The 55,328-nt window shown below is 72.2% G+C and carries 54 protein-coding genes and 1 riboswitch (2 of these 55 running past the window's edge); of the genes, 24 read left to right on the top strand and 30 right to left on the bottom strand.

Annotation, left to right across the window (positions count from 1 at the left end; translation table 11 throughout):
• From ACFY7C_RS35335 to ACFY7C_RS35285, 11 genes are all read right to left on the bottom strand, one after another.
• Positions 1 to 577, bottom strand: partial view of a carbohydrate kinase family protein gene (locus ACFY7C_RS35335; protein ID WP_389659228.1) — the 5' portion only. It extends 407 nt beyond the left edge of the window; 577 of the gene's 984 nt are visible here — the first part of the coding sequence; the start codon lies at positions 575 to 577; its stop codon lies off the left edge, out of view.
• 28 nt (positions 578 to 605) lie between these two features.
• On the bottom strand, positions 606 to 1,814 hold the full coding sequence (gene metK / locus ACFY7C_RS35330) for a methionine adenosyltransferase (RefSeq protein WP_389659225.1): 1,209 nt from the start codon (positions 1,812 to 1,814) through the stop codon (positions 606 to 608).
• Positions 1,811 to 2,062, bottom strand: a complete 252-nt coding sequence (locus ACFY7C_RS35325; protein ID WP_389659222.1) for a phosphopantetheine-binding protein — start codon at positions 2,060 to 2,062, stop codon at positions 1,811 to 1,813. Before ACFY7C_RS35325 ends, metK begins: the two co-directional genes overlap by 4 nt.
• Positions 2,063 to 2,078: 16 nt before the next feature.
• Positions 2,079 to 2,522, bottom strand: a complete 444-nt coding sequence (gene acpS / locus ACFY7C_RS35320; RefSeq protein WP_389659219.1) for a holo-ACP synthase — start codon at positions 2,520 to 2,522, stop codon at positions 2,079 to 2,081.
• 1 nt (position 2,523) lies between these two features.
• Positions 2,524 to 3,411, bottom strand: coding sequence for a hypothetical protein (locus tag ACFY7C_RS35315; RefSeq protein ID WP_389659216.1), 888 nt, complete (start codon positions 3,409 to 3,411; stop codon positions 2,524 to 2,526).
• Between the two features lie 32 nt (positions 3,412 to 3,443).
• The gene (locus tag ACFY7C_RS35310; RefSeq protein WP_389659213.1) at positions 3,444 to 4,337 is read right to left on the bottom strand and encodes a diiron oxygenase; all 894 of its coding nucleotides are present in this window, start codon (positions 4,335 to 4,337) and stop codon (positions 3,444 to 3,446) included.
• 25 nt (positions 4,338 to 4,362) lie between these two features.
• The gene (locus tag ACFY7C_RS35305) at positions 4,363 to 5,406 is read right to left on the bottom strand and encodes a class I SAM-dependent methyltransferase (RefSeq protein WP_389659210.1); all 1,044 of its coding nucleotides are present in this window, start codon (positions 5,404 to 5,406) and stop codon (positions 4,363 to 4,365) included.
• Positions 5,403 to 6,254 carry a class I SAM-dependent methyltransferase gene (locus ACFY7C_RS35300; RefSeq protein WP_389659207.1) on the bottom strand — a complete coding sequence of 284 codons (852 nt, stop codon included), beginning with the start codon at positions 6,252 to 6,254 and terminating at the stop codon, positions 5,403 to 5,405. Before ACFY7C_RS35300 ends, ACFY7C_RS35305 begins: the two co-directional genes overlap by 4 nt.
• Positions 6,255 to 6,301: 47 nt before the next feature.
• The gene (locus tag ACFY7C_RS35295) at positions 6,302 to 6,868 is read right to left on the bottom strand and encodes a MaoC family dehydratase (RefSeq protein ID WP_389659204.1); all 567 of its coding nucleotides are present in this window, start codon (positions 6,866 to 6,868) and stop codon (positions 6,302 to 6,304) included.
• A 133-nt stretch (positions 6,869 to 7,001) separates the two neighbouring features.
• Positions 7,002 to 8,186: a trans-sulfuration enzyme family protein gene (locus ACFY7C_RS35290; protein ID WP_389659202.1), complete on the bottom strand. Its 1,185-nt coding sequence runs from the start codon at positions 8,184 to 8,186 to the stop codon at positions 7,002 to 7,004.
• Between the two features lie 210 nt (positions 8,187 to 8,396).
• Positions 8,397 to 9,842 carry an MFS transporter gene (locus ACFY7C_RS35285; RefSeq protein ID WP_389659199.1) on the bottom strand — a complete coding sequence of 482 codons (1,446 nt, stop codon included), beginning with the start codon at positions 9,840 to 9,842 and terminating at the stop codon, positions 8,397 to 8,399.
• 156 nt (positions 9,843 to 9,998) lie between these two features.
• On the opposite strand from ACFY7C_RS35285, the gene ACFY7C_RS35280 reads away from it, so the two are divergent.
• Positions 9,999 to 10,661, top strand: coding sequence for a hypothetical protein (locus tag ACFY7C_RS35280; RefSeq protein WP_389659196.1), 663 nt, complete (start codon positions 9,999 to 10,001; stop codon positions 10,659 to 10,661).
• A gap of 35 nt (positions 10,662 to 10,696) precedes the next feature.
• Here the strand turns inward: ACFY7C_RS35280 and ACFY7C_RS35275 are convergent, their stop codons facing one another.
• Positions 10,697 to 11,026 (bottom strand): hypothetical protein, encoded by a 330-nt coding sequence (locus tag ACFY7C_RS35275; RefSeq protein ID WP_389659193.1) that lies wholly within the window; start codon positions 11,024 to 11,026, stop codon positions 10,697 to 10,699.
• Between the two features lie 312 nt (positions 11,027 to 11,338).
• Here ACFY7C_RS35275 and ACFY7C_RS35270 point away from each other — a divergent pair, with 312 nt between their 5' ends.
• Together ACFY7C_RS35270 and ACFY7C_RS35265 are read left to right on the top strand one after the other, a co-directional pair.
• The gene (locus tag ACFY7C_RS35270; RefSeq protein ID WP_389659261.1) at positions 11,339 to 12,550 is read left to right on the top strand and encodes a Cmx/CmrA family chloramphenicol efflux MFS transporter; all 1,212 of its coding nucleotides are present in this window, start codon (positions 11,339 to 11,341) and stop codon (positions 12,548 to 12,550) included.
• A 32-nt stretch (positions 12,551 to 12,582) separates the two neighbouring features.
• On the top strand, positions 12,583 to 13,590 hold the full coding sequence (locus ACFY7C_RS35265; protein ID WP_389659190.1) for a hypothetical protein: 1,008 nt from the start codon (positions 12,583 to 12,585) through the stop codon (positions 13,588 to 13,590).
• Here ACFY7C_RS35265 and ACFY7C_RS35260 read toward each other — a convergent pair.
• The gene (locus tag ACFY7C_RS35260) at positions 13,578 to 13,889 is read right to left on the bottom strand and encodes a DUF4031 domain-containing protein (RefSeq protein ID WP_389659187.1); all 312 of its coding nucleotides are present in this window, start codon (positions 13,887 to 13,889) and stop codon (positions 13,578 to 13,580) included. The two genes, ACFY7C_RS35265 and ACFY7C_RS35260, sit on opposite strands and share 13 nt — an antisense overlap.
• Before the next feature lie 82 nt (positions 13,890 to 13,971).
• A complete protein-coding gene (locus tag ACFY7C_RS35255; protein ID WP_389659184.1) occupies positions 13,972 to 14,328 on the bottom strand; it encodes a hypothetical protein in 357 nt (118 codons plus the stop codon).
• A 103-nt stretch (positions 14,329 to 14,431) separates the two neighbouring features.
• Here ACFY7C_RS35255 and ACFY7C_RS35250 point away from each other — a divergent pair, with 103 nt between their 5' ends.
• From ACFY7C_RS35250 to ACFY7C_RS35240, 3 genes are read left to right on the top strand one after another with little or no spacing between them, the layout of a single operon-like run.
• On the top strand, positions 14,432 to 15,355 hold the full coding sequence (locus ACFY7C_RS35250; protein WP_389659182.1) for a MurR/RpiR family transcriptional regulator: 924 nt from the start codon (positions 14,432 to 14,434) through the stop codon (positions 15,353 to 15,355).
• An 18-nt stretch (positions 15,356 to 15,373) separates the two neighbouring features.
• A complete protein-coding gene (gene murQ / locus ACFY7C_RS35245) occupies positions 15,374 to 16,336 on the top strand; it encodes an N-acetylmuramic acid 6-phosphate etherase (protein ID WP_389659179.1) in 963 nt (320 codons plus the stop codon).
• A 54-nt stretch (positions 16,337 to 16,390) separates the two neighbouring features.
• Complete coding sequence (locus ACFY7C_RS35240) at positions 16,391 to 17,941, top strand: PTS transporter subunit EIIC (RefSeq protein ID WP_389659176.1); 1,551 nt, start codon at positions 16,391 to 16,393, stop codon at positions 17,939 to 17,941.
• A 1-nt stretch (position 17,942) separates the two neighbouring features.
• Here the strand turns inward: ACFY7C_RS35240 and ACFY7C_RS35235 are convergent, their stop codons facing one another.
• On the bottom strand, positions 17,943 to 19,421 hold the full coding sequence (locus ACFY7C_RS35235; protein ID WP_389659173.1) for an alpha/beta hydrolase: 1,479 nt from the start codon (positions 19,419 to 19,421) through the stop codon (positions 17,943 to 17,945).
• A 100-nt stretch (positions 19,422 to 19,521) separates the two neighbouring features.
• Between ACFY7C_RS35235 and ACFY7C_RS35230 the strand changes: the two genes are divergently transcribed.
• From ACFY7C_RS35230 to ACFY7C_RS35215, 4 genes are all read left to right on the top strand, one after another.
• Positions 19,522 to 20,469 carry an aldo/keto reductase gene (locus tag ACFY7C_RS35230; protein ID WP_389659170.1) on the top strand — a complete coding sequence of 316 codons (948 nt, stop codon included), beginning with the start codon at positions 19,522 to 19,524 and terminating at the stop codon, positions 20,467 to 20,469.
• Positions 20,470 to 20,516: 47 nt separating this feature from the next.
• Positions 20,517 to 21,311, top strand: coding sequence for a transporter substrate-binding domain-containing protein (locus tag ACFY7C_RS35225; protein ID WP_389659167.1), 795 nt, complete (start codon positions 20,517 to 20,519; stop codon positions 21,309 to 21,311).
• Between the two features lie 207 nt (positions 21,312 to 21,518).
• Positions 21,519 to 22,238 (top strand): class I SAM-dependent methyltransferase, encoded by a 720-nt coding sequence (locus ACFY7C_RS35220; protein ID WP_389659164.1) that lies wholly within the window; start codon positions 21,519 to 21,521, stop codon positions 22,236 to 22,238.
• Between the two features lie 94 nt (positions 22,239 to 22,332).
• Positions 22,333 to 24,486, top strand: a complete 2,154-nt coding sequence (locus ACFY7C_RS35215; protein ID WP_389659161.1) for a LamG-like jellyroll fold domain-containing protein — start codon at positions 22,333 to 22,335, stop codon at positions 24,484 to 24,486.
• Here the strand turns inward: ACFY7C_RS35215 and ACFY7C_RS35210 are convergent.
• A complete protein-coding gene (locus tag ACFY7C_RS35210) occupies positions 24,480 to 24,869 on the bottom strand; it encodes a VOC family protein (protein WP_389659158.1) in 390 nt (129 codons plus the stop codon). The genes ACFY7C_RS35215 and ACFY7C_RS35210 overlap by 7 nt on opposite strands.
• A 103-nt stretch (positions 24,870 to 24,972) precedes the next feature.
• On the opposite strand from ACFY7C_RS35210, the gene ACFY7C_RS35205 reads away from it, so the two are divergent.
• Positions 24,973 to 25,299, top strand: coding sequence for a deoxyxylulose-5-phosphate synthase (locus ACFY7C_RS35205; RefSeq protein WP_389659155.1), 327 nt, complete (start codon positions 24,973 to 24,975; stop codon positions 25,297 to 25,299).
• 18 nt (positions 25,300 to 25,317) lie between these two features.
• Here the strand turns inward: ACFY7C_RS35205 and ACFY7C_RS35200 are convergent, their stop codons facing one another.
• The 5 genes from ACFY7C_RS35200 to thrC all read right to left on the bottom strand — a co-directional run bounded on the left by ACFY7C_RS35200 (position 25,318) and on the right by thrC (position 30,175).
• Entirely contained in the window at positions 25,318 to 25,788 is a 471-nt protein-coding gene (locus ACFY7C_RS35200) for an SRPBCC family protein (RefSeq protein WP_389659153.1), read from the bottom strand.
• A 181-nt stretch (positions 25,789 to 25,969) separates the two neighbouring features.
• Complete coding sequence (groL, locus tag ACFY7C_RS35195; RefSeq protein ID WP_389659150.1) at positions 25,970 to 27,592, bottom strand: chaperonin GroEL; 1,623 nt, start codon at positions 27,590 to 27,592, stop codon at positions 25,970 to 25,972.
• A gap of 358 nt (positions 27,593 to 27,950) precedes the next feature.
• Complete coding sequence (locus tag ACFY7C_RS35190; protein WP_005315736.1) at positions 27,951 to 28,154, bottom strand: cold-shock protein; 204 nt, start codon at positions 28,152 to 28,154, stop codon at positions 27,951 to 27,953.
• Positions 28,155 to 28,563: 409 nt separating this feature from the next.
• Positions 28,564 to 28,842 (bottom strand): MoaD/ThiS family protein, encoded by a 279-nt coding sequence (locus ACFY7C_RS35185; RefSeq protein ID WP_128985002.1) that lies wholly within the window; start codon positions 28,840 to 28,842, stop codon positions 28,564 to 28,566.
• A gap of 34 nt (positions 28,843 to 28,876) precedes the next feature.
• Positions 28,877 to 30,175, bottom strand: a complete 1,299-nt coding sequence (thrC, locus tag ACFY7C_RS35180) for a threonine synthase (protein ID WP_389659147.1) — start codon at positions 30,173 to 30,175, stop codon at positions 28,877 to 28,879.
• 17 nt (positions 30,176 to 30,192) lie between these two features.
• A riboswitch (SAM riboswitch) is annotated at positions 30,193 to 30,335 on the bottom strand.
• A gap of 121 nt (positions 30,336 to 30,456) precedes the next feature.
• Here thrC and ACFY7C_RS35175 point away from each other — a divergent pair.
• The 3 genes from ACFY7C_RS35175 to ACFY7C_RS35165 are packed head-to-tail and all read left to right on the top strand — an operon-like array spanning position 30,457 to position 33,162.
• On the top strand, positions 30,457 to 31,401 hold the full coding sequence (locus ACFY7C_RS35175) for a glucosyl-3-phosphoglycerate synthase (RefSeq protein ID WP_389659258.1): 945 nt from the start codon (positions 30,457 to 30,459) through the stop codon (positions 31,399 to 31,401).
• A 58-nt stretch (positions 31,402 to 31,459) separates the two neighbouring features.
• Positions 31,460 to 31,750 (top strand): hypothetical protein, encoded by a 291-nt coding sequence (locus tag ACFY7C_RS35170; RefSeq protein ID WP_389659144.1) that lies wholly within the window; start codon positions 31,460 to 31,462, stop codon positions 31,748 to 31,750.
• Between the two features lie 29 nt (positions 31,751 to 31,779).
• Positions 31,780 to 33,162, top strand: coding sequence for a trehalose-6-phosphate synthase (locus tag ACFY7C_RS35165; RefSeq protein WP_389659141.1), 1,383 nt, complete (start codon positions 31,780 to 31,782; stop codon positions 33,160 to 33,162).
• Here the strand turns inward: ACFY7C_RS35165 and ACFY7C_RS35160 are convergent.
• Positions 33,159 to 33,533: a winged helix-turn-helix transcriptional regulator gene (locus ACFY7C_RS35160; protein ID WP_389659139.1), complete on the bottom strand. Its 375-nt coding sequence runs from the start codon at positions 33,531 to 33,533 to the stop codon at positions 33,159 to 33,161. The two genes, ACFY7C_RS35165 and ACFY7C_RS35160, sit on opposite strands and share 4 nt — an antisense overlap.
• A 96-nt stretch (positions 33,534 to 33,629) precedes the next feature.
• On the opposite strand from ACFY7C_RS35160, the gene ACFY7C_RS35155 reads away from it, so the two are divergent.
• The 3 genes from ACFY7C_RS35155 to ACFY7C_RS35145 all read left to right on the top strand — a co-directional run bounded on the left by ACFY7C_RS35155 (position 33,630) and on the right by ACFY7C_RS35145 (position 40,598).
• A complete protein-coding gene (locus tag ACFY7C_RS35155) occupies positions 33,630 to 34,526 on the top strand; it encodes an NAD(P)-dependent oxidoreductase (protein ID WP_389659136.1) in 897 nt (298 codons plus the stop codon).
• A gap of 183 nt (positions 34,527 to 34,709) precedes the next feature.
• Entirely contained in the window at positions 34,710 to 37,013 is a 2,304-nt protein-coding gene (locus ACFY7C_RS35150) for an immune inhibitor A domain-containing protein (protein WP_389659133.1), read from the top strand.
• 420 nt (positions 37,014 to 37,433) lie between these two features.
• Positions 37,434 to 40,598 carry a VCBS repeat-containing protein gene (locus tag ACFY7C_RS35145; RefSeq protein ID WP_389659130.1) on the top strand — a complete coding sequence of 1,055 codons (3,165 nt, stop codon included), beginning with the start codon at positions 37,434 to 37,436 and terminating at the stop codon, positions 40,596 to 40,598.
• Here the strand turns inward: ACFY7C_RS35145 and otsB are convergent.
• The 3 genes from otsB to ACFY7C_RS35130 are packed head-to-tail and all read right to left on the bottom strand — an operon-like array spanning position 40,586 to position 43,068.
• The gene (gene otsB, locus ACFY7C_RS35140; protein WP_389659127.1) at positions 40,586 to 41,437 is read right to left on the bottom strand and encodes a trehalose-phosphatase; all 852 of its coding nucleotides are present in this window, start codon (positions 41,435 to 41,437) and stop codon (positions 40,586 to 40,588) included. The genes ACFY7C_RS35145 and otsB overlap by 13 nt on opposite strands.
• Positions 41,438 to 41,470: 33 nt before the next feature.
• A complete protein-coding gene (locus tag ACFY7C_RS35135; RefSeq protein WP_389659124.1) occupies positions 41,471 to 41,737 on the bottom strand; it encodes a DUF3263 domain-containing protein in 267 nt (88 codons plus the stop codon).
• A 56-nt stretch (positions 41,738 to 41,793) separates the two neighbouring features.
• A complete protein-coding gene (locus ACFY7C_RS35130) occupies positions 41,794 to 43,068 on the bottom strand; it encodes an ABC transporter substrate-binding protein (RefSeq protein ID WP_389659121.1) in 1,275 nt (424 codons plus the stop codon).
• A 240-nt stretch (positions 43,069 to 43,308) separates the two neighbouring features.
• Here ACFY7C_RS35130 and ACFY7C_RS35125 point away from each other — a divergent pair, with 240 nt between their 5' ends.
• From ACFY7C_RS35125 to ACFY7C_RS35115, 3 genes are all read left to right on the top strand, one after another.
• A complete protein-coding gene (locus ACFY7C_RS35125) occupies positions 43,309 to 44,277 on the top strand; it encodes an ROK family protein (RefSeq protein ID WP_389659118.1) in 969 nt (322 codons plus the stop codon).
• Entirely contained in the window at positions 44,277 to 45,422 is a 1,146-nt protein-coding gene (gene nagA / locus ACFY7C_RS35120; protein ID WP_389659115.1) for an N-acetylglucosamine-6-phosphate deacetylase, read from the top strand. The genes ACFY7C_RS35125 and nagA overlap by 1 nt, the downstream gene beginning before the upstream one ends.
• Before the next feature lie 143 nt (positions 45,423 to 45,565).
• Entirely contained in the window at positions 45,566 to 46,504 is a 939-nt protein-coding gene (locus ACFY7C_RS35115) for a 1-phosphofructokinase family hexose kinase (protein WP_389659255.1), read from the top strand.
• A 138-nt stretch (positions 46,505 to 46,642) separates the two neighbouring features.
• Here ACFY7C_RS35115 and ACFY7C_RS35110 read toward each other — a convergent pair whose 3' ends face one another.
• On the bottom strand, positions 46,643 to 47,626 hold the full coding sequence (locus tag ACFY7C_RS35110; RefSeq protein ID WP_389659112.1) for a CBM35 domain-containing protein: 984 nt from the start codon (positions 47,624 to 47,626) through the stop codon (positions 46,643 to 46,645).
• A 120-nt stretch (positions 47,627 to 47,746) separates the two neighbouring features.
• Complete coding sequence (cdgB, locus tag ACFY7C_RS35105; RefSeq protein WP_389659109.1) at positions 47,747 to 49,441, bottom strand: diguanylate cyclase CdgB; 1,695 nt, start codon at positions 49,439 to 49,441, stop codon at positions 47,747 to 47,749.
• Between the two features lie 290 nt (positions 49,442 to 49,731).
• On the opposite strand from cdgB, the gene ACFY7C_RS35100 reads away from it, so the two are divergent.
• Positions 49,732 to 50,298, top strand: a complete 567-nt coding sequence (locus tag ACFY7C_RS35100) for a flavin reductase family protein (protein ID WP_389659106.1) — start codon at positions 49,732 to 49,734, stop codon at positions 50,296 to 50,298.
• Positions 50,299 to 50,526: 228 nt separating this feature from the next.
• Here the strand turns inward: ACFY7C_RS35100 and arfB are convergent, their stop codons facing one another.
• Entirely contained in the window at positions 50,527 to 50,964 is a 438-nt protein-coding gene (arfB, locus tag ACFY7C_RS35095) for an alternative ribosome rescue aminoacyl-tRNA hydrolase ArfB (protein ID WP_389659103.1), read from the bottom strand.
• Between the two features lie 105 nt (positions 50,965 to 51,069).
• Between arfB and ACFY7C_RS35090 the strand changes: the two genes are divergently transcribed.
• A complete protein-coding gene (locus tag ACFY7C_RS35090) occupies positions 51,070 to 51,645 on the top strand; it encodes a TerD family protein (protein ID WP_352075127.1) in 576 nt (191 codons plus the stop codon).
• Between the two features lie 54 nt (positions 51,646 to 51,699).
• Here ACFY7C_RS35090 and ACFY7C_RS35085 read toward each other — a convergent pair whose 3' ends face one another.
• Positions 51,700 to 53,073 carry a M1 family metallopeptidase gene (locus ACFY7C_RS35085; RefSeq protein ID WP_389659100.1) on the bottom strand — a complete coding sequence of 458 codons (1,374 nt, stop codon included), beginning with the start codon at positions 53,071 to 53,073 and terminating at the stop codon, positions 51,700 to 51,702.
• A gap of 196 nt (positions 53,074 to 53,269) precedes the next feature.
• Positions 53,270 to 53,818, bottom strand: coding sequence for a heme-binding protein (locus ACFY7C_RS35080; protein ID WP_389659097.1), 549 nt, complete (start codon positions 53,816 to 53,818; stop codon positions 53,270 to 53,272).
• Positions 53,819 to 54,037: 219 nt separating this feature from the next.
• Between ACFY7C_RS35080 and ACFY7C_RS35075 the strand changes: the two genes are divergently transcribed.
• Both ACFY7C_RS35075 and ACFY7C_RS35070 read left to right on the top strand, forming a co-directional pair.
• Positions 54,038 to 55,195 carry a sensor histidine kinase gene (locus tag ACFY7C_RS35075; protein WP_389659094.1) on the top strand — a complete coding sequence of 386 codons (1,158 nt, stop codon included), beginning with the start codon at positions 54,038 to 54,040 and terminating at the stop codon, positions 55,193 to 55,195.
• Positions 55,192 to 55,328, top strand: the beginning of a protein-coding gene (locus ACFY7C_RS35070; protein ID WP_389659091.1) for a response regulator. It continues 490 nt past the right edge of the window; the window shows 137 of its 627 coding nt (coding positions 1–137); it begins with the start codon at positions 55,192 to 55,194; the stop codon falls past the right edge of the window. Before ACFY7C_RS35075 ends, ACFY7C_RS35070 begins: the two co-directional genes overlap by 4 nt.

Genomic DNA, 55,328 nt, shown 5'->3' with positions numbered 1-55,328 from the left:
ACAGGAAGCGGGCCCCGTCCACCAGTGCCCGCACCTGGCCGCCGTCGAGCCGCGCCAGCTGCTGCGACGGGTCGGCGGCGAAGGGGACGCCGAGCTCGCGGCAGGTGCGGGTGTGCCGCAGCATGGCCTCGGGGTCGTCCGGGGACACCAGGACGAGTTCGAGGCGGCCGGTCCGGGCGACGACCTCCCGCAGGTCGATCTCGCGGGCCTCGGCCATCGCTCCGGCGTAGAAGGTGGCGATCTGGTTCTGCGCCCGGTCGGTGGTGCAGACGAACCGGGCGGTGTGGAGCGACTCGCTGACGCGCACCGAGTCGGTGTCCACACCGTGGTCCTTCAGCCAGATCCGGTACGGCTCGAAGTCGGCGCCGACCGCGCCCACGAGGACGGGACGCAGTCCGAGCACGCCGAGCCCGAAGGCGATGTTCGCTGCCACTCCGCCGCGCCTGACCTCCAGGTTGTCGGCGAGGAACGACAGGGAGACCCGGTCGAGGCGGTCGGCGATCAGCTGTTCGCTGAACCATCCCGGGAAGGTCATCAGATGGTCGGTCGCGATGGATCCGGTGACAGCGATACGCATGTCGACTCCCTCAGCTCCCTTGGCTTCCTCAGCGCCCCGCGGCCGTCTTCAGGGCTTCGACGCGGTCGGTGCGCTCCCAGGTGAAGTCCGGGAGCTCGCGTCCGAAGTGGCCGTAGGCGGCGGTGGCCGCGTAGACGGGCCGCTTGAGGTCGAGGTCCCGGATGATCGCGGCCGGCCGGAGGTCGAAGACCTCGCTCACGGCCTCCTGGATCCGCTCGTCCGGCAGCGTGCCCGTGCCGAAGGTCTCGACGAAGAGGCCGACCGGCTCGGCCTTGCCGATGGCGTACGCGACCTGCACCTCGCAGCGCCGGGCGAGACCGGCGGCGACGACGTTCTTCGCGACCCAGCGCATGGCGTAGGCGGCCGAGCGGTCGACCTTGGACGGGTCCTTGCCGGAGAACGCGCCGCCGCCGTGCCGGGCCATGCCGCCGTACGTGTCGATGATGATCTTGCGGCCGGTGAGGCCGGCGTCACCCATCGGGCCGCCGACCTCGAAGCGGCCGGTCGGGTTCACCAGGAGCCGGTAGCCGTCGGACTCCAGGCTCACGCCCTCCTCGACGAGCTCCTTGAGGACGTGCTCGACGACGTACTCGCGGATGTCGGGGGCCAGCAGGCCCTCGACGGAGATGTCGGCGGCGTGCTGGGAGGACACGACCACCGTGTCGAGCCGGACCGGCTTGTCACCGTCGTACTCGATGGTGACCTGCGTCTTCCCGTCCGGCCGCAGATAGGGGACGGTGCCGTTCTTGCGGACCTCGGTCAGCCGGCGCGACAGACGGTGGGCCAGCGCGATCGGCAGCGGCATCAGCTCGGCGGTGTCGTCGCAGGCGTAGCCGAACATCAGGCCCTGGTCGCCGGCGCCCTGCGCGGCGAGCTCGTCGCCCGCGCCCTCGACGCGGGACTCGTAGGCGGTGTCGACGCCCTGCGCGATGTCCGGCGACTGGGCACCGATGGACACCGACACGCCACAGGAGGCGCCGTCGAAGCCCTTCGCGGAGGAGTCGTAGCCGATGTCGAGGATCGCGTCGCGCACCAGCTGGGCGATCGGCGCGTACGCGGTGGTGGTGACCTCGCCGGCGATGTGGACCTGACCGGTGGTGATCAGCGTCTCCACGGCCACCCGGGAGTGCGGGTCCTGGGCGAGCAGCGCGTCCAGGACGGTGTCGCTGATCCGGTCGGCGATCTTGTCGGGATGGCCCTCGGTCACCGACTCCGAGGTGAACAGGCGGCGGCTCATGCCTGGACCTCCACCGGGGCCACGAAGAAGTGCTGCTCGATGGCGCCGAGGGTCCGGATGGAGTCGACCTCCAGGGTCTCCATCTGGATGGCGGTGCCGCTCTCCTGCTCCAGGAGGAAGACGAACTCGACGAAGGACAGCGAGTCGATGAGCCGGTTCTCGATCAGGTCGAGGTCGGGCGCGATGTCGTCGCGCTCCGGGTGACGCTCGAGGATCCAGTTCTTCACCGTCTGCAGGCCGTCGGCCATGATTGCTCTCCTTTAGCTACTGCTGGGATACGTAAGGGGTGGGGGCGATGATCGGCGCGGCGACCGCGACCGCGTAGTCCACGTCGTGGCTGATGGACACGGTGATCTCGGAGATGCCGGACTCCTGGGCCATCTCGGCCGCGGGTCCACGCAGCTCCACCAGCGGCCAGCCGCCCTCGGAGCGCCGTACGACGATGTCCGGCCAGGGCAGGAACCTGCCGCGGACCCGCAACGTCTTGAAGGCCGCCTCCTTGGCCGCGATCCGTCCGCACAGGCTCAGGACGTCGAGCCCGTCGGCGGTGCGGCAGTCGGCGAGTTCGCCGGGGGTGAGCATCCGCTCGAAGAACTTCTCCCCGTACTGGGCGAGAAGCCTGCGGACACGGTTGACGGACACGATGTCCATGCCGAGGTTCGCCCAGCCCAGGCCGCCCGCCGGCGGGGCGACGGGACGGGCCGGCACGTCAGATCACCGGCCCGGCCGCGCCGCTCGCACCGGCCCGCAGGCGGGCGTTCGCGTCGAGGACCGCCTGTGTGGCGGCGTCCCAGCCGCCGTGCCGGCGGGTGAGCGCCGACAGCCACCGCTCCAGGCCGAAGGCGACACAGCTGGTGAAGGCGGGGCCGCCGGTGGACTCCAGGGTGATGGCGCAGCGGTCGCCGAAGAAGTTCCGGTGCGTGTTGACCGAGGCGATCGCCAGGTCCTCGTACAGGAACTCGTGCTTCACCGGGGTGAGCCGCTGGAGCAGGGCCTTCGAGCCGCCCTTGTCGAAGAACGGGTCGCAGGCGGCCTCCTTGCGCAGCGGCAGGTCGAGCGCCTCGGCGAAGGCGTGGACGCGGGTGGTGAAGGCCGCGAGGTGGTTCTCGGCGTGCTCGCGGCCGCCGATGGCGACGATCTCCCGCATGCGGAAGCCGAGCTGGCGCCGCATGCCCTCGTAGTGGGTCTCCTTGCGAAAGCACCAGGAGCAGATCGTGACGAGGGTGTCGTCGGCGACCCGGGTGCCCTGGTGGGTGAGGTAGACGGCGTAGCAGGACGCCGAGGGCAGTCCGAGCGCGGCGGGTTCGAGCGCGGCGGTCGGAAAGCGGCCGGTGTCGGTGTCGAAGGGCGTGGTCGCGCGGCGCTCCAGGTCGAGCGGGGCGGCGACGACGGCCTGGTGGGGGAAGTTGTCGTAGTAGTCGAGCCTGGCCAGGTCGGCGGCCGGGAGCAGCGGGGGCATGGTCATCGGGCGGGCGCCCGCGGCCACCCCCCAGCCCTCGAAGGTGTCGTCGAGGAGCCGCAGCAGGCGGGTCGCCTCGGGGCCGAGCGTGGGCAGGCCCCTGGTGTCCCCGACGGACTCGGGGGTCGTGAGGGTCATGGTCGGTGCACCTCTCGGGTGGGGGCTGTCGCTCAGACGACGGGCAGCGTGTCGTCGGAGAAGATCCCGGTCTTCAGGAAGAAGGACAGCGGCTTGCGGATCGCCTTGCGCTCGTGCGGGCGGCGGCGCTCGTCGGCGACGAGGCTGTTGCGCAGCGCGAGCGGGTCGGGGATGCCGGCGTCGCGGTACACGTGGGGGTTGTAGAGGGAGTTGATGCTGTAGACGACGTACCGCTTGAGGTACGCCTCGACCTCACGGACCCGCTCGGCGCCGACGGCCTGGCACATCCGCTGGTAGAGGAGGGAGACCAGCTCGCGGCCGAAGGCGATGTGGCGGGACTCGTCCTGGTGGTGGATGCGGTTGACCTCGCGGATGGTGTGGCACAGGGTCGCGTCCTTGGCCATCCGGGAGTTGTAGTGGTCGACCAGCTCCTCGAAGAACAGGATGCGGGTGAAGACCAGGAAGTTCTCGACCTCGGGCTCCCAGGCGGCGTCGGCGCGCATGGCGGTGGAGCCGTAAATCTTGTTGCCGTAGCGGCGGCAGAACTCGGAGAAGAACCACATGTGTTCGTTCTCCTCGCCGATGAAGTGGTGGAAGAAGTCCGAGGGGACCTCGAAGCCCGGCATGTGGATGCGGCCGACGACCTCGATGAGGAGCTCGCGGATGCCGTGCACGTTGAGGCTGTAGAAGTTGATGGACTCCCACTTCGACAGGCGCTGGAGCGCCTCCTCGCCGAGGCTGTCGAAGTGCTCGGTGCCGTAGACGGTGAGCAGCTCCGGAGTCATCCAGAAACGGTTCTCCTCCAGCGTCTCGGGCCACTGGAAGGTCTGGTACGGGTTGTAGTAGTCCTCGACGGAACGCTCGCTGAGCCGCTCCAGGACTTCCATGAACCGGTCGGTGACCGGCAGGGGGGCGGTGACGCCCATGACGTGGCTCCTCAGGAAGGTGGGGTCAGGGGCGGACTTCGTAGACCGCGTTGACCGGGGTCTCGGTAGCGCGGCGCCAGCGGGTGAAGCCGGCCTCCTCGGCGATGGCGCGGAAGGCCTTCTCGCCGGAGTGGTTGCCGAGCGCGTGCGGGCCGCGCTGGGCGACGGCGACGGGCAGGCACATCACGGCGGACAGGGCCATGAACATGCGGGCGGCGGGGGTCTGGGTGTCGATGTCGGCGGGCGAGACGTTCGACTCGACCAGCATCCAGGTGCCGTCCGCGTCCAGCGACTTGTGCACGTGCTGGGCGGCGGCGACCGGGTCGCCCATGTCGTGCAGGGCGTTGAAGAAGCACACCAGGTCGTAGCCGCTGCCCGGGTAGTCGTCGGCGGAGGCGACCTCGAAGACGACCCGGTCGGACAGACCGGCCTCCTCGGCGAGCTGCCGGGCGATCGAGATGGCCTCTTCCGAGTAGTCGAAGCCGTGGACGGTGGCGTTCGGGAACGCCTTCGCGATGAGCAGCGTGGTGTGGCCGACGCCGCAGCCGACGTCGGCGACGGTGCCGCCGGCGGCCAGCTTGTCGGTGACCTCGTGCAGCGCGGGCAGCCAGTCGGGGACGAGCTTGTGCTCGTACGTCGGCTGGAAGAAGGAGCCCATGCCGGTGTCGAGCGCCGGGTCGTGCTCGGCCCAGCCGACGCCGTCGCCGCTGCGGTACGCCTCGACGAGCGAGTCCTCGGTGGCGTAAAGCGCCTTCAGGGCGGTGAAGAAACCGGCGGCGAAGGTGACCGCGGTCGGGTCGGCGAGGACCTCGACGTGGTCGGCGGGCAGCGTGTACGTGAGCGAGCTGGGGTGCCGCTCCACGTAGCCGGCGGAGAGCTGGGCGTGCAGCCACTCCTCGATGTACCGCTCGCTGGTGCCGGTCTTCTCGGCGAGCTGGGCGGCGGTGAGCGGCCCGTTCGCCGCGAGGGCCTTGTAGAGGCCGAGGCGCTCGCCGAGGGCGACGGTCAGGCCGCGGACGGCCGCGCCGGCGTCGCTGATGACCTGCTGGTGGAAGTCGTGGGCGCTCATGCGGCCTTCTCCTCCTGGTAGCCGTTCGTGGTCGGGAGCTCGCACGTGAACAGGAAGGACCGCGGCACGCGCGGGACGGAGCGCGGCGGGACCGGGTAGGGCCAGCGGTCGAAGTCGGCGCCGGGCTCGCCCGGCTGCCTGACCTCGCGCACGTCCCAGCCGCAGGCGTCGAGCAGCGCCTCGGGCTCCTCGGTGCCGAAGAGCCACGGGTTGCCGTCCTCCTTCAGGGCACTGAGGAAGCCGCGGGCCAGCGGGTTCTCCAGGGCGGCCTTGGAGATGACGTCGCCGAGCAGCACGGAGCCGGGCGCCGCGTGCGCGGACAGCGTCGAGATGAGGGTGCGCACGGCCTCCTCCGGCAGGAAGAACAGCAGGCCCTCGACCACCCACAGGACGGGCTCGTCGCTCTTCCAGCCCGCCTCCTTCAGGGGGCCGGTCCAGTCCTGGGTGAGGTCGACCGGAACGGTGATCCGGGTGCGGCCGGCCGGCTGCGGCTCGTTCGCCAGCATCTCGGCCTTGGCCTGAAGGAGGGCCGGGCGGTCGAGCTCGTAGACGGTGACGCCGTCGGGCCAGGGCAGCCGGAAGAACCGGGTGTCCATGCCGGCGGCGAGGAAGACCACCTGGCGGATGCCCCGCTCCTCCACCGCCTTGACGATGGCGCGGTCCAGGTAGGTGGTGCGGATGGCGAGGAACGGCACGGTGCCGCCCCCGGCGTAGCGCTCGAGCAGTTCGAAGCCGATCCGGTCGGCGACGGTGCGCGCGTAGGGATCGGCGAACAGCCGGTCCTCGCGCTCGGTCTCCAGGGCGCGCGCGGCGGCGGTCCACTGGGCGGTGCGGGATACGGCCTCCACAGGAGGTCCCCCTTCACTGGTGGTGTGGGTGATTCGGACGGCCGTGCTCAGCCGGACACCGGGACAGCGGGCGTCCTCGCGGTCTTCTGCGAGGCGCTCTTCGCCTGGCGCGAGCAGCACCCGGCGGGGTCCGCGGCCGCGGGCATCGACGACAGACGCGCGGCCTCGGATCCGGCGGGACGGCGCCGGAAGATGCTGTGCAGGATCATGCTGAACACGGCCGTCCCGTCGGCGGCCACCAGCGTGCAGCGCGGCTTGACGGTGCCGCTGGTGGGGTTGAACGGCGACGGCGTGGCGCCAAGGATCTCCACCCGCGCCCTGAGGACGTCGCCGGGGCGCACGGGCCGCAGATAGCGGACCTCGTCGATGCCGGGCGAGCCCATGCAGGCGCTGTAGGCGAGCAGTCCGTCGACGTAGCGGCGCATGAACATCGACTGGGTGTGGAAGCCGCTGGCGATCAGCCCGCCGAACTGGGAGTCCTTGGCGAGCTCGGGGTCCGTGTGGAAGGGCTGCGGGTCGAAGCGCTTTCCGAACTCCAGCACCTCCTCCGCCGTGACGGTGACGGTGCCCAGCTCGTGGACGTCGCCGGGCCGGAAGTCCTCGAAGTAGCGCATCACGCGCCCCCCTTGACCTAGGAGTGGTCGTTCCCTGGCATCACCCAATCTACGAATCAGTCATTTATTTTGTCAACCCAAAAGAAGCGTCCGAGGGGCTGATTGTTGACCCGATCGGACTCGCCAACAGGCCTCAGCTCAGGGCCTGTTCGACGTCCGCCCACAGGTCCTCGACCGACTCGATCCCGACCGACATCCGCACGAGCCCCGGCGCGATCCCCGCGGCGGCCAGCGCCGCCGAGTCCAGCTCGCGGTGCGAGGTGGACGCCGGGTGGGTCACCAGGGACTCGACGCCGCCGAGCGACAGTGCGAGCCGGGCGACCCGCACCCGCTCGACGAAGGCCCGGCCGGCCTCCCGGCCGCCCGCCGGCTCGAAGGAGAGCAGCCCGCCGCCGCCCGAGAGGACCTTGCGGGCGGTGTCGTACGAGGGATGGCCGGGGAGCATCGGGTAGTGGACGGCCGTGACGTCGGGACGGGCGGCGAGCCGTTCGGCGAGCACGGCCGCGTTCAGGCAGTGCTCGCGCATCCGCAGCGGCAGCGTGGGGATCCCGCGCAGGGTCAGCCAGGCGGCGAACGGGTCAGCGCAGGCGCCCAGTTCGACCGTGCGGGGCCACACGGCGCGGCGCAGGGCGTCGTCGGCGAAGACGGCGGCGCCGCCGAGGACGTCGGAGTGGCCGGAGAGGTATTTGGTGGTCGAGTGGACGACGACGTCCGCGCCGAGCTCGATCGGCCGGCACAGCACGGGCGAGGCGAGCGAGTTGTCGACCAGGCTCGTCACCCCCATCCTGCGGGCGGCGGCGAGCAGTCCGGGCAGGTCGGGCACCTGCCCGGTGGGGTTGGCGACGGTCTCCAGGACCAGGAGCCGGGTGGCGGGGTGCTGGGCCGCCGCCTCGAACTCGGCGGTGTCGTCGCCGGACACGTAGGTGACCCGGATGCCGTAGCGGGCGGCGAGGTCGGACAGGACGGCATAGGTCCCGCCGTACAGACAGCGCTGCGCCACCACCCGGTCACCGGGCTTCAGGAGCGCGAGCAGCACCCCGCTGATCGCGCCCATGCCGGAGGCGAAGGCGATGGCCCCGGCACCGCCCTCCAGGCCGGCGAGGGTCTGCTCCAGGGCCCGTACGGTCGGGTTGCCGCGGCGACTGTAGACGTACTGCCCGTCGGGCCCGGCCATCGCCTCGGCGAGCGCGTCGGCCGAGTCGAAGGCGAAGGCGGAGGACTGCACGAGGGGCACGGACAGCGGCCGGCTGCCTTCCGGAAGGGGCGGATGGGCGACGTGCACGGCGCGGGTGTTCAGGTCCCGGGTGTTCAGGTCCATGGGGCGGGTTTCCTCTCGGAGCGGAAGTAATGCCGTACGGAAAGGGGGCGCCGTACGGAAAGGGGCGGCGCACGGAAGGGGGCGGCGCACGGAAGGGGGCGGCGTACGGGCGATGCGGTACGAGCAGGGGCGGCGTACGAAAAGGGGGCCGCCCGACGGCCGGTGAACGGACATCGGGCGGCCCCTGGGAATCGGGGTCACGGCGGCGGGTCAGACGGCGACCTTGTCGCCCTGCTGGTCGGCGGCCGCGGGGGCGGGGGCCCCGGCGGCGAGCGCCTTGTCGCTCTTCATCACCAGGAGGGTGATCACACCGCCGACGGCGGCGATGATCGCGGCGCCGATGAAGGCGGACGAGAATCCCTCGGTCAGCTTCGGCAGGTTGCCGAGCTGGTCGGCGCCCTGCGACATGGCGACCGCGGTGAGGGCGGCGAGGCCGAGCGCGGAGCCGACGTTGTAGGTGGTGTTGACGATGCCGGAGGCCAGACCGGCCTGCTCCTGCGGGGCGCCGGACATCGCGGCGATCATCGCCGGGATGTAGGCGAGGGACATGCCGAGCGCGGCGACCAGCGAGGCCGGCAGGACGTCGACGACGAAGGTGCCGGTGGGCTCGACGGCGGCCAGCCAGAACAGGCCCGCGGCGAGGACGAGCAGACCGACGCCGATGAGCGGCTTGGCGCCGACCTTCGCCATGAGCTTGGCGGTGATGGCCGTCATGAAGATCATCAGCAGGCCGGTCATCGGCAGCAGGGCCGCACCGGAGGCGAAGGCGCCGTAGCCGAGCACCTGCTGAAGGTAGAGGTTGAGGAAGTACCACATCGGGATCCAGGCGGCGCCGAGCAGCGTCATCGCCAGGTTGGCCGAGCCCAGGCGCGGGACCCGCCACACGCTGAGCGGCATGAGGGGCTCGCGGACGGCCTTCTGGATCACGAAGAAGAGGATGATGAGGGCTGCGGCGCCGGCCAGCTCCAGGACGGTGGCGGTGGAGCCCCAGCCGACCTCGGGGGCGCGGACGACCGCGAAGACGCCGAGCGCGAGACCGGCGGTGACGGCGACGGCGCCGAGGACGTCGACGGAGCCGCGGCGGGACTCGACGTTCGGGAGGAGCTTGGTCGCGGCGAGGGTCGCGATGCCGATCGGGACGTAGATGATGAAGCACCACTGCCAGGCGGCCCACTCGGTGAAGACGCCGCCGAGGAACACGCCCGCGGTGCCGCCGGCCGGGGCCGCGGCGCCGTAGAGCGCCATCGCCTTGCCGAGCTCCTTCGGGTCGTGCATGAAGAGCATCATGAGCAGGGTCATGGCGGAGGGCGCGATGAGCGCACCGCCGACGCCCTGGACGGCGCGGCCGGCGATCTCGACCCACGCGGTCTGCGCGGCGGCGGCGAGGATCGAGCCGGCGATCATGATCGCCCAGCCGGAGACGAAGATCTTGCGGGCTCCGACCAGGTCGGAGAGGCGTCCGCCGAGGAGCAGCAGACCGCCGAAGACGATGACGTAGGCGTTGAAGACCCACTGGAGCTCGCCCTGGGAGAAGCCGAGCTCCTTCTGCATCTCGGGGAGCGCGACTCCGATGATCGAGGTGTCCATGATGACCATGAACTGTGCGGCGGCGAGCACGACAAGTGCCCACCAGCGCCGGGGATTGACGGTTGACATTGCCCTGACCCTTCGCTCGCGGTGACATACCCCTGGGGGGTACCTGCGTGGAGCACCGTAGCATACCCGTGGGGGGTATGTAAGGGCGAAATGAAGGCGTACGGGAACGCGCGCCTCCGCCCGCCGGAGGCCCCTTCCGGGCGGCAGAATGCCCCCATGACCGCAGCCCAGGACCCCGCGCTGCTCCAGCGCTGGAACGCCACCCTGCTCGCCGCCCGCGCCGGCCGCGAGGGCCCGGACCCGCTCCCGTACGGGGAGAACCTCCTCGCCCGCTGGAGCGAACCGCAGCGCCGCTACCACACCGTCGACCACCTGCGGGCGGTCCTCGACCGCATCGACGAACTGGCCGATCAGGGCGGCGAGGGCGGGGAGTTGGAGCTCGTCCGGCTCGCCGCCTGGTTCCACGACGCGGTCTACCGCCCGGACCGCTCGGAGAACGAGGAACGCTCCGCGGCCCTCGCCGAGAAGGCCCTGACGGAGGCCGGCCTGACCGAACGCGAGGTCACCGAGGTCGCCCGCCTGGTCCGCCTCACCGTCACCCACGACCCGGCCCCGGGCGACCTGAACGGCGAGACCCTCTGCGACGCGGACCTCGCCGTCCTCGCCACCGACCCTGATACCTACGGGGGGTATACGGCGGCGGTCCGCGAGGAGTACGCCTTCGTCCCCGACGAGGCCTTCCGCGAGGGCCGCGCGGCCGTCCTCCGTCAACTCCTCGCCCTGCCCCGGCTGTTCCGCACCCCCTACGGCGCGGCGGTCTGGGAGGAGAAGGCGCGGGAGAACCTCGAGAAGGAACTCGCGGAACTGGCCGGGGACTGAGGCCGAAAGGCTCCGTTCACCCTCGTGGGCCCGGTTCAGGCGCCGCTGATGAAGTTCTCCCATGCCGGCCCCGTCGTCGCGACGACGACGGCGGCCTCCCGTCCCGGCTCGGGAAGGTGGGCCCGGTCCCCCTCCTCGCGGATGACCGCCGGCCGGTCCATCGGAAGCACGCTCGCACCGAGCCGGTCCACCAGTTCGGCCAGGATGCCGAAGAACCGGCCGGGCGGGAACCGGTTGACGGCGACGCAGAGCTCGTTGATGTCGAACTCGACCTCGCGGTCGTCGGGCGTCCGGATCAGCGCGCCCTCGAACCCCTCGTCGGCGGATACGAGGTACGGCGCCAGAACCTCGCGCACGAGATTCATGTCCAAGGGCTCCGGTTCCCCGTTCCTGTATCGGAGCACGAACATGGTGCGACTCATTCTTCGATCCTCACAGGACTGTTCGTTTCCGAGAACCCGGGGCGGGGCCATGAGCCCCCCAGTCGGACGCCTCCCGGCGTGAGGAACCGCCGGGGAAGGTGACCGTCTCGCATACCGAGACCATTAAGAACGCGGGGAATGACAGGCACAAACCGTCGGTTGACCCATGTCATGCCGTCTTCCTCCGCCGAGCCGCACGAGACCGACCAGCCCGCCGAGCACGCCGCGCACCCAGCCGCCCCCGCCCCCGCCCGTATGCCCCTGGCCGTGTACATCCTCGGCCTGTCCGTCTTCGCGCTCGGGACGAGCGAGTTCATGCTCTCCGGGCTGCTGCAGCCCATCGCGGCGGACATGGACGTCTCCATCCCCCGCGCGGGCCTGCTCATATCGGCCTTCGCCATCGGCATGGTCGTCGGCGCGCCGCTGCTCGCCGTCGCCACCCTCCGGCTGCCACGGAAGACCACCCTGGTCGCGCTGATCACCGTCTTCGGACTCGGCCAGGTCGCCGGCGCGCTCGCGCCGAACTACGCCGTCCTCTTCGCCTCGCGCGTGGTGAGCGCCCTCGCCTGCGCCGGGTTCTGGGCCGTCGGCGCCGCCGTCGCCATCGCCATGGTGCCGGTCGGAGCACGGGCCCGGGCCATGGCCGTCATGATCGGCGGGCTGTCGATCGCCAACGTGCTCGGCGTCCCCGCCGGCGCCTTCCTCGGCGAGCACCTCGGCTGGCGCTCCGCCTTCTGGGCGGTGGGCGCGGCCTCCGCGATCGCCCTCGTCGGCGTGATCACCCGCATCCCGCACATCCCCCTGCCCGAGACCCGGCCCCGCCTCAAGAACGAGCTGGTGATCTACCGCGACCGCCAGGTGCTGCTGGCCGTCGCCATCACCGCCCTCGCCGCCGGCGGCGTCTTCTGTGCCTTCTCCTACCTGGCCCCGCTGCTCACCGACGTCTCCGGCCTCGACGACGGCTGGGTCTCCGGCGTCCTCGCCCTTTTCGGCATCGGCGCACTGATCGGCACGTACATCGGCGGCCGGGTCGCCGACGCCCACCTCTTCGGCGTCCTCCTCAGCGGCATCACCGCCTCCACCGTCTTCCTCGTGGCGCTCGCCCTGTTCGCGTCCAGCCCCGTCGCCACGATCGCGCTGACCTTCCTCCTGGGCGTCTCGGCCTTCTACACGGCCCCCGCCCTCAACGCCCGCATGTTCAACGTCGCCGGCGCCGCCCCCACCCTCGCCGGCGCCACCACCACCGCCGCCTTCAACCTCGGCAACACCGGCGGCCCCTGGCTCGGCGGCACCGTCATCGACGCCGACCTCGGCTACGCCTCCCCCGCCTGGGCCGGCGCGGCCATGACGCTCCTCGCCCTCGCCACGGTCGCGGTCGCCCTGCGACTGACGCGGTCCCGCTCGCGGGTGGTGACCAGGTCCTCCACCACCAAGCAGCCGGAGGAGTCCCGCGTATCGTCGCGCTGACATCGACAGCACGAGAGCAGGGGAGCTCAGCAGTGCGACTCAACACGATCCGCACCGCCGTCGCGGCGGCCGGGGCGCTCGTCGTGACCCTCGCGGGCGCGGTCTTCGGGACCGCGCCCGCGAGCGCCGTCTCGGCCGACTTCGAGTACGAGGTGGGGGTGAACGCCGGCCCGTACGTGGACGTGCCGGGCACCGCGATCACCTTCGACGCCGCGGCCGGGGAGCGCTCGTTCCTCTGGTCCCGTTACTTCTCCACCGAACCGGTCGACGCCCTGTCCGCAGGCGACAACATCGGCAACACCTTCGCCATCCGCTGTCAGGGCGCCGACGGCACCGCCCTGCCCTCCGGCACCGAGACCGGCGCCTACTGGGCCGCCAACCTGGTGCCCCCGGGCGAGACCCGGCTGACCACGGCCCTGCGCTGGGTGTTCATCGCCCCCGCGGACGGCAGCTACACCTGCCGCCTGTCGATCGTCTCGTACTCCTCGATCATCAAGAACGGCCGTACGGTCACCATGCGCGTCCCGGCCGGCGCCGAGCTCGCCCGCAAGACCTACGCGGCCACCGCCCGCTGGACCCTCCCGGCCGACAAGGGCACCACCGTCGCCCGCGGCATCACGGCCACCACTCTCGGCTACACCTACACGCCGTCGGCCACCGACAGCGACTTCGTGGTCTACCAGGACGCCGCGCTGACGACCTGCGTCTACAACTCCTCCATCTGCTCCGGCGGCACGAGCGCCCACACCGGCACCGTCGTCGACACCTGGGTCGAGGCCCAGCCCCAGAACGCCTCCGGCGTCGCCTGCGGCGGCCCGATCGCGGGCCCGGTCTCGCGCTGGAACATCACCGACGACAAGCACCACCAGACGGCCGCCAACACCCTCAAGCTGACCAAGGCCCAGCTCGGCGGCTGCACCCAGGTGCGGACCACCCTGAAGGTCCGCAACGTCAGCGGCAACCCCGTCAACATCCACGACGGCCACGCCTCCCAGACCATCGCCGCCACCCACGGCGCGGGCATCAGCTACACGCCGTAGCGCGGCAGGCCCCCGCCCTGCGCCGGCGGCCAGTCCTCCGGGCGCCCCTTCGGCCGGCGCAGGCCCGCCTTCGTCAGGAGGCGGACGATCTCCTTCGAGCCGACCTCGACCGCGCCGGCCGCCACCGCGGAGGCGTAGCGGTCGGACGGGATGTCGTAGTGGTCGCGCTCGAAGGCGCGGGGCGGGCAGCCGATGGCGGCGGCGAAGGCGTGCAGTTCGTCGAACGAGACGTCGCTGACCAGGTGCGACCACATGCGGCCGTGGCCCGGCCAGGTGGGCGGGTCGATGTAGAGGGTCACGCCCGCACCTCCGCCGACACGGCCCCCCGTGACACAGCTCGCGTCCGGCCCCCCGCAGCGGCCCTCCCGGCTGCCGCCCCCGTCACGTCAGTCCGCCCACGGGTGCCACTCTCACTCCCTGCTTGCCGCAGACCCAGTGCGGGTCCGGGCCCATCTCCGGTTCGACGTCGAGGGCGTGCGGGTCGCCGGAGGAGCAGACCGGGCACAGGGGCCAGCGGCCGTACCGTTCGAGCAGGGCGTCCTGGACGTCCTGGGCGACCAGACCCGCCACGAAGGCCCGGCCCTCGGGCCACTGCTCCACCCACCAGCGGCGGTGGGCGACGGCGTCCTCCACCATCGAGACGACCTCGGCCATGCCGACCTCGCGCGCCGCCAGGTCGGCGAGGATCCGGGCCCGGGCGGCATGAAGGGCCTGTTCTACGGGGTCGATCTCGTCCATGTTCACATTCTGCGCCCGGGCCCCTCCCGGGACCAACGGCCTGCTCCGATCCGGGGGCCGACGGGGGCTTGACGCTCCCCGTAGCCGAAAATATCTTTCAATCGTGACCAATGACGTGAAGGAAAGTTTCACCGGCGCGGCCCCGCCCGCCCCCGCCGCCCTCGCGGCCAAGGTGCGGACCCTCGCCCCCTCCATGACCCGCTCCATGCAGCGGGTCGCCGAGGCCGTCGCCGGAGACCCGGCCGGCTGCGCCGCCCTCACGGTCACCGGTCTCGCCGAGCTCACCGGCACCAGCGAGGCGACCGTCGTGCGCACCGCCCGCCTCCTCGGCTACCCCGGCTACCGCGACCTGCGGCTCGCCCTCGCCGGCCTCGCCGCCCAGCAGCAGTCCGGCCGCGCCCCCTCCGTCACCGCCGACATCGCCGTCGACGACCCCGTCGCCGACGTCGTCGCCAAGCTCGCCTACGACGAGCAGCAGACCCTCGCCGACACCGCCGCCGGACTCGACACCGTCCAGCTCGGCGCCGCCGTCGCCGCCCTCGCCGCCGCCCGCCGCATCGACATCTACGGCATCGGCGCCTCCGGCCTCGTCGCCCAGGACCTCGGCCAGAAACTGCTCCGCATCGGCCTGATCGCCCACGCCCACAGCGACCCGCACCTGGCCGTCACCAACGCCGTACAGCTCCGCTCCGGCGACGTCGCCATCGCCATCACCCACTCCGGCTCCACCGGCGACGTCATAGAACCGCTGCGGGTCGCCTTCGACCACGGCGCCACCACCGTCGCCATCACCGGCCGCCCGGACGGGCCCGTGACGCAGTACGCCGACCACGTCCTGACCACCTCCACCGCCCGCGAGAGCGAACTGCGCCCGGCCGCGATGTCCTCCCGGACCAGCCAACTCCTGGTGGTGGACTGCCTGTTCACCTGCGTCACCCAACGGACGTACGAGACGGCGGCCCCTGCCCTCGCGGCCTCGTACGAAGCCCTCGCGCACCGCCACGCCCCCCGCACGCGCCAGCACTAGCACCGAAAGAGCCGCCCCGTGCCCACGCACTCCACGCCTGCCGGCGACTCCGCGCCGTCCACCTACTCCGCGCTGCGCGCCCAGCTCGCCACCCTCACCACCGAGGCCTTCCGCCCCGAGCTCGCCGAGATCGACCGGCTGCCCACCACCGAGATCGCCGCGCTCATGAACCGGGAGGACCAGACCGTCCCCGCCGCCGTGGCCCGGCAGCTCCCAGCGATCGCCGCCGCCATCGACGCCACGGCCGAGCGGATGGCCCGCGGCGGACGGCTCGTCTACATGGGCGCCGGCACCGCCGGCCGGCTCGGCGTCCTGGACGCCAGCGAATGCCCGCCCACCTTCAACACCGACCCCTCCGAGGTCGTCGGCCTCATCGCGGGCGGCCCCTCCGCCCTGGTCAGGTCGGTCGAAGGCGCCGAGGACTCCAGGGAGCTCGCCGTCGCGGACCTCACCGCGCTCGGCCTCACCGCCGACGACACCGTGGTCGGCGTCTCCGCCTCCGGCCGCACCCCGTACGCCGTCGGCGCCGTCGCACACGCCCGCGCCCTCGGCGCGCTCACCATCGGCCTGTCCTGCAACGCGGACAGCGCGCTCGCCGCGGCCGCCGAGCACGGCATCGAGGTCGTGACCGGGCCCGAACTGCTCACCGGCTCCACCCGGTTGAAGGCGGGCACGGCCCAGAAGCTCGTCCTCAACATGATCTCGACGATCACCATGATCCGGCTCGGCAAGACCTACGGAAACCTGATGGTCGACGTCCGCGCCTCCAACGACAAGCTCCAGGCCCGCTCCCGTCGGATCGTCGCCCTGGCCACCGGCGCGACCGACGAGCGGATCGAGACCGCGTTGCGTTCCGCCGACGGAGAGGTGAAGACCGCCATCCTGATGATCCTGGCCGACATCGACGCCAAGACCGCCGAGCGGCGGCTGCAGGACTCCCGGGGCCACCTGCGCGCCGCGCTGCACGCGACGACGACCTGAGGCCCGTCTCGTACCCCTCAGCCCTCACCCCTCACAGCGAGGCACCACCGCACCATGAGCACAGACGACAAGAACCGCGCCGTCGCCGCCGCGATCCTCCCGCTCGTCGGCGGCGCCGGAAACATCACCTCCGTGGCCCACTGCATGACCCGTCTGCGGCTCGGTCTGCGCGACCGCTCACTCGTCCGGGACGAGGCCCTCAGGGCGCTGCCGTCCGTGCTGGGCGTGGTGGAGGACGACACGTACCAGATCGTCCTCGGCCCCGGCGCGGTCGCCCGGGTGACCCCTGAGTTCGAGGCCCTGGTGGCGGCCGCCGCACCACTTCTCCACGTACACGGCGAGGCCGCCGCACCGAAGGTCACCGCCCCGAAGCACACCGCCGAGGACCTCGCGGCGGCGGGCGCCGCGATCAGGGCCGCCCGGAAGGCGCGGAACGCGACGCCGTTCAAGCTGTTCCTGCGCAGGATCGCGAACATCTTCGTCCCGCTGATCCCCGCCCTCATCGGCTGCGGCATCATCGCCGGCCTCAACGGCCTGCTGGTCAACCTCGGATGGCTGCCCGGCGTCACCCCGGCACTCGCCGCCGTCGCGAGCGGCTTCATGGCCCTCATCGCCGTCTTCGTCGGCTACAACACGGCCAAGGAGTTCGGCGGCACGCCCATCCTCGGCGGCGCGGTGGCCTCCGTCATCGTCTTCGCGGGCGTCCAGAAGATCGAGGTCTTCGGCCGGCCCCTCTCCCCCGGCCAGGGCGGCGTCCTCGGCGCACTCGGCGCGGCGGTCCTCGCCGTGTACGTGGAGAAGTGGTGCCGCCGCCGGGTGCCGGAGGCCCTGGACGTGCTGGTCACCCCGGCCCTCACGGTGCTCGTCTCCGGCCTGGTCACCGTCTTCGGCCTGATGTTCGTGGCCGGCGAGGTCTCCCGGGCGATCGGCGACTTCGCCGACTGGCTGCTCGCGAACGCGGGCGCCGGCGCCGGCTTCGTCCTCGGCGGGCTGTTCCTGCCGCTGGTGATGCTCGGCCTCCACCAGGCCCTCATCCCCATCCACACCACCCTCATCGAGCAGCAGACCTACACGGTGCTCCTGCCGATCCTGGCGATGGCGGGCGCGGGCCAGGTCGGCGCGGCCATGGCCGTGTACGTGAGGCTGTCCCGCAACGGCTCGCTGCGCCGCACCATCCGCTCCGCCCTCCCGGCCGGTCTCCTCGGCGTCGGCGAGCCCCTCATCTACGGCGTCTCCCTGCCCCTCGGCCGCCCCTTCGTCACCGCCTGCGTCGGCGGCGCCTTCGGCGGCGGCTTCGTCGGCCTCTTCACCATGCTCGGCGCCAAGGTCGGCTCCACCGCCATCGGCCCCTCCGGCTGGGCCCTCTTCCCGCTCCTCGACGGCAACAAGGGCATGGGCGAGACCGTCGCGATCTACGCGGGCGGGCTGCTCGTCGGCTACGCGACGGGCTTCCTGGCCACGTACTTCTTCGGCCTCGGCCGGGCGCTGATCGAGGAGTACGACGTGGCGACGGAGGCCGCCGGGACGGAGGCACTCACGGGACCGCCGGCCTCCCCGGGTCCGGGGCCGGCTCCGGCCCCGGGCGCCGCCCCGGCGAAGGCCTGAACTAGCAGCCGACGTCGGTCGCCGGGCGCTCCCCCGTCAGCAGGAAGCGGGTGACCGCGCGGTCGCCGCACGCGTTGCCGTTGCCCAGGTACATGCCGTGGCCGCCGCGGTCGACGGAGACCAGGCGGGCGCGGTCGCCGAGGGCCGCGCGCATCTTGAGGCCGCTGGCGTGGGGGGTGTTGGGGTCGCGGAGTCCCTGGATCATGAGGATGTTGGACGGGCCGTCGTCGGTGAGGCGGACCGGCTTCTCGACCGGACCGCCCTTCCAGAAGGCGCAGGGAGTCATGTTCACCGGCATGCCCGCCGTCAGCGGGTGCGCGGCGCGGTCGGCGGCGACGGCCCGCTCGTGGTCGCGCACGGAGCCGCGCCACTTCACGTCGTTGCAGACGACGCCGACGATCACGGTCGTGTCGGGGCCGGACATGGGGCCGGCCAGCATGGCCGGCAGGACGGGGGTCGCGGTGGGCGTGCGGGCCTCCTGGACCAGGCGGGCGAAGCCCTCGAAGGCAGTGTCGGAGACGAGGGCGTTCTGCAGGGCCTGGCGGAGCAGGTTGCCGGTGAGCGGCACACCGGGCGTGTTCGAGGGCCGGGGCGCGCGGTCCAGGCGGGCGGCCAGGTCGAGGACCAGGGGCCGGACGTCCTCGGGGCGTTCGGCGAGCCGCAGCCCGGCCTTCGCCCGGTCGGGGTGCGCCGCCCAGGCCGCGAAGTCGGGGAAGCGGTCGTCCACGCCCCGCGCCATGTCCCGCAGCCAGCCCTGGGCGACGGACCGCGGGTTCGGGTCGGCGCTGCTGTCGAGGACGACCCGGTCGGTGCGGTGGGGGTACTTCTGGGCGTACCGGGCGGTGACGTAGGTCCCGTACGAGTTGGCCCAGGCGGACACCTTGTCCTCGCCGAGCGCCGCCCGCAGCCGGTCCATGTCCCGGACCTGGTTCGCGGTGGTGAGGCCGCGCAGCTCGGCGCCGCCGTTTCGGGCACAGGCCTCGGCGACCCGCCGCGACCGCTCGACGTTCTCGTCGATGGAGCCGTCGGCGGCCGGCCAGGCCCGCAGGTTCACCAGGTGGCGGTCCCCGTCGGCGAGCCCGCAGTCCGCCTTCATGCTGTCGCCGACCCCGCGCGGGTCGAAGGCCACCAGGTCGTACGCGCCGCCCAGCTCCTTCACCAGCGCCGCGCCCTTCTGGCTCAGCCGCTGCACGCCCGAGCCGCCGGGGCCGCCCGGCAGGACGAGGAGGGTGCCGCGCCGAGCGGCCGGGTCGGTGCTGCGGATCCGGGACACGGCCAGTTCGACCTGTCGGCCGCCGGGGTCGGCGTAATCCAGTGGGACGGTGAGCTTCGCGCACTCCTGGCCGAGGCCGGCGGGGCCGCACGCGGCCCAGCCGAGAGGAGCGGGCGCGGCGGAAGCGGCCGGGGCGGCGGCGAGTCCGGCCGCGACGACGACGGAACCGAGGCCGAGCAGAACGGTGTTGCGCAGGTAGGAGGTCATGGGGAAACCTTCGTCGATCACGTGCGCCTCACCCATCCCGCAGGCAGGCCACTCCGGAGTAGGGCCAACCCCCGCCCCGTACAAGGGAGATCACCCTCGCATGACCACGGACACGCATGCCCACACCCCCGCCACCACCTCTGCCGCCGCCACCGCCTCCGGGACCTGGACGCTGGGCGACCTGACCGTGCGCCGCATCGGCTTCGGCGCGATGCGCCTCCCCCAGACCGGGGAGGCGCTCGTCGAGAACGCCGTCCCGAGGGACCGGGACCAGGCGATCGCGGTCCTCCGCAGGGCCGTCGAGCTCGGCGTCAATCACATAGATACCGCCGCTTTCTATTTCTCCCCGCTTCGCTCGGCCAACGAGCTCATCAACAGCGCCCTCGCCCCCTCCGGCCGCTACCCCGACGACCTCGTCATCGCCACCAAGGTCGGCCCGGCGCGCGACGCGTCCGGCGCCTGGGCCGCCCACGCCCGGACGCCCGAGGCGCTGCGCGGCCAGGTCGAGGAGAATCTGCGCCAGCTGGGCCGCGACCACCTCGACGTCGTCAACCTCCGGGTCCTCGGCACCGATTCCGTCGCCGAACGCTTCGGCGCCCTCGCCGAACTCCGCGAGGCCGGCCTCATCCGCCACCTCGGCCTCTCCAACGTCACCCCGGAGCAGTTGGAGGAGGCGCGGCGGATCGCGCCGGTGGTGTGCGTGCAGAACATGTACGGGATCGGAGTGCGCCCCGAGTACGCGGAGTTCGTCCGCCACTGCGGGGAGCTGGGCATCGCCTTCGTACCGTTCTACGCGATCGCGGCGGCCGGCCGGGAGAGCGGAGCCACCGCCGCCGAGCCCGACGAGGTGCTGGCCGTGGCCGCCGCCCACGGCGCGAGCCCGGCCCAGGTCCGCCTCGGCTGGACCCTTCACCAGGGCCCGCACCTGCTGGCCATCCCCGGCACCGGCGACCTCGGCCACCTGGAGGCGAACGTCGCGGCCGGGGCGCTGGAGCTGACCACCGAGGAACTGGGGCTGCTGGACTCCGCGCACCACGGCGCCGCGTAGGGACAGCGGGCCCGCCGACCGGGGGGTGGTGTCCCTAGACTCCGCCCATGACGACCCCGCACCCCGCCTCGGTCCCCGACCCCGCCGCCGCCCCGCACGCCGACGCCGCGGCCCGCGCCGCCGTGGCAGCCGACCTGGCCCCGACCGGGACCCTGCGCGCGTCCATCAACCTCGGCAACCCGGTCCTCGCCCAGGGCACGCCGGACGCCCCCGCCGGCGTCACGGTGGACCTCGCCCGCGAGATCGGCGCCCGGCTCGGCGTGCCCGTGGAGCTGCTCTGCTTCGACGCGGCCCGCGCGTCGTACGAGGCGATGGCGACCGGCCGGGCCGACCTCTGCTTCCTCGCGGTCGACCCGGCGCGGGAGGCGGAGGTCGCCTTCACGGCCCCGTACGCGGTCATCGAGGGCGTGTACGTGGTGCCGCGCGACTCCGCCCTGAAGACCCCCGAGGACGTGGACGCCCCGGGCGTCCGCGTCGGCGTGAAGGCGGGCTCCGCCTACGACCTCCACCTCACCCGCACGCTGCGGCACGCGACACCGGTGCGGGGCGCGGAGGGCGTCGACACCTTCGTCGAGCAGGGCCTGGAGGCGGGCGCGGGCATCCGCCAGCCGATGACGGCCTACGCGGCCGCCCACCCCGAGGTACGGCTGCTCGACGAGCGGTTCATGGAGATCCGGCAGGCGGTCGGCACGACCGTCGGCCGGTCGGCCGAGACGGTCTCCTTCCTGCGCGCCACGGTGGAGGAACTGAAGGCGAACGGCTTCGTCGCCGCCTCCCTGACCCGCTCGGGCCAGGACCCGGCCCTCCTGGCCCCGCCCGCCCACTCCCCGCGAAACCCGTAGGGAAACCCTCTCCGGCCCCGCCCGGAAACGCCCCGGGAGGGCCCCTGGCGCCCCTGCTCCCCGCCCCCGGACCCGGGGGCGAAGGGGCGGGGCCGGGCCTTCGCGAACGGTCGGCACGGCCCCGCACCGCGCCTCACCAAACTACCTCTGACCTGGGCTTTTACCTCTCCCTGCCGTAGCGTTCCACCGACACGGAAGGGGATCCGCATGGACCGTACGACCCGCACCACCGAGGACGTCCTCCAGCTCCTGGACGGCCTGTTCGCCCAGGACACCGACAAGTGGAACGGCTTCTACGACGACCGCTCCCGGCCCGTCCCCTTCTTCGTCCCGAAGCCCGACGAGAACCTCGTCGGCCACCTCGACCAAGGCCTGATCCCCACCGCGGGCCGCGCCCTCGACCTCGGCTGCGGCCCGGGCCGCAACGCCCTGCACCTCGCCGCGCGCGGCTTCCGGGTCGACGCGGTGGACCTGTCGACGGGCGCCCTGACATGGGCGAGGGAGCGGGCGGACGAAGCCGGCCTCGACGTCCGCTTCCTGCACGGCGACGTGTTCGCGCTCGACCGGGAGGGCCGGCTCGACGGCGGCCCGTACGACCTGATCTACGACTCCGGTTGCTTCCACCACCTCCCGCCCCACCGCCGCGCCACCTACCTCGCCCTCCTCACCCGCCACCTCGCCCCCGGCGGCCACTTCGCCCTCACCTGCTTCGCCGCCGGACCCGACGGCATGGGCTCCGAACTCCCCGACCCCGCCTTCTACCGCGACGCCTCCCTCCACGGCGGCCTCGCCTACACCGCGGACTCCCTGCGCGCGCTCTTCTCCGACCTGACAGAAGTCGAACTCCGCCGCATGCACGACGAACCGTCCGACTCCCCCCACTTCGGCGAGCCCTTCCTCTGGACGGGCCTGTTCCGCCGGCCCTGAAAACCACACGGGCTCTGCCCGTCCCCGCTGTTAGCCTCCAGCACGTCGAGCCGCCACACGGCGGACTCGCGTGACAGGGGAGGGGAAGACGTCCATGAGGGGACGATGGGGAAGACGGCGGCTGCTGCTCGGCAGCTGCCTCGCCGCGGTCATGGGGGTGGCCGCGCCGGGCACGGCGTACGCGGTGGACAACCTGCCGCCGAAGCAGCCGCTCGTCGGCGATCTGCAGAACAACTTCAAGCCGTGCGCCACCGGTGCGGAGCCGCTGTACGTCACCCGGCCCGAGGTGCTCACGGCCGTGTTGTCGGACCCGGCCGAGGACGACCGACTCGGCTACCCGGACCGTCTCACCGGCGAGTTCGAGCTCTGGTGGACCGACGCGGCGGGCATCGAGCAGCGCCGCTCCCTGACCACCTCATCGCAGTACTCGGGCCAACTCCACCGGGTCAGCACCCCGGCGGACATCCCGGCGGACACCGTCATCTCCTGGCACGTCCGCGCCGACGACGGCACCACGAAGGGCGCCTGGAGCTCCGAAGCTCCCGGCGCGGCCTGCCGCTTCGTCTGGGACGACGACCCCCCGGCGGCACCGACCGTCAGCTCGCCGGAGTATCCGAAAGACACCTTCCGGGTCGGCGGGGTCGGCGTCTACGGCAGCTTCACCATGGACTCCGCGTCACCGGACGTCGTCGCGTACCGGTACAGCTTCTCCGGAGGCCCGTACGGCGCCACCGCCCGGCCCAGCGAGCCGGGCGGAGCCGCCACCATTCGTTTCGTGCCGCTGAACATGGGCCCGCAGACCCTCACCGTGGAGGCCCGTGACCGGTCGGGGTGGCTGAGCGCGACCACGAACTACACGTTCTACCCGAACCCGCCGAGCGCGCCGGTCTCCCGGTGGACGCTCGCCGACGCGACCGGATCCACCACCGCCGTCGCCGAGACGGGCAAGCCGGCTCAGGCCGGCAAGGGTGTGACCTTCGGCGGCCCCGCCCCCTCGGGCACCCCGCTCACCGCCACCGCGACCCTCGACGGCAGCAGCCACGCCTACCTCACCACGGACACCCCGGCCGTCGACACCGGCGGCACCTTCGCCGTGGGAGCCTGGGTACGCCCGGCCGAGACCGGCCGACCCATGACCGTGGCCGGCCAGGACGCCACGGCCGGAGCGGTCTACGCCCTCGGCCTCGACGCCCCGGAGACCGGAGCGCCGGCGTGGAGCTTCTCCATCGGCGACGCGACGGTCCGGGGTGGCGCCCCCGAGACCGGCGAATGGGCCTACCTGCTCGGGCTCTACGACGCCGAGACCGGCCGCGCCCGGCTGTACGTCAACGGCCACGAGGTCGGCAGCGCGGTCGAGGCCACGCCCGCCGCGGCGAGCGGCGCGTTCCAGATCGGCCGGATCCTCACGGAGCACGGCTACAAGCACCGCTGGAACGGAGACATCGGCGACGTCCGCGCCTACGACCGGCTCGTCGTCCCGGACGAGGTGACCGAACTCCCCCACCGCAAGGGGTGGCAGCTCGGCCACTGGTCCTTCAGCACCGCGACCGACGGCCTCACGCCCGAGAACAACGGTGGCGCGCCGCTGAGGCTATCGGCCGGGGCGTCGATCTTCCCGGTGCCGGACAACTCCTGCGTCCCCGAACCGGACATCGACCCCGACTGCCGGTGGAAGCCCTATCCGCTGGCCGGTGACGGGAACCTCGCCCTCGACGGCGAGAGCGGCCACGCGGCCCTCGACGGCCCCCTGGTCGACACCGGTGACAGCTTCACCATCGGCGTGGTGGCCCGCATCCAGGAAGCCGATGCCACACGGCCGATGACCGTGCTTTCACAGGCCGGTGAGCACACCGACGGGTTCAGGCTGCGCTACGAGCCGTCGACGTACGCCTGGCAACTGGTCGTGCCCGAGCGCGACGAGGCGGGCGCGCCCGAGAAGGTCGTCGCCCAGATCGCGGGACCGGCCGGGGACAGCGGCAACGGCATCCGACTGGTCATCGTCTACGACGACGCCACCGACACGATCCGGCTGTACGCCGACGGGAACACCAACGCCCAGGCCACCGCTCACCTCCCCAACGGCTGGCAGAGCACCGGCCCGTTCCAGGTGGGCCGCGGTCACACCGCCGACGGCTGGGGCGAGTATTTCAAGGGCGACATCGACGAGATCCACGCGTTCTCGGGCGCCCTGCGAGAGCGCGACATCCCGCAGCTCGGCCACGAGAGCGACCCCTGCCTGTGCTATTGACCCACTGAGCCAGGACTAGGCGTGTCTCGCCGCCGCACCAGGCAGAACGGGTGACCGGCCGGGTCGAGGAGCACCACGAAACGCTCCTCGTCCGGCTGGAAGTCCGGCTTCCGGGCGCCCAGGGCGAGGAGCCGGGACTCGGCCTCGGGCAGGTCGTCGACGGCGAAGTCCAGGTGCAGCTGCTGGGGGACGCCCTGGCCGGGCCAGTCCGGGGCGCGGTAGTCGTCGACGCGCTGGAAGCCGAGGAGGAGGCCGCCGTCGCGCTGGAGGCCGGCGAAGTCGGCGTGGTTCCCCGGGTGGAGCGGCAGGCCGGTGGCCCGGTGGTAGAAGTCGGCGAGCGCCGGCGGGTCGGCGCAGTCGAGGGTGATCGCGGAGAGCTCCATGATCCCCAGCCTAGGAACGTACGACCGGCCCGGGAACGTCCGGACCGCACCGGCACCGGAATTCGCTTGCCGCCCGCCGGGCCCGGGCCCGTACGCTCCTCCCATGAGCCACGGCAAGACCTCCTACGTGTGCCTGCCGTGCCGGGCCTCGTACAAGCAGTTCCACGGACCCGAGCGCGAGCGGCGCTGTCCGCGCTGCGCGCGGGTGATGATCCATGCCGGGTCGGCGTTCGCGGCGCCGCGGCGCCGTGACACGAACGCCTGGCGGGCGCTGTCCGTCGTCCTGAACGCGGGGATCGGCTTCCACAAGAGCTGCTGCGGCGGGCCCGGCTGGCGCCCCCGCACCCTGCGCGAGGTCAAGGCCCGCACCGCCCACGCCCGCCGCACCGGCGAGCCCCTCGCCCGGGCGCTGCTCCGCTACCAGGTCTAGCCAAGGGCGGTCGGCTCGTCACATGGCGCGCAGGTGCTCCGCGAGCCGGTCGTACTGTTCGCGCACGCCCGACTCCATGCCCGCCGCCAGCGCCTGGTCGCGGATCTCCGTCGAGGGCCAGAAGGACGTGCTGGTCAGGGCGGTGCCGCCGTCGGGGGTGGCGTCGAAGGCGAGGATCACGCGGACCGGTTCCCCGCCCGGCATCTGCTCGAAGACCTCGGTGTAGACGAGGCGTTCGGCCGGGACGATCTCCTCGTACGTGCCGGAGAAGACGATCTCCTGGCCGTCCGGGGTCCGCTGGCCCCAGCGCCAGCGGCCGCCCGGCCGCAGATCGATCTCGCAGACGGACATGGTCAGCGCCGAGACGCCGTACCACTCGCGCACGTGCTCCGGCCGCGTCCACGCCTCCCACACCCGCCCGACGGGCGCGTCGAAGGTGCGGGTGATGACGAGCTCGCGGTCCGCCGGTGTGGTCAGCAGCGTGATCATGGCGCTCTCCCGCCGATCAGGTCCCGGACCTCCCTGCCCCTCCAGGATCACCCCGCCCACGAACCCGGTCCAGTCCGCGGCCGCGGCCGGGCCGGCTCATGACGGAAGGGCGGCACCCCCCTGGGGGGGTGCCGCCCTTCGTCGTTCAGCGATGAACCGCCGATCCTCTGGGAGACGAGGATCAGAAGTCCATGTCACCGCCCGGCATGCCGCCGCCGGCCGGCGCGGCGGCCTTCTCCGGCTTGTCGGCGATGACGGCCTCGGTGGTGAGGAACAGGGCCGCGATGGAGGACGCGTTCTGCAGCGCGGAACGGGTCACCTTCGCCGGGTCGATGATGCCCTCGGCGATCATGTCGACGTACTCACCGGTCGCGGCGTTCAGGCCGTGGCCGACGGGCAGGTTGCGCACCTTCTCGACGATGACGCCACCCTCGAGACCACCGTTGACGGCGATCTGCTTGAGCGGGGCCTCCAGGGCCAGCTTGACGATGTTGGCGCCGGTCGCCTCGTCACCGTCGAGGTCGAGCTTCTCGAAGACCGAGGAGGCCTGCAGCAGGGCCACGCCACCACCGGCGACGATGCCCTCCTCGACGGCCGCCTTCGCGTTGCGGACGGCGTCCTCGATGCGGTGCTTGCGCTCCTTGAGCTCGACCTCGGTCGCGGCACCGGCCTTGATGACGGCGACGCCACCGGCGAGCTTGGCCAGGCGCTCCTGGAGCTTCTCGCGGTCGTAGTCCGAGTCGCTGTTCTCGATCTCGGCGCGGATCTGGTTCACGCGACCGGCGACCTGCTCGCTGTCACCGGCACCGTCGACGATGGTGGTCTCGTCCTTGGTGATGACGACCTTGCGGGCGCGGCCCAGCAGGTCGAGGCCCGCGTTCTCCAGCTTGAGGCCGACCTCCTCGGAGATGACCGTGCCGCCGGTGAGGATGGCGATGTCGTTCAGCATGGCCTTGCGACGGTCGCCGAAGCCCGGGGCCTTGACGGCGACGGACTTGAAGGTGCCACGGATCTTGTTGACGACCAGGGTCGACAGGGCCTCGCCCTCGACGTCCTCGGCGATGATCAGCAGCGGCTTGCCCGACTGCATGACCTTCTCGAGGAGCGGGAGCAGGTCCTTCACCGAGGAGACCTTGGAGTTGACGATCAGGATGTACGGGTCGTCCAGGGACGCCTCCATACGCTCCATGTCGGTGGCGAAGTACGCCGAGATGTAGCCCTTGTCGAAGCGCATACCCTCGGTGAGCTCCAGCTCCAGACCGAAGGTCTGGGACTCCTCGACGGTGATGACGCCTTCCTTGCCGACCTTGTCCATGGCCTCGGCGATGAGCTCGCCGATCTGGGTGTCGGCGGCGGAGATGGAGGCCGTGGAGGCGATCTGCTCCTTGGTCTCGACGTCCTTCGCCTGCTCGAGCAGGGCGCCGGAGACGGCCTCGACGGCCTTCTCGATGCCGCGCTTCAGAGCCATCGGGTTGGCGCCGGCGGCGACGTTGCGCAGGCCCTCGCGGACCAGCGCCTGGGCGAGAACGGTCGCGGTGGTCGTACCGTCGCCGGCGACGTCGTCCGTCTTCTTGGCGACTTCCTTGACCAGCTCGGCGCCGATCTTCTCGTACGGGTCCTCGAGCTCGATCTCCTTGGCGATGGAGACACCATCGTTGGTGATCGTGGGGGCGCCCCACTTCTTCTCGAGGACGACGTTGCGACCCTTGGGGCCGAGGGTGACCTTGACGGCGTCAGCGAGCTGGTTCATGCCGCGCTCGAGACCGCGCCGGGCCTCCTCGTCGAACGCGATGATCTTGGCCATGTGAAGTGGTCCTCCCGGACATGGGGTGGATAACGCTCCTGGACCGCGCCGACGCCCGCGACGGACGGCCCGCGAGCCTCGTGGTTCCTTGCCCCACGCGGCCTGCGACCTCGTCTGCCCGATCCTCGTAAGCACTCTCACCTTCAGAGTGCTAACGCCAATGATTAGCACTCGCCCTAGGAGAGTGCAAGCGACTCCCGCAGATCGAGAGCCTCCGAGGTACGTCGTGACGCCCCTCGTGACGTAGGTGAGGGGGGCAGGCGCGAGGGCCCCGATCCGGACACGTGCGAGGGGCCCGCATCCCGGTCAGGATGCGGGCCCCTCGACGGAAGTGCGTCGGTGGCCGATCGCGCCGCGCTCAGACGGCGAGCTTGACCATGTCCGCCTGCGGACCCTTCTGGCCCTGCGAGATCTCGAACTCGACCCGCTGACCCTCTTCGAGGGTGCGGTATCCGTCCATCTGGATCGCGCTGTAGTGGACGAAAACATCCGCACCACCGTCGACCGCGATGAAGCCGTAGCCCTTCTCCGCGTTGAACCACTTGACGGTGCCCTGAGCCATGCCTAACTCCCCTATTACTGGCCCTTGCGCGGGACCGCACTTCGCGGACCCGGGTCAGACCCTGCGCCGGAACGCGTCGACCGCGGCTGAATGTATCTGCCCAACTGCCCTCTGCAACAGGTCAATCGGACGAGAATTCTGGGCACGCCGGAAAGGGGAATTGGGGAGAATCCCTTGAATTCCGGGGCAAGTCGGGCCCGGCAAAGCGCGCAGAAGGTACACAAGGCACGGGCACTTTGGCTGCATCTTGTCGAGCGGCGACGCATTCTCATATGCGCCTGGCATGAGCAGCTGAGGGGACTTCCCCAACTCTACCGCGCTCAACCATGCAGAATTGCCCCTTCCGCTTCTAGAAGCGGAAGGGGCAATTCTATAAAACGGAGATCACCGGGACCGGGCCCGACGGGGCTCAGCAGCCGCCGGCGACCGCCGGGATGATCGAGACGCCCGCGCCGTCCGGCGTCGCCGTCTCCAGGCCCTGCTCGAAGCGCACGTCGTCGTCGTTCACGTACACGTTGACGAAGCGGCGCAGCTTGCCCTGGTCGTCCAGGACGCGGGCGGCGATGCCGGTGTGGTTCTTCTCCAGGTCGGCGATGACCTCGGCGAGGGTCGCGCCCTCGGCCGGGACCTCGGCCTGGCCGCCCGTGTAGGTGCGGAGGATGGTGGGGATGCGGACGTTCACGGCCATGTCTACGTAACCTTTCGGCGCGCTAGGGCGGGTCTCAGTGGGCCAGGCCGGCGTCGCGGAACGCGTCGAGGCTCGGGCGGATGGTGGCGGTCGCCTGAGAGGTGTCGGCAACGGCGTCGAGGGTCTTGAGCCCGTCGCCGGTGTTCAGCACCACGGTGGTGAGCGAGGGGTCGATGAGGCCGGCCTCGACGAGCTTCCTCGTCACACCGACGGTCACCCCGCCCGCCGTCTCGGCGAAGATGCCCTCGGTGCGGGCCAGGACCTTGATCGCGTCGACGACCTGCTCGTCGTTCACGTCCTCCACGGCGCCGCCGGTGCGGCGGGCGATGTCGAGGACGTACGGGCCGTCCGCCGGGTTGCCGATCGCCAGCGACTTGGCGATGGTGTTCGGCTTCTGCGGGCGGACCACGTCGTGACCGGCCTTGAACGCGGCGGAGACCGGGGAGCAGCCCTCGGCCTGGGCGCCGAAGATCTTGTACGGCTTGTCCTCGACCAGGCCGAGCTTGATGAGCTCCTGGAGACCCTTGTCGATCTTCGTGAGCTGCGAGCCCGAGGCGATCGGGATGACCAGCTGGTCCGGGATGACCCAGCCGAGCTGCTCGCAGATCTCGTACGCGAGCGTCTTGGAGCCCTCGCCGTAGTACGGGCGGAGGTTGACGTTCACGAAGCCCCAGCCCTCGCCGAGCGGGTCGCCGATGAGCTCCGAGCAGAAGCGGTTGACGTCGTCGTAGTTGCCCTCGATGGCGACGAGGTCACCGCCGTAGACACCGGCCATGACGACCTTGCCCTGCTCCAGGTCGTGCGGGATGAACACGCAGGAGCGGAAGCCGGCCCGGGCGGCGGCGGCGCCGACGGCGCCGGCCAGGTTGCCCGTGGAGGAGCAGGAGAGGGTGGTGAAGCCGAAGGCGCGGGCGGCCTCGATGGCCTGGGCGACGACCCGGTCCTTGAAGGAGTGGGTCGGGTTGCCGGAGTCGTCCTTGACGAACAGCTTGCCGGGCTCGACGCCGATCTCGCGGGCCAGGTTGTCGGCCTGGACGAGCTTGGTCCAGCCGGGGTTCAGGTTGGGCTTCTCGGCGACGTCGGCGGGGACGGGCAGGAGCGGGGCGTAGCGCCAGATGTTGGCGGGCCCGGCCTCGATCTGCTTGCGCAGGGCCTCGGGGTCACCGGTGGGCAGGTCGTAGGCGACCTCGAGCGGGCCGAAACAGAGCTCACAGGCGAAGATCGGGCCGAGCGCGAAGGTCTCACCGCATTCGCGGCAGGAGAGTCCGGACGCGGGACCGAGGTCGACCGGGGTCTGGGGGGTGGCGGTGGTTGCAACCGTCTGTACAGCCATGGAGGCGAGGCCCTTTCTCCTCATCTTCCTCATGACGCATTTCGCCATGAGACGGATTTGGCACCTTCCCTAGCCGGGAGCCTCGCTGGAGGACGAGTAACCGACTGGAGGGTTGCCGGGGCTTCAACGGGCCGTTTCCCTCTGCCCCTCTGGATGAGCGGTATTCGATTGTGGAACGCGGTCGGCACCCCGACATGCATCGGGCATCCGCGTTGTTCAAGACTGTAACCGAAGCCTTCCGAGGTGGAGACGGTCGTCCGATCCGCGAGATGGAGATCACGTTGCTGGAAGAAGTGGAGCGCTGGCTGGCCCGGCGGTCCTGGTCGGTGGCCGACCGTCCGCTGGAGCGGATCCTCGCCGCCAAGCGGGGCACGAAGGTCAGCGTCGTGCTGCCGGCGCTGAACGAGGAGGCGACGGTCGGCGCGATCGTCTCCGTGATCCGCCGCGAGCTGATGACCGGCGCGGTGCCGCTGGTGGACGAGCTGGTGGTGATCGACTCGGGCTCCACGGACCGTACGGCGCAGGTGGCCGCGGCGGCCGGGGCGCGGGTGGTGGCGCGGGACGCGATCCTGCCGCGGATACCGGCGGTGCCCGGCAAGGGCGAGGTGCTGTGGCGGTCGCTGATGGTGACGAGCGGGGACGTGGTCTGCTTCGTCGACGCCGACCTGCGCGACTTCTCGGCGGACTTCGTCTCGGGGATCGTCGGCCCGCTGCTGACCGACCCGGACGTGGCCTTCGTGAAGGCGATGTACGACCGTCCCCTCGGCGACGCCCCCGGTCAGGGCGGCCGGGTGACGGAGCTGGTGGCCCGGCCGCTGCTGAACCTGCACTGGCCGCAGCTGGCCGGTTTCGTCCAGCCGCTGGGCGGTGAGTACGCGGCGCGGCGCTCGCTCCTCGAGCGGCTGCCGTTCCCGGTCGGTTACGGGGTGGAGCTCGGCCTGCTGGTGGACGCGCTCCACACGGTGGGTCTGGACGCGCTCGCACAGGTGGACGTAGGGGTGCGCAAGCACCGGCACCAGGACGGACAGGCGCTGGGCCGGATGGCGGCGGCGATCTACCGGACGGCGCAGCTGCGGCTCTCGCGGGGCCACCTGGTGCGGCCGCGGCTGACCCAGTTCGAGCGGAGCGGCGAGGGCGGCTTCGCGCCACGGACGTACGCGGTGGACACGGAGGAGCGGCCGCCGATGGCGGAGATCGCGGAGTACGCGCGCCGACGCGTGGCGTGACAGCCCGACGCGTGGCGTAACACCGGATGATGATCCTTTCTGCCTAGATTTCCGTTTCATGCGGTGGAGACACGGAATCGGAACGGGAATCCTGCTGGCAGTCCTCGGCCTCGCCGCCGGGGCGCTCTCCCTCACCGGGGCCGCCCCGGCCGAGGCGGCCCGGGAGCTGCCCTTGGCCGCTCGGGAGCCGGGGAAGCCGGCGGCGGGCCGGACGGCGGAGGAGCGGCTGTGGCTGCTCGGCGGCCTCGGGCTCGCGCTCGGGGCGACCGGCGTGGTGGCCGGGGCCGCCGTACGGAGTCACCGGGAACCCCCCGGGAACACCGAGCCTGGCTCGAATCCGTACGTTTGAGCGTTTACCGGACGGGCTAGGTTCGCCATATGGCTTCAGTCCTCGTGGCATCGAACCGCGGTCCGGTCTCCTACACCGTGCGCGACGACGGAGCGCTGGACTTCCGGCGGGGCGGCGGCGGGCTCGTCTCGGGCCTGAGCGCCGTCTTCTCGGAGGACTCGGCGGGCGACGGGCTGTGGGTGTGCGCGGCCCTCGGTGACGGCGACCGCGAGGCGGTGCGGCGCGGGGTCGCCGAGCCGGGCGTGCGGATGCTGGACATCGACCCGGAGGTGTACGCCGACGCGTACAACGGCATCGCGAACTCGGTGCTGTGGTTCCTCCACCACCACCTCTACGACATCCCGCGCGAGCCCGTCTTCGACGCGGCCTTCCGCCGCCGCTGGGACTCCTACCGCGCCTACAACCGGGCCTTCGCCGAGGCCCTCGCCGAGGCCGCCGACGAGGGCGCGGCGGTGCTGGTGCAGGACTACCACCTGGCGCTCGTCCCGGGGCAGCTGCGCGCGCTCCGGCCCGATCTGCGGATCGCGCACTTCACCCACACCCCGTGGGCCTCCCCCGCCTATCTGGCGATGCTGCCGGACGACATCCACCAGGAGCTGGTCGAGGGCATGCTCGGTGCCGACGAGATCGGCTTCCACACCGGGGCCTGGGCGGACGCCTTCCGCGCCGACCCGCCCGTCGCGCGCGCGGCCGGCGGCTCCCGGGTGGCGGTCCATCCGCTCGGCGTCGACGGCGACGAGCTGCGGGCCCTGGCCCACCGTCCCGAGGTCGACGAGCGGCTCGCGGCCCTGCGCGCCGAGGTGGGCGACCGGAAGACGATCGTCCGGGTCGACCGCACGGAGCTGTCCAAGAACATCCTGCGCGGCCTGCTGGCCTACCGGGAGCTGCTCACGGAGCATCCCGAGTGGCGCGGCCGGGTCGTCCACCTCGCCTCCGCCTACCCCTCCCGCCAGGACCTGGAGAGCTACCGCTCCTACACGGCCGCGGTAGCCGCGCTCGCCGAGCGGATCAACGAGGAGTTCGGCACTCCGGACTGGCGGCCCGTCCTGGTCTCCGTCCAGGACGACTTCACCCGCTCCCTCGCCGCGTACCGGATGGCCGACGTGGCCCTGGTCAACCCGGTCAGGGACGGCATGAACCTGGTCGCCAAGGAGATCCCGGTGGTGTCCGACGAGGGCTGCGCGCTGGTGCTGTCCCGGGAGGCGGGGGCGTACGAGGAGCTTCGCGGCGACGCGCTGACGGTGAACCCCTTCGACGTGACCGAGACCGCCGAGGCCCTCCACGAGGCCCTGTCGATGCCCGCCCCGGACCGCGCCGAGCGCACCAAGCGGCTCGCGGCGGCGGCCACCGCCCTGCCGCCCCGACGCTGGTTCCTGGACCAGCTGGACGCCCTCGGCGGGGCGCCTTCCTAGGGTTCCTCCCGGGGGCCGCCGTCACGGCGGTCCCGTTCCCTGCGCTCGCCGCCCCACCGGGCGAGCGGTTCGAGCGCGTCGTTGAGCCGGACGCCGTCCTTGGTGAGGGCGTACTCGACGCGCGGCGGGACCTCGTCGTAGGAGACGCGGTCCACGATGCCGTCGGCCTCCATCTCGCGCAGATGGGAGGTGAGCACCTTCTCGGTGATCCCCGGCACCATCCGGCGCAGTTCGCCGAAGCGACGGTGCGGCTGCTCGTGGAGCGCCCACAGGATGAGCACCTTCCACTTGCCCCCGATGATGTCCATCGCGGTGTCGATCCCGCAGACGTGCTCCCCGTCGTCGGCCCCCGGCCGGTTCAGCGTCGCCATGCCCCACCCTCCTGACCTGCTCGCTCACCTCAGGGTAACCACCCACTTCCAAGTGGGTACTTGAGCGATCAACCGCCCCGGAAGCAGCCTGGTCACATGACCGACACGACCCCGCAGAAGACCGCGCAGAAGACCCCCCTCACCCTCCTCGGCCTCGGCGCGATGGGCACGGCCCTCGCCCGCACCTGGCTCGCCGCGGGCCACCCGCTCACCGTCTGGAACCGCACCCCCGCCCGTACCGCCGTACTCGCCGCCGAGGGCGCGACCGCCGCCGCCGACGTCGCCGAGGCGGTCGCCGCGAGCACCCTCGTCGTGGTCTGCCTCCTCGACGACGCCTCGGTCAGCGAGGCGCTCGCCGACGCCGACCTGACCGGCAAGGACCTGGTCAACCTGACGACCACCACGCCCGCCCAGGCCCGGGCCCGCGCCGCGTGGGCCCGCGAGCGGGGCGCCCGCTATCTGGACGGCGGGATCATGGCCGTCCCGCCGATGATCGGGGTGCCCGAGGCCGGCGGCTATGTCTTCTACAGCGGCGCGCGGGAGCTGTTCGAGCTCCACCAGGAGACCCTCGCGGTCCCGGCCGGCACCGTCCACGTCGGCGAGGACGCGGGCTTCGCCGCGCTGCACGACGTGGCCCTGCTCAGCGCCATGTACGGGATGTTCGCCGGGATCACGCACGCCTTCGCCCTGATCCGCAAGGAGGACATCGACCCGGTCGCCTTCGCCCCGCTGCTCTCCGCCTGGATCACGGCGATGACCGGCCCCGCCGTGCAGCAGACCGCCCGGCATCTGAAGGACGGCGACTACACCACGGACGTGGTCTCCAACCTGGCGATGCAGGTGGCGGGCACGCCGACCTTCCTGGCCACGGCCGAGCAGCAGGGCGTGAGCGCGGAGCTGATCAACCCGTACTTCGAGCTGATGCGCCGCTGTCTCGAGCAGGCCCGCGGCGAGGAGGACCTGACGGGCGTGGTGGACCTGCTGCTGCGGTGAGGCGGGTTTCGAAAACCGGTTCCGCAAATCCGTTCCGTTAATCGGAGACGACCCCTCCTCGCGAGGGGTCGTCCCGTGCCAGACTCTGCCGCGATCGTTCCCCCAGGCGATCCTTCCCCCAGGCCCTGCGGGCCTGGGGAGACCCCAATCCCCCCAGAGGCAAGCGGAAGGATCGCGACAGACGTGAAGAAGATTGTCGTGAGCATGACCCTCGGGTCCGCGCTCACCGCACTCCTCGCCGCGGGGCTCACCCCCGCCGCCGCGCAGCAGGCCAGGGACGGCGCACCCGCCGGCGCCCAGGCGCACCGGAGCGACAACCGCCCCGGCCCGCTCACCAAGCAGCGCACCGAACTGCGCGAGAAGGCGATCGACCTGGTCGCCAAGGGCAAGGCCAAGGCGAACGCCCGCGGCGTCGTCGAGGTGGCGCCCGGCAAGTTCGCGGAGACGAAGACCACCACCGCCGTGCGCCAGGAGAAGATCCTCACGATCCTCTCCGAGTTCGGCACCGAGGCCAGCGGCAGGTACGGCACCATCCCCGGCCCGCTCCACAACGAGATACCCCGGCCCGACCGGAGCGTGGACAACTCCAACGCCTGGACCGCCGACTTCGACAAGGCGTACTACGAGAACCTCTTCAACGGCTCCGGCGAGTCCATGAAGACGTACTACGAGAAGCTGTCGAACGGCGCCTACTCGGTCACCAACACCGTCGAGGACTGGGTCAGGGTCCCCCACAACGCCTCCTTCTACGGCGACAACGCCATCGAGGACAACGGCGGTTCGTGGGCCTTCGTCCAGGACACCGGCGACGCCTGGTGGAACGCCCAGATCGCGGCCGGCAAGACCCCGGCCGAGATCGACGCGTACCTCGCCCAGTTCGACGTCTGGGACCGCAACGACTGGGACCACGACGGGAACTTCGACGAGGCCGACGGCTACATCGACCACTTCCAGGCCGTCCACGCCGGCATGGGCGAGGACGCCGGCGGCGGCGCGCAGGGCGAGGACGCGATCTGGTCGCACCGCTGGTACGTCAACGGCGACGACTTCGGTCTCACCGGACCCGAGGTCGCCGGCACCCAGAACAAGGCGGGCGGCGCCCGCATCGGCCAGTCGAAGTACTGGCTCGGCGACTACACCACCGAGGGCGAGAACGGCGGCCTCGGCGTCTTCTGCCACGAGTTCGGCCACGACCTCGGCCTGCCGGACTACTACGACACGAACGGCGGCGAGAACTCCACCGCCTTCTGGACCCTGATGAGCTCCGGCTCCTGGCTGGGCCACGGCGCCGCCGCGAACGAGGGCATCGGCACCCACCCGGGCCTGATGGGCGCCGAGGAGAAGCTCTTCCTCGGCTGGCTGGACGTCGCCGACGCGCCGCTCGGCGCCACCGGCACGTACACCCTCAACCCCGCGCAGCTCCAGGTCACCGGCAAGGAGCAGGCCGTCCGCGTCGCGCTCCCGGACAAGACCGCGAGCACCTCGTACACCACCCCCTCCTCGGGCACGCACGCCTGGTGGACCGGCTCGGCCGACGGCCTGAACCAGTCCCTCACCCGCTCCGTCCCGGCCGCCTCCCGCGTCACCGTGAAGGCGAACGCCTGGTACGAGATCGAGGCGGACTTCGACTACCTCTTCGCCGAGTACTCCCTCGACGGCGGGGCCACCTGGGCGCGCGCCGGCGCGGCCGTCGACGGCTCCTCCGCCGGCCGCTGGACCACCCTGCGGTACGCGTACGACGCCGCCGGCAAGGACTCCCTCTTCCGCTTCCGCTACCAGACCGACGGCGGCGTGCACTTCGCCGGCGCGTTCCTCGACGACATCACCATCGGCGCGGGCAGCACCACCGTGCTCACCGACGACGTCGAGCAGGGCGCGAACGGCTGGACGGCCCAGGGCCGCTGGAAGATCTCCACGGGCACGGAGACCGCCACCTTCCCGCGCTACTACCTCCTGGAGAACCGCGAGTACGTCGGCTCCGACGCACTGCTCGCCGAGGGCCCGTACCAGTACAGCAAGGGCATCACCGCCCCGGACTGGGTGGAGTTCTTCACGTACCAGAACGGCATGCTGGTCTGGTACGTGGACCGGTCCCACGACGACAACAACGTCAGCGACCACCCGGGCGCCGGCTCGGCGATGGCCGTCGACGCCCGCCCCACCCCGTTCCGCTACGACGACGGCACGGCCCCCAGCAACCGCCGCCAGCCCTTCGACGCCACCTTCGGCCTGGAGCCCACCGACGCCACCTGCCTCCACAAGGAGGTCCTGGTCGGCAAGGGCGGCAACCAGACCGTCGCGACGAAGGCGGCCTGCGCCCCGTCCGTCCCCGGCCTCCCGGTCTTCGACGACACCGACCCGAACGCCTACTACGACCCGACGGCCCCCCAGGCCAGCGTGAAGGTCGCGGGCCACGGCGTGAAGGTCACCGTCACCGGCGACGCGGGCGACGACCTGACGATCACGGTGACCAACCCGGCCCCGTGACGTCGCAGGTGACATGAGGGGCGCCCCGGCCAACCGGGGCGCCCCTTCCTGCTGTTACCCTCCGCTCCACCTGCGGTGGGGGGCACGGCAGGGTCTCAGGGGAGGGGCTTCCTGGTGTTTCGTCATGCCTTGACGCGGGGGGCGTACGCCGCCGCGACGGCGATCGCGCTGACAGTGGGCGGCGGCCTGACGCCACTGGCGGGGACGGCGGCGGCGGAGGAGCCAGTTCCGGTGCCGGTGCCGCAGGAGGTGGTGGTTCCGGCCGCACCCGTCTCGTACCCGCTCAGTGCGCGCCTTCACCTACAAGGGCAGTCCCGATGGAATCAGGCGGACGCCATCGGCGCCGAAGGCGTGTTCCACACTCAAGAAGGGCACGAAGGCGTTCTGTGGACCCGGTTCTCGGACGGGCGGAGCACCGCCGTGCCGGTGCCCGCCGAGGCCGGGACCACTGTTCAGGGCACGGGTTCCGACACCCTCGCGTTCGTTCGCCCCGGTGAGGTCGAACTGCGCGACACCGACGGCACCTCGCGGAAGGTCGCCCTTCCGGAGGACTACGCGGTGCCGGCGGCCTTCGGTTCGATCGTGACGGCGGCCAAGACCGTCGCCCACACCGACGGCACCCGGAGAGCCGTGTCGTGGCACCTGCTCTCGCCTCGACCGGACGGCACGACGCAGGACGTGACGGTGACCGGGCCGGACGACGGCACCCGTGTGGGCCGGATCCTCGCCGGTGACGCATCGGGCCTGCTGATGTGGACGCCGGTGCAGAACGACCAGCTGCGCGTCGGCGTGGTGTCGACGGAGACGGGGCGGTTCGCAGAGCTGACCCCCGAGGTGCCCAGGTCCTACTCCCACGCGAAGCTCTCACCGAAGTACATCGCGCTCTTCAACGAGCTCTCGACCTCTGTGAACACGGTGCTCGTCACCTCACGGACCGCCCCGTCGACTCCTTTCACCACGGTCGATCTGAACAACTACGACTCCAGCGGCACCTCGAACCACCAGTTCGCCATCGTCGGCGACTGGCTGGTCTACAAGTCGTCACGGAACACCCTGGACGCCGTACCGATCGCGGGCGGCCCCGCCCTCACTCTGCTCCCCAAGATCGCCGGAGGGCCCTCCGCGGGCCCCGACGGCACCGCTGCCGTCATCGGCGGCTCGAACTCCGTCGACTGGGCCCTCCGGCGTATCACCCCGGACGCCTCCGGCAAGCCGGTGGTGACCGTGGTGAAGCGGCTGCCGAAGCCTGCCCGCATCAAGGGCATCGCCCTGGCGCAGGGACGCCTGTCCGTGGTCGACAACAGCGAGTACGGGGATTGGGAGTGGGCCCGCGACATCAGCACATCCGGCGCCCTCACCTTCGGGGACCGGACGAAACTGACAGGCATCCCGATGGACTGGTGCGCGCCGAACGACTCCGCGTGCGCCGCGTACCGGGCCCTCGGGGACGGACGGTTCATGCGCCGCGTGGCGGCGGACGACACGAACTGGCGTTACTACGTCAATGGTCCCGGCGACGGCGACTTCCGAGACCTGGGCCTGCCGGCCGGCGGCAGGATCGACGACGTCTCCGCCGACTACCTGGTCCACACCGTCCCCGGCGCGCCCGGCAAGCAGATCGTCATCACCACCTGGGGGCAGTTCCTGGAGCAGCGGGCTCCCGTCGCCTCCGCCTTGTGGGGCACCTGGCTGTGGAGCGCCGGTACGGAGGAGGGGACCGTCACCGCCAAGGACCTGAAGGCGGGCAAGACCGTCGATTCGGTGAACACCGGCGCCCCGTGCGTGCCCACGGAGCTCCAGGCGGCCGGCCGCTGGCTCTACTGGTCCTGCGGCGAGGACGGCCCCGCCGGGGTCTACGACCGTACGGCCAAGACCTCGCGGTCCGTCCCGTCCGGCGAGGCCCTGCTCGGCGACGGCTACGTCGTCACCCACGACAAGACCGCCGGCAAACTCGTCCTCACCGGCGCCGCCGCAGACGGCCCGGCGAGCCGTGTCGTCGGCGCACTGCCCGACACCGGCGTCTCCCAGCGCCATGTCCGCTGGAGCGTCGACCGGTTCGGCGGCCACCTCGCCTACGTCGACGCCGAGGAGCAGGTCCACGTCGTCCCGACCGGCGTCGCCGCACAGCCGCCCGCCGTGCTGGGCCGGACCCCGGACTCCCCGGTGATCAAAGCCGATAGCGGTCACACCCTCCTCACGCGCCTGTACAGCAAGCCGGTCTCCTGGACCCTGACGGCCCGCCATGTCCGGACGGGCCTGACCAGCGAGCTGGCCGCCGGGGCGAACGTCCGTGGAGAGCTGTCGATCGGCTGGAACGGGCGCGACAAGGCCGGCACCCTGCTGCCGAACGGCGCGTACCTGTGGACTCTGACCGCGCGTCCCGCCGACGGCGTGGGAGCCGAGGTGCAGGAGAGCGGCAGCGTCACCCTCTTCAACGGTTCCTCGTCCGCCTCCAGCCGGTTCGTGGCGGTGACGCCCTTCTCCGGCGCGCCGGCCCGGATCCTCGACACGCGCAGCGGACTCGGCGCCCGCAAGGGCAGGGTCGGGGCGGGAGGCTCGATCACCCTCCAGGCCGCCGGCCACGGACACGTACCGGCGACGGGGGTCACTGCCGTGGCATTGAACGTGGCCGCCGTGCTGCCGACCGCGTCGACGTACGTCACGGTCCACCCGTACGGCACGGCGCGCCCGGCCACGTCGAGCCTCAACGTGCCCGCGGGACGGATCCTGGCCAACATGGTGGTCGTCCCCGTCAAGGACGGCAAGGTCACCCTGTACAACCACGCCGGCAGCGTCGACCTCGTCGCCGACGTGACCGGCTACTACACGACGGCCACCTCGGGCACCCTCTTCCAGCCGCTCACGCCGACCCGGATCGTCAACTCCCTCAGCGGGCTCGGGGTCCCCAAGGGCAAGGTGCAGGGGGGCATCATCGCAACGGCTCCGGTCCTGGGCCGTGGCGGAGTGCCGGGGAGCGGTGTCTCGGCCGTGGTCCTCCACCTGACCGTCACCAACGCGACCGCATCGACGCATGTCTCCGTCTACGGAACCCGTTTCCTGGATTCGTGGCAGCACTCCCACGTCCACGCGGCGGCCGGTCGGACCGCGTCCAACCTGGTCGTCGTGCCGATGGGTGCGGATCTCAACTTCCACAACGCCTTCGGCGCGGTCGACGTGCTCGCCGACGTCGTCGGCTACTATCCGGACGGCCATGAAGGCTCCCTCTTCGAGCCCCTCCCGCCCACCCGCGCCCTCAACACCCTCAGCGGCACCGGCGCCCCCAAGGCCAAGGTCGGGGCCCGGGGGACGGTGACCCTTCAGGTCGCCGGGCGGAACGGGGTGCCCGCCACCGGCGTCACCGCGGTCGTCATGAACGTGACGGCGACCAACGCGACAGCCGCCACGTACGTCTCCGTCTACCCGTACGGGACGAGTCGGCCGAACACGTCGAACCTGAACGTGACGGCCGGGCGCCCGGTGGCCAATCTCGTCGTCGTCCCGGTCAAGGACGGCAAGGTCACCCTCTACAACCACGCGGGCAGCGTCGACCTCCTCGCCGACGTGCAGGGCTTCTACGCCCCCTGATCCACCGCCTCCGCCAGCCCCGCAAGCAGGCCCACCACCGCCGCCGGGCCCGGGACCGTGAGGTCGGCGTGGGTGGCGAGCTCGGGGACGGCCTCGGCCTCGGCGGCGGAGCAGACGAGGAGGCCGGGGACGCCGTCGGAGCGGAGCTTGTCGACGGCGGCGTAGGCGGGCAGGTCGCCCAGGTCGTCGCCCGCGTAGAGGACGGACCCGGCGCCGGTCTCGCGGACGTAGTCGGAGAGGGCGACGCCCTTGTCCATGCCCGGGGGCCGGAGTTCCAGGACCATGCGGCCCGGTTCGAGGACCAGGCCGTGGCGGGCGGCCAGGTCGGCGAGGGGGTCCTTCAGGGCCTCGAAGGCGCCCTGGGGGTCGACCGCCCGGCGGGTGTGGACCGCCACCGCGCGGCCCTTCTCCTCGATCCAGGTGCCGGGCCAGGCGCCGACGCGGTCGAGGAAGCCGGGAAGCTCGGCGCGGACCGAGGCGACGCCCGGGTGCGGGGCGGCGGCCCGGACGGTGCCGGTGACCGCGTCCCAGCGCTCGGCGCCGTAGTGGCCGAGCACGACCAGGCGCTCCAGGCCGGGGACGCCGGCGAAGCCCCCGTACCGTACGGCCACGCCGGCGGGGCGGCCGGTGATCACGGCGACGGAGGCCACGTGCGGCGCGAGGGCCGCCAGGGCGGCGACGGCGCCGGGGTGGGCGCGGGCCTGTTCCGGGTCCGGGACGATCTCGGCGAGCGTCCCGTCGAAGTCGAGGGCGACGACGGCCTTCTCGGGGCGCGCCAGGAGCGCGGCCAGACCGTCGCGGCCGGCGGAGGTGGTCGGGTGCGGAAGGCTGCTGACCATGTCCCTGACCCTACCCAGCTACGGGCGTCCTCGTCAGCGGCGCTGTGCCTTCTCGGCCCGGACCCGGCGGAGCCGGTTCACGGTGACCGGGTCGTGGGCGAGGGCCCTGGGGTCGTCGAGGAGGGCGTTGAGCAGCTGGTAGTAGCGGGTGGCGGAGAGGCCGAGCCGCTCGCGCACGGCCCGCTCCTTGGCGCCGGGGCCCGGCCAGGAGCGGCGTTCCAGGGCGAGGACGGCCTGTTCCCGCTCGCCGAGCTCGCCGGGCTCCCCGGCCGCCCCCGCCTTCCCGATTTCACTGGTCATACAGACCAACTTATTCCGCCCCGCTTGTTCCGCCCCACTTGTTCCGCGCTCCGCGTCTACTCCGCGCTCTCCGCCGCCGTCGCCTCGCGCGCGATCCGGCCGAGGACCTCCGAGGGCTTGCCGCCCGGGGCGACCGCCTTGCCGATGTCCTTCTTGACCGTGCCGCTGACCTGGGCCCAGGAGGTCTTGCCGACGGGCGGCAGCTGGGAGTCGGGCAGCGCCTCCAGGAATTCGCGCAGGTCGGCGTGGGCCGGGTCGGCCTGCATGGTGGCGGAGGCGGTGACGGTGGCGGGCAGCAGGTCGTTGTCGCCCGCGAACTTCAGCACGTTCGCGTCACTGAAGACGAAGTCGAGGAAGGCGCCGATCTCCTTGCGGTGGCCGTTCTGCTTGAAGCCCATGATCCAGTCGGCGACGCCCATGGCGGCCCTGTCCCCGCCGTCGGCGCCGGGCAGGGCGACCTTGCCGACCTTGACGCCCTTCTTGGCGGCCTCCTGCATCAGCGACGGGTGGCCGTTGAGCATGCCGACCTCACCGCGTGCGAAGGCGGCGAACGCCTCCTTGCGGTCGAGCTTCGCGGGTGCGACGGGACCGGTGAGGCCCTTGGCGACGAGGTTGTCGCGCAGCCAGGTGAGGGTGCGGATGTTCGCGTCGGAGTCGACCTTGTAGTGGCCCGTCGCGTCGAGGTAGCCGCCGCCCCCGCTGAGCAGCCACATCATCGTCTCCGCCTGGGCCTCCTCGGGCCCGAGCGGCAGCGCGAAGGGGTAGGGGACGTTCTTCTTCCTCAGCTTCTCGGCGGCCGCGGCGAGCTCGTCCCAGGTGGTCGGGGGCTCGTCGACGCCGGCCTTGTCGAAGAGCTCCTGGTTGAAGAAGAGCAGCCGGGTGGAGGCGACGAACGGCATGCCGTACTGGGTCTGCTTGTACTCGCCGGCGTCGACGAGCGGGGCCAGGAAGTTGGCCTGGACGGGGATGGAGAGCAGCTCGTCGGCGGCGTAGAGCTGGTCGGCGGCCGCATAGTCGGCGTAGGCGCCGATCTGGGCGATGTCGGGGGCCCGGCCGGCCTTGACGAGCTCGGCGACCTTGCGGTCGACGTCGTTCCAGGACTCGATCTGGACCTGGATCTTCACGCCGGGGTTCTTGTCCTCGAAGGCGGCGACGAGCCCGGCCCAGTACTTCTTGGTGGAGTCCCCGCCGGTGAGGTCGTAGTCGGCGGCCACCAGGGTGAGGGTGACGTCCCCGTCGTCGCCGCCGAGCGTGCCGCAGCCGGAGAGGGCGGCGGTCAGACCGAGTGTGGTGGCCGCCGCGGCCAGTCCAAGAAATCGTCGCCGCTGCACAGCCGTGACCCACCCTTTTGCTCGTCGTCGAGATGTCGGAAGTCGTCAGTTTCTCCCGAAGAGCGACAGGAGGTCTACACCACTCGCATATCGCTTCTGCAACGCATCGGCCCGCGGGCCACCCGCCCGCGACCCGGGCGCCACAAGCCCGCGCGCCCCTCGGCCGCCATTTGTATCCGACCGCAACAATCCGTCACAGTGGACTAGACCTTTTCGGGGTGGACACGGGAGACTGTCCCCGTGAGACACGTCATCGCCCTCGATGTGGGCGGCACCGGCATGAAGGCCGCCCTCGTCGGGGCGGACGGCACCCTGCTCCACGAGGCCCGCCGCGCCACCGGCCGCGAGCGCGGCCCCGAGGCCGTCGTCGAGACGATCCTCGGCTTCGCCGAGGAGCTGCGCGCCCTCGGCCAGGAGCGGTACGGACAGCCCGCCGCGGCCGCCGGAGTCGCCGTCCCGGGAATCGTCGACGCCGTGGACGGCATCGCCGTCTACGCGGCCAACCTCGGCTGGCGCGACGTCCCCATGCGCGCCCTGCTCAGCGAACGCCTCGGCGGCATCCCCGTCGCCCTCGGCCATGACGTGCGCACCGGCGGCCTCGCCGAGGGCCGGATCGGCGCGGGCAACGGCGCCGACCGCTTCCTCTTCGTCCCCCTCGGCACCGGCATCGCGGGCGCCATCGGCATCGGCGGCGCCATCGAGGCCGGCGCGCACGGCTACGCGGGCGAGATCGGCCACATCGTCGTCCGCCCCGGCGGCACCGAGTGCGGCTGCGGCCAGCGGGGCTGCCTGGAGCGGTACGCCTCCGCCTCCGCCGTCTCCCTCGCCTGGGCCGCGGCCTCCGGCGACCCCGAGGCGGACGCCGCCGACTGCGCCAAGGCGGTCGAGTCCGGCGACCCGGCCGCCACGAAGGTCTGGCAGGACGCCGTCGACGCGCTCGCCGACGGCCTGGTCACCGCGCTCACCCTGCTGGACCCGCGCACGCTCATCATCGGTGGCGGTCTCGCCGAGGCGGGGGAAACCTTGTTCACACCCCTTCGGGTCGCCGTGGAGGAGCGCGTCACCTTCCAGAAGCTGCCCGCCATCGTCCCGGCGGCCCTCGGGGACACCGCCGGATGCCTGGGCGCGGGCCTCCTCGCCTGGGACCTGCTCGCCGACCCCGCCCACGACGCCGACCAGCGCCCCACCGACTCGGAGGTATCCGCCTGATGGCCGTTTCCACAGTTCTCGCCGGGGCCCGCGTGGTGCTGCCGACCGGGATCGTCGAGAACGGACGAGTGATCGTCGAGAACGGCCGCATCACCGGAGCCGCCCACGAGGACACCCCCGCCCTCGACCTCACCGGCCACTGGCTGGTGCCCGGATTCGTGGACATGCACAACCACGGCGGCGGCGGCGCCTCCTTCACCTCCGGCACCGTGGACGAGATCCTCACCGGCGTCCACACCCACCGGCTGCACGGCACCACCACCGTCGTCGCCTCCTTCGTCACCGGCGACACCGACTTCCTCGGCCGGCGCGCCGGCCTCCTCTCCGAGCTGGCCGAGCAGGGCGACATCGCCGGCATCCACTTCGAGGGCCCGTTCATCTCCCCCTGCCGCAAGGGCGCCCACGACGAGGCGCTGCTGCGCGACCCCGAGCCCGCCGAGGTGCGCAAGCTGATCGACGCCGCGCGCGGCCAGGCCCGCATGGTCACCCTCGCCACCGAGTTGCCCGGCGGCATCGACTCCGTACGGCTGCTCGCCGAGCACGGCGTGATCGCCGCGATCGGACACACGGACGCCACGTACGAGCAGACCGTCGAGGCCATCGACGCGGGCGCCACCGTCGCCACCCACCTCTTCAACGCGATGCCCGGCCTCGGTCACCGCGCGCCCGGCCCGATCGCCGCCCTCCTGGAGGACGAGCGGATCACCGTCGAGCTCATCAACGACGGCACCCACCTGCACCCGGCCGCCCTGGAGCTGGCCTTCCACCACGCCGGCCCCGAGCGGGTCGCCTTCATCACCGACGCCATGGACGCGGCCGGCTTCGGCGACGGCACGTACGCCCTGGGCTCGCTCGCCGTCGAGGTGAAGGACGGCGTGGCCCGGCTCGTCGAGGGCGGCTCCATCGCCGGCTCGACCCTCACCCTCGACCGGGCGTTCCAGCGCGCCGTGACCGTCGACCGACTGCCCGTCGAGTCGGTCGTCCAGGCCGTCTCCGCCAACCCGGCGAAGCTGCTCGGCGTGTACGACCGGGTGGGCTCCCTGGAGCCGGGCAAGGACGCCGACCTCGTCGTCCTCGACGCGGACTTCGAGCTCAAGGGCGTGATGCGCAAGGGCAGCTGGGTGGTCGATCCCCAAGTGGGCTGATTTCACCGCATGGTTGCCCCGCGGTCGTCCAGCGGTCGTCCCACGGCGATCGGTCCGGGGTCTGGGCCGATCGCCGTCTCTTTGGCATGATCAGGACGCTGAAGGCGGTGACACGAGCACACGAGACGACGGGGGCGGTACGGATGATCCTCACGGTCACCCTCAACACGGCCCTGGACCTGACCTACAAGGTCGACGCTCTCACCCCGCACACCTCGCACCGGGTCGCCCAGGTCGTCGAACGCCCCGGCGGCAAGGGCCTCAACGTCGCCCGCGTGCTCGGCGCCCTCGGCCACGAGACGGTCGTCACGGGCTTCGCGGGCGGCACGACCGGCGAGACCGTCCGCGCCCTGCTCGCCGCCGGCACCGCCGGACAGCCGGTCCACGACGCCCTCGTCCCGACCGCGGGCGCCACCCGCCGCACCGTCGCGGTCGTCGACGCCACGAGCGGTGACACCACCCAGCTCAACGAACCCGGGCCCGCCATCACCCCCGACGAGTGGTCCGCCCTCACCACCCGCTTCACCGAACTCCTCGGCGACGCCCGGGCGGTGGCCCTGTGCGGCAGCCTGCCGCCGGGCATCCACGTCGGCGCCTACGCCGAACTCGTCCGGCTCGCCCGGGCCGCCGGCGTCCCGGTCCTCCTCGACACCAGCGGCGAACCCCTGCGCCGGGGCATCGCCGCCCGCCCCGACGTGATCAAGCCGAACGCGGAGGAGCTGGCCCAGCTCACCGGCTCCCGCGAACCGCACCGCGCCGCCCGCGACGCCCGGCGCCGCGGCGCCCACGCGGTGGTCGCCTCCCTCGGCCCCGACGGCCTGCTCGCCGCCACCCCGGACGGCCACTGGCAGGCGGCCCCGCCCGCGCCCGTACGGGGCAATCCGACCGGCGCGGGCGACTCGGCCGTCGCGGCCCTGCTTGCCGGCCTGGTCGACGGCACCGACTGGCCCGACCGCCTGGCCCATGCCGTCGCCCTCTCGGCGGCGACGGTCCTCTCCCCGGTGGCCGGCGAGTTCGACGCGGGCGCCTACGAGGCGCTGCTCCCCCGCGTCACGGTCCACGCCCCGGCCACGGCGGCGTAGGGGATGTCTCGCCGATCCTGCCGGGCTCGCCCCTGATCCGACCTGATCGACAAGACACCCCCTAGGGCCCCCAGACGAAGAAGAACGGGGCCCCGAAGGACCCCGCTCCCCTGCCACCGGCCTCGCCCGGTCGCTCGCTCAGCCGCTGAGCTTCGTCTTGCTGATCTTCAGCCAGTCGAAGACGGCATCGCACTGGTTGCCCGTCTCACACGACAGCTTGATCGTGTTCTGCCCCTCCTTGAGGGTCACCGGCGCCCAGGTGGTCTGCCAGTTCTTCTCCAGGTTCGGGTCCGAGGAGCCGATGAAGTTCTTGAGGCCTATCGGGTTGCTGTTCGCCGTGTCGTTGACGGTCAGCGTCGCGTTCGCGTCCTTCGCCGGGATCGCGTAGCGCACGTAGAGGTAGTAGCTCCCGGCCGAGGGCACCTCCGCCTGCCAGGTCACCGACGAGCCGATCGCGTTGAACCCGGTCACGTACGCGCCGTCGGCGCCCTCCGCACCCTTGATGTCCTTGGCGAGCGCCGCCGAGCCGCCCAGCTTCAGCGTCGCCGCGTCCTGCTGCGGCAGCTCCAGCGGGGGCTCCGAGGACGAGCTCGGGTCGACGGACGGCGACTCGGAGACCTGGGTGGGCGCGCCCGTCGGCTTCCCTCCGCCGCCGGCGTTGTCGGAGTCGTCGCCGGCGTTGGTGATCACGGCGGCGGTGATGCCGAGCACGACGACCGCGACGACCGCCACGGCGCCGATCAGCAGCCCCTTGGTGTTGGGGCCGCGTCCGCCGCCGGAGCCGCGCGGCGCGGGCTGCGACGGGCCGGGGCGGTGCTGGCCGCCGCCGGGATAGGTCTCGGGCGCCGCGTACTGCGGGTGCGGCTGGCCGTAGCCCTGCTGCTGGCCGTACGGGGCCTGCTGTGGCACCTGTGCCTGGCCGTGACCGCCGTACTGGCGCTCGCCGACCGTGCGGACCTGGTTGTACGAGGTGCGGGGGACGCCCGGCTGAGCCGCCGGACCCGGGTAGCCGTAGCCGCCGCCCTGGGGCGCCCTGGCCCCCGCCGCCTGCCCGTCCGCGTACAGGTAGCCGAACGGATCGTCGTCCTCGGGCGTCTTCGCGCCGTCGTTACCGGCAGCCATCCGGGTCACTCCTTTTCCCTGCTCGCCAGCCGTCGCCGACCGGCCGAGCCTACCTCGTACGGCCCTGTCAAGGTTTCGGCGATGTGTGTACGACCGGTGAACGAACCGGCGGACCGGGCCCTATCCGGCCCTGCGGTGCACCTTCGACCGGGACCGCTTCTCGATGTACATCCGCTGGTCGGCGCTGTTCAGGACCTCTTCGACGGTCATGCCGCACTCGGCCCAGCCGATGCCGAAGCTCGCACCGACCCGCACGGCCCGTCCGTCCACCCGGATCGGCGGAATGATCGCGTTCCGCAGCCGGACGGCGAGGTCGGCGGCGTCGGCGGCGCCCAGGCCGTCGGCGAGGACGACGAACTCGTCACCGCCGAGGCGCGCGACGGTGTCCCCGTCCCGTACGCCCGTGGTGAGCCGGCGGGCGACCTCGATGAGGACGGCGTCGCCGGTGTGGTGCCCGAAGCGGTCGTTGATCGACTTGAAGCCGTCCAGGTCGCAGAAGAGGACGGCGAGCCCTTTGGTGCCGTCGTCGGTCTCTCCGCCGGTGGGGGCGACGGTGTGGACGTGGTGGTCGTACGGCCCGGCGCCGGCGACCGGCGAGAAACCGAAGCCGTGCTCGTGCTCGTAGTCGTACTCGTACGGCGGCTCGAAGCCGTCGGCGGGGACGGGCGCGGAGCCCGCGGCGGGCGGCTCGGTGGCGAAAGGGCGCTCGCAGATGCGGGCGGAGAGCCGGGAGCGGAGTTCGGCGCTGTTGGGGAGGCCGGTGAGCGCGTCGTGCGAGGCGCGGTGCGCGAGCTGCAGCTCGTGGCGCTTGCGCTCCTCGATGTCCTCGACGTGGGTGAGGAGGAAGCGGGGGCCGTCGGCGGTGTCGGCGACGACGGAGTTGCGCAGGGAGACCCAGACATAGGTGCCGTCGCGGCGGCCGAGGCGCAGCTCGGCGCGGCCGCCCTCGGCGGAGGTGCGCAGCAGGGTGCCTATGTCCTCGGGGTGGACGAGGTCGGCGAAGGAGTAGCGCCGCATCACGGAGGCGGGCCGGCCGAGCAGCCGGCACAGGGCGTCGTTGGTGCGCAGCAGCCTCCCGTGCTGGTCGCCGCCCATCTCGGCGATGGCCATGCCGGAGGGCGCGTACTCGAAGGCCTGCCGGAAGGACTCCTCGCTGGCGCGCAGGGCCTGCTGCTCGCGCTCCAGGCGGACCAGGGCGCGCTGCATGTTGGAGCGGAGGCGGGCGTTGCTGATCGCGATGGCGGCCTGGGAGGCGTACATCTGGAGGGCCTCGCGGCCCCAGGGGCCGGGGTGCCGTCCGTTGCGCGGGCGGTCGACGGAGATCACGCCGAGCAGCTCGCGGCCGGAGCCGGGGGGTCCTCCGGGATAGGCGGAGCGCACGCCGGGGGCGTACATCGGCGCGTACAGCCGGTCGTGGGGGTGCCACTCGTCCTCGAAGCGGGGGGCGGGGCCCTCGGTGTGCCACTGGGGCACGTCGTCCTCGATCAGCACCCAGCCCTCGGTGTGCGGGATGAAGACGAGGTCGCCCCAGGTCTCACCCATGGCGAGGCGGCGCTCCCAGGAGGCGCGGGAGCCGACCCGGCCGGTGATCAGTGCCTCGGCGGCGGGGCTGCCGGCGAAGGCGGCGACGACCAGATCGCCGTCGGGGCGCACGAGGTTGACGCAGGCCAGCTCATAGTTGAGGCCCGCGACGATGCCGTCGGCGACGGCCTGCAGGGTGTCCGCAAGGCTTCGGGCGGTGTTGAGGTCCGCCACGACCTGATGCAGCTGCCGCAGGGTCGCAAGACGGACGTACGGCTCCGACTCGGTCTCCATCGCTCGCTCTCCCCGAGACCTCGACAGCTGACTCCAGGGTTCTCATCGGCTTCATCGGCTTCGTGGTGCACTGTCCCCGCCACTGAATCACAGCGAGCTGTGCACCCGGTACACAGGGTCAACAATTACTGCACTCTGTGACTCAAGTCACAAAGACTCTCGGGGGTTTGAGAACCCGGCGTGAACAGCGCCGGACGGGAGCGGAAAGAGGGTCCTAGGACCGTCGGGGGAAGCCGGCCTGGTCCCGGCGCCCGATGTGAGGCGGCGCGGGTCCGGATTAGCGTGCGAGGGTGCTGCAGAAGACGCCCGCCACCGGGACCACCGCCGTCGACCTGGCCATCCCTCATGCTGAGGGAGTGAGCAACGACGAGTTCAAGGCCGCCATGGCCCGGCTGGCGGCGGGCGTGGTCCTGGTCACGGCCCACGACCCGGAGGACGGCCCGCACGGCGAGGACGTCGGCATGACGGCCACCGCCTTCCTGTCCGTCTCCCTCGACCCGCCCCTGGTCATGGTCAGCCTCCGCAACGACTCCCGCATGGACGACCTGCTCGCGGAGGTGCCGGTGTGGGCGGTGTCGCTGCTCTCCGAGAGCCAGCGACACGTCGCCGGACGCTTCGCGATGAAGGGCCGGGTCAGCGACCGCCTCCTCTTCGCCGACCTCCCCTACACGCGCGGCCCCCACAGCGGCGCCCCGCTGATGGGCGGCGCGCTCGCCACCCTCGAATGCCGTACGGAGAACCGTGTGGTCGCCGGCGACCACACGCTCGTCATCGGCCGCGTGCTCGCCACGAACCTGCCCTCGGCGGAGGGCGGCCCGCTCACCTACTTCCGCGGGAAGTACCGCACGCTGGGCTGAGGCCCGGCGGAGGTGCGACGGAGGCCGCCCGGCCGAGGGCCGGCATGGCCCGGCGCAGGCCCGGCGCCGCCCGGCCGAGGGCCGGCATGGCCCGGCGCAGGCCCGGCGCCGCCCGGCCGAGGGCCGGCATGGCCCGGCACAGGCGCGGGCGGAGGGCCGGCGCAGGCCCGCCGGAGAACCGGCGGAGGCCCGCCGGAGAGCCGCCGGAGGCCCCGGCCCTCGGCCGGCTCAGCCCCAGTCGCGGCCCTGGCGGCCCCGCTTGGTCTCCGCGCGCTGCTTCTTCTCCCGCAGCCGGCGCTCGTTGATGCCGCGCGGGATCCTCGTCGCGCGGCGCGGCTTCGGCGGCGGCGCCGTCGCCTCGGCGAGCAGCGCGGCCAGGCGCACGGCGGCGGTCTCGCGGTTGCGCCACTGGGAGCGGTGCTCCGAGGAGCGGACGGTGACCACACCGTTCACCAGTCGGCCGGCGAGCCGCTCCAGGGCCCGCGCCTTCCACACCTCCGGCAGGGCCTCGGTCGCCGCCAGGTCGAAGCGGAGCTCCACCTGAGAGTCGCTGGTGTTGACGTGCTGGCCGCCCGGCCCGGACGACCGCGAGAAACGCCACAGGAGCTCGGCCTCGGGCAGGGAGACGGAGCCGCGGATCGGATAGGGACCGGACATGCCTTCCATGTTCCCCGCGAAGGCTCCCGCACGTCATCCTGTTTTCGCGAGGGAACCGCCGCACCCCCTGACGCGTTATTGGGTGCGAAGACACCGCGATGAAAGGGACATCCCATGGCTGTAAGCCTCTCCAAGGGCGGCAACGTCTCCCTGACCAAGGAGGCCCCGGGCCTCACCGCCGTCACCGTGGGCCTCGGCTGGGACGTCCGTACGACCACGGGCACCGACTTCGACCTCGACGCGTCCGCCATCGGCGTCGACGCCGCCGGCAAGGTCGTCTCCGACGGCCACTTCGTCTTCTTCAACAACAAGTCGACGCCGGACCAGACCATCGTCCACACCGGTGACAACCGCACCGGCGAGGGCGGCGGCGACGACGAGCAGATCAACGTCAACCTGGCGGGCCTCCCGGCCGGCGTCGACAAGATCGTCTTCCCGGTCTCCATCTACGACGCGGTCAACCGCGGCCAGAACTTCGGCCAGGTCCGCAACGCCTACATCCGCATCGTCAACCAGGCCGGCGGCGCCGAGATCGCCCGCTACGACCTGTCGGAGGACGCCGCCGTCGAGACCGCCATGGTCTTCGGCGAGCTGTACCGCAACGGCGCCGAGTGGAAGTTCCGCGCCGTCGGCCAGGGTTACGCCTCCGGCCTCGAGGGCATCGCCCGCGACTTCGGCGTCAACCTCTGACCCGTACGCGTCCAGGGCCCCGGCGCACCGCGCCGGGGCCCTTGCCTTACCCGGTCAGTCGGTCGCCTCGGCGGGCTTCCCCTCGCCGTACAGCCACACGTCCCACAGCCCGCCCAGGTCCCGGCCCGCCACCGACTCCACGTACCGGGTGAAGTCCTCGGTGCTCGCGGTGCCGTGCCGGTGCTTCGCCGGCCAGCCCGCGAGGATCTCGTAGAAGGTGTCGTCGCCGACCTCCTGCCGGATCCGGTGCAGCACCATCGCGCCCCGTTGGTACACGGGCGTGGCGAACAGCTCCTCGGCGCTCGGCGGTTCGGCCGGCGGGAAGGCCCAGGCGGCATCGTTCGCGAAGGCCTTCTCGAAGTTCTCCTGCGCGGGGGTGTCCTCGAAGTCCTCCGCGTAGAGCCACTCCGCGTACGTCGCGAAGCTCTCGTTCAGCCAGATGTCCTTCCAGGTCGCGGGCGACACGGAGTTGCCGTACCACTGGTGGGCCAGCTCGTGGACGAGGGTGGCGGTGTCGAAGGAGGCCGCGGAGAAGACGGGCCGGGTCTGGGTCTCCAGGGCGTAGCCGAGGTCCTCGTCGCGTTCGACGATCGCGCCGGTCGCGGTGAAGGGGTACGGGCCGAAGTTCTCCGTCTGCCACTCCAACAGTTCCGGGAGCCGGGCCCGCAGCGCCGCGGTCTGCCGGGCGACGACCGGATCGACGGCGGTGAGGACGGGCACGGTGCCGAGGGCGGTGGTGGTCGTGGTGTCGTAGCGGCCGATCGCGAGGGTGGCGAGATAGCTCGCCATCGGCTCGGCCGCCCGCCAGACGGAGGTGGTGCGGCCGTCGGCCGTCTTCCTCTCCGAGGCGAGCACGCCGTTGGAGACGGCCTTGAGGCCGGCCGGGACGGTGACGGTGATGTCGTACGCGGCCTTGTCGAAGGGGTGGTGGTTGCCGGGGAACCAGGCCATGGAGCCGGCCGGCTGGCCGACCGCGAGGGCCCCGTCGGCGGTCTTCAGCCAGCCCTCCTCGGAGCCGTCCGCGTCGGTGACGGTCTCGGGCACCCCTTCGTACGTGACGGTGGCGCGGAACTCGTCCCCGTCGTCGATGTCCTCGCGCGGCCGCAGGGTCAGTTCGCTCCCGGCCCGGTTGACCGCGGCGGGCGCCCCGTCGACGGTGGCGCCGCGGACGGTGAGCCCCGTGAGGTCCAGGTTGAAGGCGCTGAGGTCCTTGGTGGCCTTGGCGGTGATCTCGGCGCGCCCGTCGAGGCGGCCGGTGGCGGGGTCGTAGGACAGCGTGAGCGCGTAACGGCTCACGTCGTAGCCGCCGTTGCCGAGCCTGGGGAAGAGCGGGTCGCGCAGCCCCGCGGCGCCCGGGGTGCCCCGCACCCCGCCACCGGCACCCGAGCCGGTGCACCCGGCGGCGAGCAGGGCGACGGTGAGCGCCACGGCTCCGGCACAAACTCGCCTACGTCTGTTCACGAACCGATCCTAAACAGACGTACGAATACGGACCCGAAGCAAAACGGCCCCGAAGCAAAACGGCCCCGGCGCGAAACGGACCCTACGCAGAACGAACCCGGCGAAAGGACGACGGCGCCCGGCGGGGGATCCGGGCGCCGTCGGGCATCGGGGGCGGGGGCCGTCAGTCGTCGAGGGACGCCACGCCCGCCTGGGCGAACTTCTCGTCGAGGTCGCCGGAGGGGGCACCGGCCACGCCGATGCCGGCGATCGGGCCGCCGTTCGCGGTCACCGGGGCGCCGCCCGCGAGGAAGAGGGTGCCGGGGATGTCCTTCAGGTTGGGGGCCTGGGCGAGACGGCCGGCGAGGACCGAGGTGGGGGCGTTCCAGGAGACGGCGGTGTACGCCTTCTTCACGGCCGACTCGTAGGACTGCGGGCCCGCGCCGTCGCCGCGCAGGGTCACGAGGGTGGTGCCGTTGCGGTCGACGACGGCGACGGAGACCCGCTGGTTCTCCTTCTCGGCGGCCTTCAGGGCGGCCTGCGCGGCCTCGGTCGCGGCAGCGATCGTCAGGTGGGTGGTCTGGCGCAGGTTGTCGCCGTCCGCGTCGGCCTTCTTGGCGGCGGCCGCGGCCGGGGCGGCCTGCGGGGCGGTGGCGTTCGCGGAGACGGCGCCGAAGGTGCCGGCGGCGAGGACGACGGCGGCGGTGGTGCCGAGGAGGAACTTCTTCTTCATGGCGGGCTCCAGGATGTCGAGGCGGCGGCGGTGTTCCGTTCGCTCTGCATCGATCCTCGGCCCGGAACCGGCCCCGTCCGGTCCACGTTCCGGCTGCCCTCGCCGAGCGGGACGGTGGACGCGGGGGTCAGCCGATCGGTTGATGCCGGCATGGTCCCCCTGGGTCAGGATGGATGCGTATACCCAGGTCGGAAGCACTGTGGATGAGGTGGAAGGACGATGGACCGGGACCCGGACGCCCGCTGGCTGGCGCGGGTCATGCACGTCGCCTTCTTCCTCCTGCTCGGCGCCTCCCTCGCCCGCTTCCTGCTGCGCCACCCCTGGGAGGACCGCAGCCCCTGGATCGTGGCGCTGTCCGGCGCGCTCGCCTCGCTCTACCTCCTCGGTCCGGTCCTCGGCACCCGCGCCACGCCCCGCCGGATCGCCTGGCTGGGCACGGTCGTCGCCGTGTGGATGGTCCTAGTGGTGCTGGCGCCGAGCTTCGCGTGGTGCGCGGTGCCGCTGTTCTACACGGGTCTTCGCACCCTCCCGCCGCGCGCCGCGCTCGGCCTCGTCACCCTCCTGACGCTGTTCGTCGTGACCGCCCAGGTGCAGCTGTCGCACGGCGGCTTCGACCCGAACCTGGTGATCGCCCCACCGGCCGTCGCGGCCATCGCGACCGCCGTCTTCGTACACGCGGAGCGGCAGGCCGACCGGCAGCGGGCGCTCATCGAGGACCTCATCCGCACCCGCCGCGAGCTGGCCGCGACCGAGCGCCGGGAGGGCACGCTGGCGGAGCGGCAGCGGTTGTCGATGGAGATCCACGACACGCTCGCCCAGGGCCTGTCCAGCCAGCAGATGCTGCTCCAGGCCGCCGACCGCACCTGGGACAGCGACCAGGCGACCGCCCGCCGGCACGTCCGTACGGCCGAGTCGATCGCCGAACGCAACCTCGCCGAGGCCCGCCGCTTCGTCCATGACCTGGCCCCCGCCGACCTCGCCGAGGGCGGCGGCCTGGAGGAGGCGCTGCGCGGTCTGGCCACCCGCGAGTCGGCCGCCTTCCGGGTGGACGGGGCGGCGGTGCCGCTGCCGGACCGGGTGCAGTCGGCGCTGCTGCGGATCGCGCAGGGCGGCCTCGCCAACATCCGGGAGCACGCCGGGGCGGGCTCGGCGGCGATCACCCTGACCTATCTGGACGACCAGGTGGTCCTCGACGTCGCCGACGACGGGCGTGGCTTCGACCCGGCCGCGGTGCGGGACGCGGGAGGCGTGCGCGGGCACGGGCTGCCCGCGATGCGGGTGCGGGCCCGGCAGCTGGGCGGCACGCTGACGATCGAGTCCACCCCGGGCGAGGGCACCGTGCTCTCCGCCGCGATCCCTCTGGAGGTACGACCGTGAGCGCGCCCGTACGGATCCTGCTCTGCGACGACCACGCCGTGGTCCGGGCCGGGCTGCTCGCCCTGCTCGGCAGCGCGCCCGACATCGAGGTGGTCGGCGAGGCGGGCAGCGGCGAGGAGGCGGTCGCGATGGC

This window comes from Streptomyces sp. NPDC012769, from assembly GCF_042901205.1.
GTDB lineage: Bacteria > Actinomycetota > Actinomycetes > Streptomycetales > Streptomycetaceae > Streptomyces.
The sequence above is the reverse complement of the archived record's forward strand: the minus strand, read 5'-3'. Positions and strand labels throughout refer to the sequence as shown.

Bases quoted from the DNA above. Each gene is read 5' to 3' on its own strand.
- ACFY7C_RS35280 (WP_389659196.1), top strand. From the start codon at position 9,999: ATGACCGCAGCCCAGGACCCCGCGCTGCTCCAGCGCTGGAACGCCACC.
- ACFY7C_RS35075 (WP_389659094.1), top strand. From the start codon at position 54,038: ATGGACCGGGACCCGGACGCCCGCTGGCTGGCGCGGGTCATGCACGTC.
- ACFY7C_RS35270 (WP_389659261.1), top strand. From the start codon at position 11,339: ATGCCCCTGGCCGTGTACATCCTCGGCCTGTCCGTCTTCGCGCTCGGG.
- ACFY7C_RS35115 (WP_389659255.1), top strand. From the start codon at position 45,566: ATGATCCTCACGGTCACCCTCAACACGGCCCTGGACCTGACCTACAAG.
- ACFY7C_RS35170 (WP_389659144.1), top strand. From the start codon at position 31,460: ATGCGGTGGAGACACGGAATCGGAACGGGAATCCTGCTGGCAGTCCTC.
- ACFY7C_RS35215 (WP_389659161.1), top strand. From the start codon at position 22,333: ATGAGGGGACGATGGGGAAGACGGCGGCTGCTGCTCGGCAGCTGCCTC.
- ACFY7C_RS35230 (WP_389659170.1), top strand. From the start codon at position 19,522: ATGACCACGGACACGCATGCCCACACCCCCGCCACCACCTCTGCCGCC.
- ACFY7C_RS35110 (WP_389659112.1), bottom strand. From the start codon at position 47,626: ATGGCTGCCGGTAACGACGGCGCGAAGACGCCCGAGGACGACGATCCG.
- otsB (WP_389659127.1), bottom strand. From the start codon at position 41,437: ATGGTCAGCAGCCTTCCGCACCCGACCACCTCCGCCGGCCGCGACGGT.
- ACFY7C_RS35235 (WP_389659173.1), bottom strand. From the start codon at position 19,421: ATGACCTCCTACCTGCGCAACACCGTTCTGCTCGGCCTCGGTTCCGTC.
- ACFY7C_RS35315 (WP_389659216.1), bottom strand. From the start codon at position 3,411: ATGACCCTCACGACCCCCGAGTCCGTCGGGGACACCAGGGGCCTGCCC.
- ACFY7C_RS35160 (WP_389659139.1), bottom strand. From the start codon at position 33,533: ATGGCGACGCTGAACCGGCCGGGGGCCGACGACGGGGAGCACGTCTGC.
- ACFY7C_RS35240 (WP_389659176.1), top strand. From the start codon at position 16,391: ATGAGCACAGACGACAAGAACCGCGCCGTCGCCGCCGCGATCCTCCCG.
- ACFY7C_RS35200 (WP_389659153.1), bottom strand. From the start codon at position 25,788: ATGATCACGCTGCTGACCACACCGGCGGACCGCGAGCTCGTCATCACC.
- groL (WP_389659150.1), bottom strand. From the start codon at position 27,592: ATGGCCAAGATCATCGCGTTCGACGAGGAGGCCCGGCGCGGTCTCGAG.
- thrC (WP_389659147.1), bottom strand. From the start codon at position 30,175: ATGGCTGTACAGACGGTTGCAACCACCGCCACCCCCCAGACCCCGGTC.
- ACFY7C_RS35190 (WP_005315736.1), bottom strand. From the start codon at position 28,154: ATGGCTCAGGGCACCGTCAAGTGGTTCAACGCGGAGAAGGGCTACGGC.
- ACFY7C_RS35225 (WP_389659167.1), top strand. From the start codon at position 20,517: ATGACGACCCCGCACCCCGCCTCGGTCCCCGACCCCGCCGCCGCCCCG.
- ACFY7C_RS35155 (WP_389659136.1), top strand. From the start codon at position 33,630: ATGACCGACACGACCCCGCAGAAGACCGCGCAGAAGACCCCCCTCACC.
- nagA (WP_389659115.1), top strand. From the start codon at position 44,277: ATGGCCGTTTCCACAGTTCTCGCCGGGGCCCGCGTGGTGCTGCCGACC.
- ACFY7C_RS35205 (WP_389659155.1), top strand. From the start codon at position 24,973: ATGAGCCACGGCAAGACCTCCTACGTGTGCCTGCCGTGCCGGGCCTCG.
- cdgB (WP_389659109.1), bottom strand. From the start codon at position 49,441: ATGGAGACCGAGTCGGAGCCGTACGTCCGTCTTGCGACCCTGCGGCAG.
- arfB (WP_389659103.1), bottom strand. From the start codon at position 50,964: ATGGAAGGCATGTCCGGTCCCTATCCGATCCGCGGCTCCGTCTCCCTG.
- ACFY7C_RS35165 (WP_389659141.1), top strand. From the start codon at position 31,780: ATGGCTTCAGTCCTCGTGGCATCGAACCGCGGTCCGGTCTCCTACACC.
- ACFY7C_RS35090 (WP_352075127.1), top strand. From the start codon at position 51,070: ATGGCTGTAAGCCTCTCCAAGGGCGGCAACGTCTCCCTGACCAAGGAG.
- ACFY7C_RS35285 (WP_389659199.1), bottom strand. From the start codon at position 9,842: ATGTCAACCGTCAATCCCCGGCGCTGGTGGGCACTTGTCGTGCTCGCC.
- ACFY7C_RS35210 (WP_389659158.1), bottom strand. From the start codon at position 24,869: ATGGAGCTCTCCGCGATCACCCTCGACTGCGCCGACCCGCCGGCGCTC.
- ACFY7C_RS35080 (WP_389659097.1), bottom strand. From the start codon at position 53,818: ATGAAGAAGAAGTTCCTCCTCGGCACCACCGCCGCCGTCGTCCTCGCC.
- ACFY7C_RS35325 (WP_389659222.1), bottom strand. From the start codon at position 2,062: ATGGCCGACGGCCTGCAGACGGTGAAGAACTGGATCCTCGAGCGTCAC.
- ACFY7C_RS35290 (WP_389659202.1), bottom strand. From the start codon at position 8,186: ATGGACCTGAACACCCGGGACCTGAACACCCGCGCCGTGCACGTCGCC.
- ACFY7C_RS35305 (WP_389659210.1), bottom strand. From the start codon at position 5,406: ATGAGCGCCCACGACTTCCACCAGCAGGTCATCAGCGACGCCGGCGCG.
- ACFY7C_RS35135 (WP_389659124.1), bottom strand. From the start codon at position 41,737: ATGACCAGTGAAATCGGGAAGGCGGGGGCGGCCGGGGAGCCCGGCGAG.
- ACFY7C_RS35310 (WP_389659213.1), bottom strand. From the start codon at position 4,337: ATGGGCGTCACCGCCCCCCTGCCGGTCACCGACCGGTTCATGGAAGTC.
- metK (WP_389659225.1), bottom strand. From the start codon at position 1,814: ATGAGCCGCCGCCTGTTCACCTCGGAGTCGGTGACCGAGGGCCATCCC.
- ACFY7C_RS35295 (WP_389659204.1), bottom strand. From the start codon at position 6,868: ATGCGCTACTTCGAGGACTTCCGGCCCGGCGACGTCCACGAGCTGGGC.
- ACFY7C_RS35220 (WP_389659164.1), top strand. From the start codon at position 21,519: ATGGACCGTACGACCCGCACCACCGAGGACGTCCTCCAGCTCCTGGAC.
- ACFY7C_RS35275 (WP_389659193.1), bottom strand. From the start codon at position 11,026: ATGAATCTCGTGCGCGAGGTTCTGGCGCCGTACCTCGTATCCGCCGAC.
- ACFY7C_RS35185 (WP_128985002.1), bottom strand. From the start codon at position 28,842: ATGGCCGTGAACGTCCGCATCCCCACCATCCTCCGCACCTACACGGGC.
- ACFY7C_RS35255 (WP_389659184.1), bottom strand. From the start codon at position 14,328: ATGGACGAGATCGACCCCGTAGAACAGGCCCTTCATGCCGCCCGGGCC.